We start from the raw sequence: 57,025 nt of genomic DNA on the forward strand, positions 1-57,025 counted from the left end.
CGGTTTCTTGCGTGAACTGGCGCCGACGGCCCGCCTGCGGGTGGTGGCCAATTCGGTCTCCATGCCGGTGCTGCAGGAGCCGGCGCGGGAAGAGGCGGGACGCATTCTGTTTCTGGGAAGGGCCGAAAAGCGCAAAGGCATCTTTGAATTGCTCGACGCTATTGCGCTGCTGAAGCAGGAGTATCCTGAAGTCATGCTGGTGATCGGCGGTGACGGCGACCTCCAGGAGATCGCGCTGACGGTAGAGCGCTTGCAGATCGGCGCGCATGTGAGCATTCTCGGCTGGATTGGCACGCAGGAACGCGACGAGCAATTGGCCCGCGCGGCGGTATTTACCCTGCCATCGCACGACGAGGGCTTGCCTATGTCGATGTTGGAAGCGATGGCCACTGGCAAGGCGATAGTCGTGACACCGGTCGGTGGAATTCCCGAAGCCGTCTATGACCAGGTCAATGGCTTGCTGGTGCCGCCGGGCGATGTTGAGGCGCTTGCCGCGGCATTTAGCCGTTTATTGACGGATATCACGCTGCGCCGCCGCATCGGAGAGCAGGCGCGTGCCACCGTCGCCGAGCGTTTTAGTACGCAAGTGGTAATGGCTCAGCTGGCCAGCCTTTACCGGGAGCTGGAAGGACCGGCGGCGCCGTAGCCAGGTGATGGATAGGCTTGCTGCTGGAGCGTAGTGCCGCTGTCAGGATGGCCAGGTATCTGCCTGGCAAATATTGAATTTTTTGAAGGTTTTGTTATGACAACAATTGCAGTGATTGGCCTGGGCTACGTAGGCCTGCCCTTGGTCGTGGAGTTTGGCAAGCTGGGGCGTACCATTGGCTTTGATATTTCCGTCGAGAAAGTTCAGTCTTGCCAGCGCGGCACGGATCCCTCGCGCGAACTGAGCGACCAGCAAATGGCCGCGGCCGTGCAGGCCGAGTATTCGTCCGAGCCGCAAATACTGGCCGAGGCCGATATTATCATCGTGGCCGTGCCGACCCCCGTCGACCAAGCCCATAATCCGGACTTCTCGCCCTTGATCGGCGCCAGCCGCACGGTGGGCCAGTACCTGAAAAAGGGCGCCATCGTCGTCTATGAATCGACCGTGTATCCGGGCGCGACCGAAGAGGTGTGCATCCCCGTGCTGGAAGAGGCCTCCGGCTTGAAGTGGAAGCAGGACTTTTTTGTCGGCTATTCCCCCGAGCGTATCAATCCGGGCGACCGCAAGCATATGTTGACGAATGTCATCAAAGTGGTCTCGGGCGATACGCCGCAGACGCTCGAACGCGTTGCCACCATGTATGAAAGCATCGTCGAGCCGGGTGTGCACCGCTGCTCCAGCATCAAGGCGGCGGAGGCCTGCAAGGTGATCGAAAACACCCAGCGCGATCTGAATATCGCGCTGATGAACGAGTTGGCGATCATTTTTGACAAAATCGGCATCGATACGTCGGAAGTGCTGAAGGCGGCCGGCACCAAGTGGAATTTCCTGAAGTTCTCGCCGGGCCTCGTGGGTGGCCATTGCATCGGGGTCGACCCGTACTACCTGACGCACAAGGCGGAAATGCTCGGCTATCACCCGCAGGTGATTCTGGCCGGGCGCCGCATCAACGATGGCATGGGCAAGTATATCGCCGAGCAGACCATCAAGAACATGATCGCCTCGGGCAGCTACATCAAGGGCGCCCGCGTCAACGTGCTGGGCCTGACGTTCAAGGAAAACTGCGCCGACCTGCGCAATTCCAAGGTGGGCGACGTCATCCGCGAACTGAAAACCTACGGCGTGGAAGTATTCGTGCACGATCCATATGCGGAACAGGAAGAGGCGATGCACGAGTATGGCGTGCGCCTGTTCAGCTGGGAAGAACTGCCGCGCGCCGACGCGATCGTGGCGGCCGTATCGCATCAGCAATTGCTCGACCTGCCGGTGGAAGAGTTGCAACGCAAGCTGATCAAGAGCGGCTGCTTCATCGACGTCAAGGCGTGTTTCGACCAGCAGGCGCTGGAAGAGGCAGGCATCAAGGTCTGGCGCCTGTAAGGGCCGGCGCCGCGCAGCAGCGCGGCATCTTTTTTCATTGTTGCAAGGGTAATTCATGCGTATCTGGTTTGAACTGACCAACTCGCCGCACATCAATATGTTTGCGGCCATGATCCGCGAACTGGAACGCGAACACGAGGTCGTGATCACGTGCCGGCCGCTGGCCAATACGGTCGAGCTGCTCGACTTGCATGGCTTTAAGTACACGGTGGTGGGCAAGCATTACGGCGGCCAGCTGTCGGCCAAGCTGTTTGGTTTCCCCGTGCGCGTCTACCAGCTGTGCCGCTTTTTGAGCGGCAAGAAAATCGACGTGGCGATCTCGCAGAGCTCTTTCCATTCGCCGGTGGCGGCACGCCTGATGGGCATCCGCTCCATCTACATGAACGATAACGAGCATGCGGCAGGCAATATCCCGGCGTTCTTGTTTGCCAACCGCATCATGGTGCCGGAGTTTCTCGGTATGGAAAAACTCAAGAAGCAGTGGGCCAATCCGCGCAAGGTCTTGCATTATCCGGGCGTCAAGGAAGGGATTTACCTGTGGGAACTTGATCAGCGCCTCGGCGCCAAGGGAGTGCAGCAGCGGGCAGGGCGCGCGCGGCACGTGGTGTATATCCGTCCGGAACCATGGACGGCCCAATATTACAAGGGCAGCCGCAACTTCCTTGATGAGTTGCTGTTGGGTATGAAAGACCGGGTCGATATCGTGTTATTGCCGCGAGGAAAAGAGCAGGGCGTGCATTACCAGGATCCCAAGTTTGCTGGCGTGCGCGTGGTCACCACTGCCCTCGACATCGCCGATATCGCGCCCGATTGCGACCTGTTCATCGGCGCCGGCGGCACCATGACGCGCGAGATGGCCGTGCTGGGCATTCCCACCATCTCCGTTTACCAGGATGCCTTGCTCGACGTCGACCGCCACCTGCTGGAGGTAGGTGCCTTCGAACACCGGCCCGACCTGACGGCTGCGCAGGCGCTGGCCTACCTGGACAGCGCCACGCAGCAACCACCGAATCGCAGCTTGCTGGAAAAGGGCCGCGCCGCGTATGACCTGGTCAAGCGGCAGCTCGTCAACGGCTAAATTTGATTAACAACATACGGGACGATGGCGGCACGGGCCGTCAGCGTCCCGGCAGCGCTAAAGGACAGGACAATATGATACGCCTCGCAGTAGTAGGCTTGGGCAAGATGGGCTTGTCCCATCACTCGATGATCAATGCACATCCCGGTGTCACGCTGGCGGCCGTCTGCGACGCCACCGGCTACATGCTCGACATCCTGGGTAAATATACGGGCGTCAAGACCTATACGGACTTCGACCTCATGCTCAGTGAACAGGAACTCGATGCCGTGATCATCGCGACGCCGTCCAGCATGCACGGCAAGATGGTGCTGGCCGCGCTGAACAAGAATATTCATGTGTTTTGCGAAAAGCCTTTCTGCCTCGATACCGAGGAAGGCGAGCAGGCGACCCGCCTGGCGGCGGAAAAAGGCCTGGTCAACCAGGTCGGCTACCACTACCGCTTCGTCGGCGCCTTCCAGGAGGTCAAGCGCCTGCTGGACGTGGGTGTGATCGGTGAAGTGACGCATATGCTGGCCGAGGCCTATGGCCCGGTAGTGCTGAAGCCGAAAGGCTCCACCTGGCGTACCCAGCGTTCGGAAGGCGGCGGCTGCCTGTATGACTATGCGGCCCATCCGCTGAACCTGCTGAACTGGTATTTCGGCGCGCCGCGCGGCGTGGGCGGCTCCGTACTCAACAAGATTTTCTCCGCTGACACGGACGATGAAGTGTTTTCCACCCTGTATTACGCCGATGGCAAGAGCGCCCAGCTGTCCGTCAACTGGAGCGACGAATCCTACCGCAAGATGTCGACGAAGATCAGCGTGTGGGGCAAGAATGGCCGCATCACCGCCGACCGCCAGGAAGTCCAGGTCTACCTGCGCGACGCCAGCGGCGCACCGGAAGGCTATGGCGAAGGCTGGACCGTGCGCAATACCACGGAATTGACGGAACCGGTCGACTTTTACCTGCGCGGCGAGGAATACTCGGCCCAGCTCGATTACTTCGTCCGTTGCATCGTCGACAAGCGCGCGGACGACAATGTCAACTCGTTCGCCTCGGCGCTGGCGACCGACCGCGTGATCTCGATGCTGATCGCCGACGCGGAAAAAGGTCCTGGCGTGCTGTCCGGCGATGCCTTGCCAGAACAGCCGAAAAAGAAAAAAGGTTTCTTTTTTGGCCGCTGACATGCCGCGCAGCAGGATTTCGATACGAAATATGAATGGAGCAGGAAATGGATCAACTCGATCGTTTGTTATTTGGTGATAATCAGTTCTTCGGTGTGAATCATATGTCGGAGGAAAAAGCGCGGGCCCAGGCCATGCGTTTCCAGGATATCAAGGCCGTTATCAAGGTGCTCGATAATGCCTACGATGAAGGGGTGAAATCCTTCATGTGCACGACCCATGACCGTATCGCACAGGTGTGCGATCACATGCGTGCCGACCCGGTGCGCTACAAGGACTTCAAATTCATGCCTTGCATGCCGTATGCCCACAAATATGCGAATGCCGTCACGGAAGACGGCATCATGGGCGCGCTCAAGCGTTTTACGCCCGATGAAGGCTTCCTGAATGCCGCCCTGCGTGGCGGCAAGGCATTGGCGACCAAGGATATCGAAGGCATCATTACCCTGCTGGTGGATGCGGAAATGAAGATGTTTGCCGGCCTGAATACGCCCGTGATCTTCCTGCAGAACGTGGTGGTCGACCTGCTGCTGGGCCTGGGCTTCAAGGACGCCTTCTCGATCTTCGCCAACCACGTGCGCAAGCGCTACAACGCCGAGCCCGGCTTCATCACGATGAACCTGCCGATGCTGCTCGACGTGCTCGAAGAGCAGGGCATCGACAACCCCATCGTCTGCTCGAACATCAACAAGGTGGGCTTCCGCATGTCCGGCGGCTTCGATGCCTACCAGAGCGCCTTGCGCGACCGCAAGTTCCGCGCGATCGCCATGTCCGTCTTCGCCTCGGGCGCGATCGCTCCCGAAGAAGCGATCGAATGGGTGTGCCAGCAGCCGAACATCGAATCCATCGTCTTTGGCGCCTCCAGCCGCGGCAATATCCGCAATACGCGCGAACTGGTGGACCGCTACTGGCCAGTGGCACAGGGGGAGGCATCATGAAGACGGTCTACCTGGTGGCCGGCGCACGGCCCAATTTCATGAAGATCGCGCCTATCGTGCGCGCGTTGCAAGGCCATGCGCGCCTGGCATTCAAGATCATCCACACGGGCCAGCACTATGACCGCGAGATGAACGACGTGTTTTTCGAAGAGTTGGGCATTCCCGAACCGGACGTCTTCATGGCGGCAGGCGGCGGCACGCACGCGGAACAGACGGGAAAGATCATGCTGGCCTTCGAACAGCTATGCAAGGCCGAACGGCCTGCCGCCGTGCTGGTGGTGGGCGACGTCAATTCCACGCTGGCTTGCTCCATCGCGGCGAAAAAGCTCGGCATTCCCGTGGCACACGTGGAGGCCGGCCTGCGCAGCGGCGACATGGGCATGCCGGAAGAGATCAACCGTCTCGTGACGGACAGTATCTCGGACTGGTTCTTCGTTACCGAGCCGAGCGCCGTCGAGCATTTGCGGCGCGAAGGCAAGCCGGATGCCGCCGTGCATTACGTGGGTCACGTAATGGTCGACAACGTGCTGTACCAGGCTGAAAAGCTGGGCCGCGAATCGCCGCGGCAATTCGAGGCGTCGGCCTTCAAGGCGGCGCACAGCGGCGCTGGAGCCCGCTATGGCGTGGTGACCCTGCATCGTCCGAGCAATGTCGACAGCGCCGAAGACATGCGCAAGGTGGCTGGCGCGCTGGTCGAGATCGCCGCAGAACTACCCCTGATCTTTCCCGTGCATCCGCGTACGCGCGCCAACCTCGACAAGTTTGGCATCGACCTGGGGCCGAACATCACGCTGGTGGGGCCGCAAAGCTACATGGCCTTCCTCGACCTGTGGAAGGATGCGGCGCTGGTGCTGACCGACAGCGGCGGCTTGCAGGAAGAAACCACGGCGCTGGGCGTGCCCTGCATCACGATACGCGAGACCACGGAGCGTCCCGTCACCGTCGACGAGGGCAGCAATGTCCTGGCTGGCACGGATCCGCTGCGCATCGTGGCCGAGGCGCGCAAGGTGCTGCGCGGCGAAGGCAAGCAGGGCCGCCGTCCGTATCTGTGGGATGGACAGGCCGCGCAGCGCATCGTGGCGCAACTGGACCAGGAACTGGCATAGGCAGCGGCAGGCAAGGGATAGGCTGAAAGAGGATTGGACGGGCGCACAGGGCGGACATGGATAGCGCCGCCCATGCGCTTGCAAGATGGCCGATGGCTGGCGATACGCCGGCCGGGCGCCGCATCCACCCCAAACAACGATGGAAAGCGATCGACGATGAAAGCAATGATACTGGCTGCAGGCAAGGGCACTCGCGTGCGCCCTCTGACCTATGATTTACCGAAACCGATGATACCCATCCTGGGCAAGCCGGTGATGGCTTACCTGGTCGAGCATCTGTCCCGTTACGGCATTACCGAAATCATGGTCAATGTCAGCTATCTGCATGAAAAAATCGAGGAGTATTTCGGCGAGGGGCACCAGTTCGGCGTGCAGATCGGCTATTCCTTCGAAGGTTACACGAATGACGCAGGCGAAGTCGTGCCCGAGCCGCTGGGGTCGGCAGGCGGCATGAAGAAGATCCAGGAATTCGGCAACTTTTTCGATGAAACCACCATCGTGCTGTGCGGCGATGCCTTGATCGACCTCGACATCAAGTCTGCCCTGTTCGAACACCGCCGCAAGGGCGCGCTGGCGTCCGTCATCACGCTCGAAGTGCCGTGGGACAAGGTGTCGAGCTATGGCGTGGTGGTCAGCGATGCCGACGGCCGTATCCGCGCCTTCCAGGAAAAACCGGCGCAGGCCGATGCGTTGTCCAATTGCGTCAGCACGGGCATCTATATTTTCGAACCCGAAGTGCTGGAACTGATTCCCAGTGACCGGCCGTTCGATATCGGCTCGGAACTGTTCCCCTTGCTGGTCGAGAAGGGATTGCCTTTCTATGCGCAAAAACGCAACTACAACTGGATCGATATCGGCAGCGTCAAGGATTACTGGGAAGTGCTGCAAAGCGTGCTGATGGGGGAAGTGGCCCAGCTGGACGTGCCCGGTATCCAGATCGACGACGGCCTGTGGGTCGGCTTGAATACCAGCATCGACTGGAGTGGCGGCACGCGCATCGAAGGCCCCGTCTACATCGGTTCGGGCAGCCGCATCGAGGCGGGCGCGACGATCATCGGGCCGACGTGGATCGGCCACGGCAGTCACGTGTGCGCGGGCGCCGAAGTGGTGCGCAGCGTGCTGTTCGAGTACACGCGCGTGCTGCCCGGCGTGGTGCTCGATGAAATGATCGTCTTCAAGGATTACAGCGTCGACCGGGCCGGCGAGATGCGGCACGCATCGCAGTATGAGCCCGATGCCTGGGCCAATGCGCGCGACCGGCGCAACCGCCGGCGTGCCGAGATGTCCACGCAACTGCGCGCAGTCAAATAACCAGGAGCCCCGACATGAACATCTATCCAGTGATCTTGTCGGGAGGCTCCGGTAGCCGTCTATGGCCGCTGTCGCGCCAGGCGCTGCCCAAGCAATTGTTGCCGCTGGTATCAAGCCAGACGCTGCTGCAGGAAACCGTGTTGCGCGTGCGGGACCTGGGCGATGTCGGGCTGGCGGTCATGCCGCCGCTGCTGGTGTGCGGCAATGAGCACCGTTTCATGGTGGCTGAACAGCTGCGCCAGGTCGGCGTCGCGCCGCTGGCCATTCTGCTGGAGCCGCTGGGACGCAACACGGCACCGGCCATGGCGGTCGCCGCGCAATATCTGCTGGCGCACGATGCCGATGCCCTGATGCTGATCATGCCGGCCGACCATCTGGTCGGCGACGTGGCCGCGTTTCACCAGGCGATCGCGCAAGCCGCGCCGCTGGCCGACGCGGGCGCGCTGGCCACCTTCGGCATCTTGCCGACCGCCGCCGAGACGGGCTACGGCTATATCCTTGCCGGCGCCTCCCTGCCTGGTTCGGCGCAAGGACGGCAGGTCGAGCGCTTCGTGGAAAAACCGGACTTGCCCACAGCCCGCGCATTTCTTTCCGATGACCGTTACCTGTGGAACAGCGGCATGTTCCTGTTGCGCGCCGCCGCCTGTCTCGGCGAGTTGCGGATGCTGGAACCTGCCATGCTGGGGGACTGCGAGCTGGCCGTCGCGCACGGCTGCCGCGACCTCGACTTTTTTCGCCTCGATCCTGCCGCCTTTGCCCGCTGCCGCAGCGTTTCGATCGACCATGCAGTGATGGAACACACGCAGCGGGCCGTGGTCGTGCCGGCCGCCATCGGCTGGAGCGATATCGGTTCCTGGTCGGCCCTGTGGCAAGCCTTGCCCGGCGACGAGCATGGCAATGTCGTGCGCGGCGATGCCTATCTCGATGGCGTGCACAATTGCCTGGTGCGTGCCGGCAGCCGCATGCTGGCCGTACTCGGGGTGGATGACCTGGTGATCGTCGAGACCGATGACGCCGTGCTGGTGGCGCACCGCGACCAGGTGCAGCGCGTGCGGCAGGTGGTCGAGCACCTGGAGCGGCATGCGCGCACGGAACACGTCCAGCACCGCCTCGTGTACCGGCCCTGGGGCAGCTACGAAGGCATCGATATGGGCGAGCGCTTCCAGGTCAAGCGCATCGTCGTCAATCCCGGCGGGCAACTGTCGCTGCAGATGCACCATCACCGCGCCGAGCATTGGGTAGTCGTGCGCGGCACGGCCCGGGTCACCTGTGGCGAGACTGTCAAATTACTGACGGAAAACGAATCCACCTACATTCCCATCGGTATGACGCATCGCCTGGAAAACCCCGGCAAGCTGCCGCTGCACCTGATCGAGGTGCAGACCGGCAGTTATCTGGGAGAGGACGATATCGTGCGCTATGCCGATGCCTACCAGCGCGCCTGAGGCTCAGGGCACGCGGTGCATTACGTCCGGCGTGCAGCCGCTCTTGACGACCTTGCCAGGGTTGCCCACCACGATGGAATACGGCGGGATGTCTTCCGTGACGACGGCGCCGCCTCCGATGCGGCTGCCGCGCCCGATGGTGATGCCGCCCGTGATGATGGCGTGCGGGCCGACCCACACCTCATCTTCCAGGGTCGGGTAGCCGGTGACGCGCTGGCCATCCCTGGCAATGCGGTCGCGACGGCCCAGCGTGACACCATGGAACAGCGTGACATTGCGGCCGATGACGGCACCCGGGCTCATCACCATGCCCCAGCCATGCGTGAGGGCAAATCCGGGGCCTATCTGCGCCCTCCAAGGGAAATCCACCCCCGCCTGGCTGGCCGCATAACGATGCACGAGCTTGCAGAATGGAAGAAATACGGGCCACAGGCCGCGCGCCTGCGATACCGCCTGGCAGAGGCGGGCGGTGGCGACGACACGGAAGGTTCTACTGCGCAAGATTTCCTTGAAGGTCAAGGGCCAGCTGCTGCGACCGAATAGCCGATACGTGTCTGCCTTTAATGCTGTCCAGGTTGTCATACATTCACCACGTCTTCCCCTCCTGTTGTCGTTGGTACTGATTATATCTTTACTATGTTTGCGCACGCCACGGTAACAAGCCGGCATCCGAATTTGATGCTATAAAGAAACTATTTATTAAAAAAAGAATAATCAAATAAATTGCTTTATGATACTATTCTCCTTGGTTAAATTAATTCAATTCCCGTAGGCAATTTATTGTCTGCAATTACGTTTGGTGGAATCGCATGAAGAAACATATTTGCTCAGCTGTGGCCACCGTGGCATTTGCCGGTGCCGCCCTGTTTTCCCAGGCAGCAGCAGCCGCCGTTGTCGACATCAGCTCCGTGCCGACGGCCGTGACGCTGGCGAATGGCGGATCGCTGACCTTTGGCGACAAGTTTAAATCCGGCAATAAAGACAACTTTTTCAACGACCACTTCACGTTCAACGTGGCACAGTTCAGCAATGTGAGCCTGGTGGTCACGTCGACCAGCACGAGCGCGGCGAATGGCTTGAACCTGACGGGCCTGGGCCTGTACGACAGCGCCAATCACAGCCTGTTGCAGGGCGCGCAGGTATTGACGGGCAAGGATGACAAGTGGACCTTGTCTTTTGCCAACCTGGCGGCCGGTTCCTATTACGTCAAGGTTAGCGGCAACCTCGTTTCGGGCGCGGGCGCCACCTTCAGCGGCAACGGCAGTCTGGTGTCGGCTGTGCCGGAACCGGCAAGCTACGGCATGCTGCTGGGTGGCCTGGGTCTGCTGGGCTTCCTGGCGCGCCGCCGCCAGAAGTCTGCCTGAGCACCGCTGCACCGCTTTCCTTCCGCATTTTTATCTTGCGGCCAGCCTGTGCCGGCCGCTGTTTCCTTGGTGAAAAGTATGAACAAAATTCTCAAATCCCTGTTCCTGGCGATCATGCTGGCCGGCAGCAGCCTGGGCGCGCAAGCCGCCCCCGTCGACATCAGCCACGCGCCTGTCGACCTGACGCAGGACTTGCTCGATTATTCGGGCAGCAACCTGTTCGGCTCGTTTACGCTGGCACCGGGCCAGTTGGCCGGCGTCGAGCACAATTTCTTCAGCGACAAATTCCTGTTCACCTTGACCGGTAGTAATGATTTTAGCGGCCTGGCCACTTCCCTGAAGCCCAGCCTGAACTCGGGCCTGACCTTGACGGGTTTCAGTCTGAAGAATGCCGGCGGCGTCGTCTTGCAAGGAACGCTGGACCTGTTGAACTTCACGGCGGCGGACCAGGCCTGGGTCCTGTCGTCGAACACAGCGCCGCTGGGCGCCGGCGACTACTTCCTGGAAGTGAATGGCTACGTGGCCTCGGCGGCCGGCGGCAGCTATAGCGGCAACGTGTCCGTCAATCCCGTGCCGGAACCGGAAACCTATGCCATGTTGCTGGCAGGTCTGGGCCTTGTGGGTTTCATGGCGCGCCGCCGCAAGCAGCAGGCGTGATGGCCGTGGCGTGAACGGAAAAGCGGAGGCCTCGGCCTCCGTTTTTTTTTGCAGCGCTTCCGCGGCTATTTTCAAGGCTATAATTGTTGGCACCATGGGCGGCCGGCAAACGGCCGTTTTGATCAATCGCACGTGTATTTTTTCCCGGTACCCCATTGCGTATTTCATTCTGTCTGTCGCTGGCATTGCTGGCCAGTAGCGCCCATGGCGCCGCACCCGGCTTGCAGCCGTCACAATTGGCCATCGTCATCAATGATGCTGAACCGAACAGTATCGAGGTGGGGGAGTATTACCGCCAGGCGCATGCCATTCCTGCCGCCAATATCGTGCATGTGCATATTCCAAACCGGCCGCGCAAGCTGAGCATGGACCAGTTCGCTCAACTGAAGGAGCGCATCGACGGCCAGCTGAAGCCAGGTATCCAGGCGGTGCTGATGGTATGGAGCGCGCCGTATGCGGTCGAATGCAATTCCATCACCTCGGCCTTTACCTTGGGATATGACGCCGGGCAGTGTTCGAAGAGCTGCGGCGCCGGCAAGCCCAGTACCTATTTCAACAGCGATACGGCCCAGCCATTCAGCCAGCTGGGCATGCGTCTGTCGATGTTGCTGCCCATCGATTTTGTCGAAGAGGCCAAGGCGGTCGTCGATCGCGGCACGGCCAGCGGTTTTGCCGTGCCGGCCGCCAGTGCCTATTACCTGAACACGAGCGAAGGCGCGCGCAACAGCCGCGCGGCATTTTTTCCACCGGCCGGAGTGGTGCGCCAACGCAAGCTGACGATCAAGAACATGAAGGCCGATGTGCTGGAAGGCGCACAGGACATCATGGTGTACCAGACGGGCATGGCGAAGGTGGACAAGCTCGATACCTTGCGTTTTCTGCCGGGCGCTCTGGCCGACCACCTGACGTCGTTTGGCGGCGATTTGCAGGGCACGGCGCAGATGAGCAGCCAGCGTTGGCTGGAAGCGGGCGCGACCGCCAGTTACGGCACCGTCAGCGAGCCCTGTAATTATTGGCAGAAATTTCCTAACCCCACGGTGCTGCTGCGCCGCTACCTGAGCGGCATGACGGCGCTTGAAGCGTACTGGGGCAGCGTCGCCTGGCCGGCGCAGGGGCTGTTCATCGGCGATCCTCTGGCGGCGCCCTACGCCAGCTTCCGCCGCTGACGGCATGCTGGCGTGATTGAAGGCAAAAAAAATGGCTCGTATGAGCCATTTTTTTTATGCCTTGCCGTTGCGGCGGCGGCCGATCCAGCTCAGCAGTCCCAGGCCTGCCAGCAACATCACATAGGTTTCCGGTTCCGGTACGGGAGGAATCGGCGGCACTACGACACCACTGCCGCCCGTGCCGATCGCGCCGCCGCCGCTGCGGTCGAAACCGCCGCTGGCGCCTCCGCCGCCGACACCGCCGCCACCGGCCGGCGGCGCGATGCCGCCGCCAGACGAGACCAGCAGCGGTTCATACACGTCGCCGGCACGCAGGCTGCGGCCAGCTTGATAGCCACGGCCCTCGATGGCTGGTTCTTCCTGCGCATACACGAAATCGCGGCTGCCGAAATGGTGCTGGCCGGTGCTGGCCAGCAGGCTGGCATTGGCGCCGTATCCTGCATCGGCAGGCTGTCCCAGAGCGTTGGCCAGACGATGGCCATTGCCGGAAAATGCAGGCGTGCGCAATACCTGGTCTGACTCGCCGGTACCAAATTCGGGCGTCGAGCCAACGCCGTCATTGCTGCGCGCGCCAAAGTTGACGAAACCATTCGCCAGGCTGCAGGCGCTGCTTGAACTGTCGGGGTTGAATTCGGCGCCCTTGCCGCCGCCATCCGCATTGCCCGCTTCGCAGCGCTTGCTGTCCGCATTGGCCTGTGCCGCAACTGTCTGTGCCTGCGCCAATCCGGCCGTCATGAACAGGGCTGCCGCCATGGCGGCGCAGAAAACGGAGTATTGCTTGCGTGGTTTTAACATGGTCTATCTCTTCAGAATGCATGCGAGCGTCGCGCCGTGCGCTGTCCGTTCGTGATGCGATTAATATTGCTACCGGTAATGCGACCTTTGTGTGCATGGCCGGATGTGCATCCCAAGAGGCAAGCGAGGCTGGGGCCTGCTCTCATTGTTGCGAAGCTGGTTGTTGTTGTCAGGAACAAAATTTATTTGCCTGAAATATATCACATTTTTCCTGGCGGCGTCTTTTTGACTTGCCACACGGTGCCATATGTTGTTCATAAAATACGTTTCAGCAGGCATCGGAAATAGCTGACGGACGAGGCTTTACTCCATTCGGCTTAATCAAATGTCATCAAGTCGTCATCCCCGGCCTTTAATATGCAAATAACAAGTCTGAAATACTTTTGTTAATTGTGGCGCGCCGGCCCATCATGCGGGACCGGCGTCACTTATTTACCGACCGGGATCCTCATGCACACCTCGTTTTCCCCCTTGCGCACGCCGCTGCGCCTGACCGTCCTGGCTACCCTGCTGGCCAGCCTGTCCGTGCCGGCCCTGGCGGCTTCCGATATCGTCATCAGCCAGGTGTATGGCGGTGGCGGCAACAATGGCGCGCTGTATCGCAACGATTTCATCGAACTGTTCAACCGCGGCGCCAGCCCCGTGAACCTGAGTAACTGGAGCGTGCAATACGCGTCCGCCGCCGGTTCGAGCTGGGCCGTGACGGCCTTGCCGGCTATCGATTTGCAACCGGGCCAGTATTTGCTGGTCCAGCAAGCCAAGGGCACGGGCGGCACGCAGGACTTGCCCGCGCCGGACGCCTCGGGCAGCCTGGCCATGTCTGGAACGGCCGGCAAGGTGTTGCTGAGTAATAACAAGACGGCCCAGACGGGCACCAGCCCCACGGGCGCCGCCGTCGTCGACCTCGTCGGTTTCGGCACGGCCAACGGTTTTGAGGGCGCCGTCGCGCCCGCGCCATCGAATACCCTGTCGATTGCGCGCGCGAATGGCGGCTGCGGCGACACGGACGATAACAGCGTGGACTTCGCCGCCGGCAGCGTGACGCCGCGCAACACGGCTTCCGAGCGCCACGTCTGCGGCGGCCCCGTCGTGCACCAGATCATCACCAGCTGCCCGGCCAGTCTGGCGCTGGCGCTGGGCAATGGCGGCAGCGCCGTGCTGCGCGCGTCCGACGTCGATGGCGTGGTGAATGCTGCTATCTTGAGCTCGCCGGCCGTGGCCGGCATCAGCCTGGCCAATTTCAGCGCGGCCGGCGTGGCGGGCGAGAGCGCCAGCGTGAACCTGCTGGTGGCCGCTGGCGTGCCGGTGGGCAATTATCCCGTCGTCGTCCAGTTCGGCAACGACCAGCAGCAAACGGCGTCATGCAAGGTCGACGTGGCCGTGCAAGGCCTGGCCGCCGTCAGCCACACGATCCCGCAAATCCAGGGCAGCGGTGCGGCCAGCCCCTACGCCAATTCCGTGCAGACGACCGAGGGCGTCGTCACCCTGAAAGTAGGCACGGGTTTCTTCATGCAGGACGCGGCCGGCGACGGCGACCCGTCGACCTCGGACGGCATCTTCGTGTACACGGGCGCGGCCGTTACCACCGTGCAGCCGGGCGAGCTGGTACGCGTGACGGGCACGGTGTTCGAATACACGCCGTCGGGCGCGAAAAATTCCTATACGGAACTGAAGGACGTGACGGCCATCCTCACGCAAAGCGCGGGCCACGGCATCGTGCCGGTGAATGTGACCTTGCCGAACGACAACCTGGCTGCCGTGGAAGGCATGCTGGTGCGTTTCACGCAACCGCTGACCGTCTCGCAAAACGCCTACCTGGGCGCGCGCGGCGAACTGACCCTGTCGGCGGGACGGCGCGAAGTGCCGACCAACCGCTATCCGGCAGGCTCCGCCGAAGCGCAAGCCTTGATCGCCGCCAATGCGAACAACCTGATCGTGCTCGATGATGGCATTTTCGTCACGCCGCCGACGATACCGTATATCGGCCAGGACAACACCGTGCGCAGCGGCGACACGGTGGCCGACCTGACGGGCGTGGTGGATTTCGGTGCCATCGGCGGTGGCGGCGCCGCCTACAAATTGCAGCCGACGCAGACGCCGCAATTCTCGCGCGACAACCCGCGCACGGGCAGCCCGGAACTGCCATCCGGTAACGTCAAGGTGGCCAGCGCCAACGTGCTCAATTTCTTTACGACCTTTACCAATGGCAATAACGTGTTTGGCCAGACGGGGCAGGGCTGCACCGTGGGTGCGTCGACCACCAAGTCGAACTGCCGCGGCGCCGACAACCTGGCCGAATTCGTGCGCCAGCGCGACAAGATCGTGGCCGAACTGAAAGCCATCGATGCGGACGTGGTGGGCTTGATGGAAATCCAGAACAATGGCGAAACGGCCGTCACTTACCTGGTCGAGCAGCTGAACGCGGCCATCGGCGGCGTCACCTACGCCGTGGTGCCGAAGCCGGCCGCCACGGGTACGGACGCCATCCGCGTGGCCATGATCTACAAGCCAGGCAAGCTGGGCCTGGTGGGCGGCGCCCTGTCGGACGCCAACGCCATCAACAACCGTCCGCCGATGGCGCAAACGTTCAAGGCCGCCAACGGCGAGAAATTCTCGCTGGTCGTCAACCACCTGAAATCGAAGGGCAGCTGCCCGTCGAGCGGGCTGGACGCGGACCAGAACGATAGCCAGAGCTGCTGGAACGCCACCCGCGTGCAGCAGGCCCAGCGCCTGGTGGGCAGCTTCGTGCCGCAGGTGGCGGCCGCCGCCGGCGACGCGGACGTGCTGGTCATCGGCGACTTGAATTCGTATGGCGCGGAAGACCCGATCCAGGTCATCACGGGCGCCGGATTCGTCAATGAACTCGAGCGTTTCGTGCGGCCGTCCGGCATGCCGTACTCATACGTATTCGGCGGCCAGAGCGGCTACCTCGACCATGCCCTGGCCAGTGCCTCGCTGAGTCCGCAAGTGGCGGGCGTGGCCGAATGGCATGTGAATGCGGACGAGCCGGAAGTGATCGACTACAACATCGACTCGGCCAAGCCGCAAGACCTGTACAACGCCTTGCCCTACCGCGCCTCGGACCACGACCCCGTCGTCATCAGCCTGGACTTGCAGCCCGCCTACCGCGACATCACGGCCGGCGTGGCGCAAGCCAGCTCGGGACTGACGTTCAACCGCGCGACGCAAAAGTACGCGGGCACGTTCTCGTTCACCAACACGGGCACGGCGGCCATCAGCGGCCCGTTCCAGGTGGTGTTCGGCGGCTTGCCGGCCGGCGTGACCCTGGCCAATGCCACGGGCAGCCATGCGGGCGCCGCCTATGTCACCGTCAACGCGGCCAGCCTGGCGCCCGGTGCGACGGCCTCGTTCGCCGTCAGTTTCACCAATCCGTCGAAAGTGACGATCAATTACTCGGCCAGCATTTTTGCCGGCAACTTCTAAGGACTTGACCATGTTGACAACGAAATTCAATCTTACCCTGCGCCGTGCCGTGCTGGCCGCCTTGCTCGCTGGCAGCAGCAGCCTGGCGCTGGCGGACCCGCTAGCCTACCGCGTGGAAATCGACACGAGCCAGTTCTCGGGCGCCGGTTTCCTCGACTTCGCCTTTATCGCCGGCAACAGCCCGGCGCCGGGCGCGACAGCCACCCTCAGCAATTTCTCGGGCGCGTTCGGCGCGCTGGCATCGCAGGAAGGCAACGTCAGCGGCAGCTTGCCCGGCACCTTGACCTTCGGCAATAGTGGCGCCTACAACGACTGGTTTCACAACGTGACCCTGGGCGGCAAATTCGGTTTCAACGTCGTTTTCGGCGGCGACTTCCTGAACACGGCCGGCAACGCGGGCACGACGTTTGGCGTGGGCTTGCTCGACTACACCGGCACGTCCTACCTGGGCAATGTGAACGGCAACCTCGTGCAATTCGAACTGACGCCGCTCAATGGGGGCATTCCGGCCAGCATCGCCGGCAGCACGTATGCGAGCATCGCGTCGATCTCGGCCGTGCCGGAAGCGTCGGAATGGATGATGCTGACGGGCGGCCTGGCGCTGATCGGTTTTGCCTTGCGCCGCCGCCAGCCTGTCACGCGCGCCTAGTTTTTCCAGTCGGAACACAGCGCGCCTGCGGGCCGCTGTGCTTTGCCTATTTAGTCGCAATAGCTATAAATCAGGAAACTAAATTGTATTGGTCAGCGTTTTACGCTTGATGCATAGTCAAAAACTTGTCGGGCCGTCTAGTTTTTCATGGAGGGCCGCCAACTTTTTCGGAAGGATGCATCATGCGCCGTCATATTTTGCTGCTCGATCCCGCGCCCGCCATGCAAGCCTTGTTGCTGCATAACCTTGAAGGTGCCGGCTACCGGGTTAGCTGCGCCCCGGACGCGCGCGGCGCGCAGGCGCTGATGGCCGTGGATGCGCCCGACGTGCTGCTGCTGGAATGGGAGTTGCCGGATGCGTCCGGCATCGCGCTGCTGCGCCAGGTGCGCCAGGATGACCAGCTGTGCGACTTGCCCATCATCATGGTCAGCGCGCGCGACAGCGAACAGGACAAGGTGCTGGCGCTGGAAAGCGGTGCCGACGACTATCTGTGCAAGCCTTTCGGTCCCCGTGAAATGCTGGCCCGCGTGCACGCGCTGCTGCGCCGGCGCACGCCATCGGCCTTGCGCCCAGGCGCAAACACGGCCGGCGCCAGCTTCTTGCGGCTCGACCCGCATACCCAGCGCGTGACGGCCGGCAGCGTGCCCGTCAGCCTGGGCCGCGTGGAATTCAAGCTGCTGCATTTCCTCATGGATCATCCCGGACGCGTGCATAGCCGCGCGCACCTGCTGGACCAGGTGTGGGGCCATGCGGCGTATCTTGACGAACGCACGGTCGATGCCCACGTGGGGCGCTTGCGCCACGCGCTGCAGCCGGGCGGCTGCGGCCACCGCATCGAAACCGTGCGCGGCAGCGGCTACCGCTACTTGGCCGCCGATGCCGCCAACGCCGCTGTGCGCGCATGATGCTGCTGACGGGGCGGGAGCAGGAATACCTGCTGCACGCCATACTCGGCGCGCATGGCATCGCCGAGTCCGGCGATTTCTTTCTGTGGAGCCAGGGGCCGCTGCAAACGCTGTTGCCGCACGACCTATTAATCTGCGCGCAGCTGGGTGCCGACGGGGCCGTGCTGCGCAGCGAAGCCTGGCACAGCATCGTGCCTGATCACGCGCAGCTGCGCGAGCGCCACGGCCAGCTGGCGCGCCTGGCGCTGGCCTGGCGCGCGGGCGGCCAAAGGGCGGGCGTCATCGACGGCGTGCTGGTGCACGGCAGCGTGGGTGAGGGGGGCGGCAGCTTTTTTGCCCTGTTCGCCATGGGAACCGTGGACGCGGCACGCCAGGCATACGCGCTGGAATTGCTGCTGCCCTACCTGCACCTGCACTGGCTGGCGCTGCCAGGCAGTACACGTGCGCCCCTGGCCGGGCCGGGCGCCACGCGCGCGGCCAGTGCGCGCGAGCTGGAAGTACTGCATTGGGTGCGCGAGGGGAAGAGCAATGACGAGGTGGGGCAAATCCTCGGCATCAGCGGCACCACCGTGAAAAGCCATTTGCAGCGCATCTATAAATTATTGGGCGTGAGCAACCGCACGCAAGCCGTCTCGCGCGGCATCGCGCTGCGTCTGCTCAGCCATTAACGCTGATCCTGTATTGTATTCTTGCCGTTGCCGCCGCCATCCTGCGTGTGTTCGATGCTGCCGGGCGACACCCGCGCCACGTCGGGGCTCGCTTGCAGGCGCGCCACTTCGTCCAGCGTCAGCATGGCGGCAAAACCATTGAAGGCCGTCGTATAGCGATATTGCACGGGAGCATCGGGTACCAGCGCCAGCACGGCGCGCTGCTGCGCTTCCAGCTGGGCCGTGTAGCGCCGCGCGGCGTCGCTGTTCGTATCGAGCCCATGCATGCCGTCCGCCTGCGAGGCCAGCGGCGGGGCGCGCAATTGCACCAGATACGATAGCCGCGCCGCGGCGGCCTGCGCCGCGACAGGCAGCGCATGGACGCTGGCCAGGATGGCAATACTGAGGCGAAATGCGGACATGCAAGCTCCCTTGGCGCATGGCGCCCATGCGCCGATTGTACGCGCGTCGCGTATAAAAAACGCGCCCCGCAGGGCGCGCCGTGTTATTGCCTGGAGCGACACCGTTACAGCTTGGCATCCACCTTCACGTTGCGCTGGCTGGGAACGGCCAGCGGCAGCGGGTTGTTGGTCTCCACCGACAGCACGGTGGTGGACGCGGCCGCATTGTTGCCATCAAGGAAGACTACGCCGCCCAGGTAGCGCTTGCCCGTTTCCAGTCCCGACCAGCTGACGCCGGCCGTGGCGCTGCCGCCCACGTACACCTTGCTGGGCAGGGTGGCTTTCAGGTTGCCGCCCTTGTCGGCTGTCGTGACGACGGCCGACGACAGGCCGAAGCCGGTCGACACGCCATTTGCCACTTCGTAGCCGATCACGCACACCTTGTAGCTGCCCGCCGCCGGGGTGGTCAAGGTGATGGACTCGTTCGAACCGGCCGTGGCCGAGGTGGCGACGGTTGCGCCGGTACTGTTGAGCAGCAGCAGGTCGAGGTCATTGCCGGCGCCCTCGGTCGTGTCGCGGTCGAATATTTCGAAGCGCGCCACGACGGTGCTGGCGGGAATGCTGACATTGACCGCGCGCACGCCGCTGCCGCCCGCCTTGCACGCGGCAGCCATCTGTTCCAGCGTGTCGACGCTGCCCGGCGCGGCCTGGCTGATGGTTTGCTCGCTGCGCGCCACTTCCTTCAGGCCGCCCGTCGCCGCGCCCACCTTGCCGGCAAAGCCGGTGGACAGCGTCAGCGAACGCAGGCCGCTGACCTTGTCGGCCTGCAGCAATGCCGGCGACTGTACCGCGCGGCCCGAGCGGGCCGTGACGGGGCTGCGCACCGTGTGCACGCCGTCGCTCCACACGAGGGCGCCGTACTGCCAGGCATTGTCCGGCGCCGTGGTGCGCGTCAGGGTCACGGTGAAGGACTTGGTTTCGCCGGGCGCGAGCAGCAGGGTGGCAGGCGAAACCGCCACGCTGTAGCCGCTGACCGAAGCGCTGGCCGTGTAGGTGGCGCTGCTGCTGCCCACGTTGGTGACGCGGCGCGTCACCGTTTGCGTGCCCAGCACGTTGCCGATGGTGATGGACGGCATGTTCAGGTTGTAGCCGGCCAGGGTGCCGCCCGCGCATTCGGCCGTCATGCCGACGCCGCACATGTATTTCTTGTAGTCGGCCAGGCTGGCGTCATACACGAGGCCGGGATCGGTCGCCTTGTTCGGCGTCACGTGGCCGGCGCCCTGGCCCCAAGGCAGGATGCCGCGCGCGTCGCCCGCCTGAACGTCGGGCAGGGTGGTGCTGCCGGTCGTCATCAGGGCCGATTTGATGGCGGCCGGGCTCCAGTCCGGATGCTGCTGGCGCAGCAGGGCGGCCAGGCCGGCCACGTGCGGGCTGGCCATCGAGGTGCCTTGCAGGAAGATGTAGGCTTGCGGCGGCACCAGGCTGCCATCCTGCACGGCGTCGCGCTGGGCGCGCGACAGGGCAGGCGTGCCGCCGGCCAGGATGTCCACGCCAGGGGCCGTGACGTCCGGCTTGAGCAGGTTGGCGTCGTACAGGTTCGGCCCGCGTGACGAGAAGTCGGCCACCACGGGGGCGGCGGGGCCGTTGCCGTTGGTGACGAAACGCGAGATGGCGGCCGTGGCCGTGCCCGTTTGCGCCTGGGCATTGATCAGCGCGCCATCGGCGGCGCTCACGTGCACGGCCGGCAGCACGTGCGGGTCGGATACCAGACCGATGCCCGTGTCGACCAGCACCATGCCGGCGCCGCCCGCTTCGAGCACGGCGACGCCCTTGTCGGTACGCGCCGTGGTGCCGCGCAGGCAGCTGACGACCTTGCCGGCCACCTTGGCCGGGTCCAGCAGGGCCACGCCGCCGTTGTCGCCGGCGCGGTAGCACAGCGCCAGTTTTTGCGCATCGGCGCCGGGCAAGCCCGCATCCTGGGCGCGGATCAGGGTGGTGGCCGGCAGCGGGTTGTAGTTGAGAGAGGCGCCCGTGTAGCTGGCGCCGTTGCTGAGAGTCACTTTGGCTTGGTTGGCGCGGTTGTGCGTCGAAGCGGCCACAGTGGTGATCCATGGGCTGACGTGAGCCACGGTATTGGCTGGCCCGGCATTGCCGGCGGACGCGGCAACGAAGACGCCCGCGTTCGACGCGTGCAGGAACGCTTGCTCGACCGGGTCGTTGACGGTGCCGCCGCCGCTGATCGAGTAATTGATCACGTGTACGCCGTCCTGCACGGCTTTTTCGATCGCCGCCACGCTGTCGCCGCCGTAGCAGCCGTTTTTCGCGCCGGTCGGCTGGGTGGCCAGGTTGTACGACCAGCACACCTTGTAGACGGACAGGCGGGCGCGCGGCGCCACGCCGGAAATGGCGCCCAGCGGCGAACCGCCGACAGTGACGGGCACGCCCGCATTGCCGCCCGCGGTGGATGAGGTATGCGTGCCGTGGCCGCCTTCGCCATTCGGGTCGCCGATGGAATCGCGCGGCGAGGTGTATTCGCTCCAGTGCTGGATCTTGTCCGTCTCGGTCAGGCGCACGGCGTTGAAATACTGCGCGCCGAGCAGCTTGTTGTTGCAATGGTCTTGCGTAAAGCCTTCGCCCGTCTGGCAGCTGCCTTTCCAGGCGGCCGGCGGAGCGCCGTAGGCCAGGGTGGCGTTCGGATCGAAGGTCGGTGCGCCGTTGGCGTCGACCTTGTCCGCATACGACAGGTTTTCCGGCCACACGCCGCCATCGACGATGCCGATGATGATGTCCTCGCCCGCATGCTGCTTGCCGCCCAGCTGGCTCCACAGGCCGCCCGGCTGGTCCAGGCCCAGGAAGGTGGGCGTGTAGTTCGTCTGCAGGGCGCGCGGCTCGTCGGGGGCGATGCTGGCCACTTCGCCGCTCGCTTGCAGCTGGCGCACTTCGGCGTCCGTCAGCAGGGCGGAGAAACCGTTGAGGACGATCTTGTACTGGTATTGCACGGGCGCGGCGGCGACGAGTGCTTGTACCCGGGCCTGTTTCTGCTCAAGGTAGTCGCCGTACAGCTGCACTTGCGCGCTGGCCAGGTCGAGGCGGCCGCCGGCGGCAGGCTGGGTGGCGCTCAGGCCTTCCACCGAGCCGGTGTAGGAGGCGATCGGTTTGTCGGTCAACTGCACGATGTAGGGGCGGCGCAGGTCGTCGGCGTGGGCCTGGAAGCTGAGGCTGGCAAACAGGCTCAGCACGGTGAGCGAAATGGGACGCAAGGCGGGACGGAATGTCATGTCGGGTTTCCTGGTGACGGTAGCGGGAATCGAAAGGGATAAATCAGGCTTGCTGGCGGCGGCGCGCCGCGAAACCGATGCCTGCCAGGCCCAGCAGCAGCATCGCGTAGGTCGATGGCTCCGGTACCGAGGCGACGATATTGTCGAGCGCAAACTGGCCCTTGTTGCTGTTGAAGGCGTTGCAACTGCCGGCTGTGTTGCAAGTGAAACCGAAGAAGGCCAGCGACGCGAACTGCTGGCTGCCGAAGTTGGCGCTGGTGTTGTAGCGCTGGAACTGGAAGTTGCCGCCGAGCGGGCCGCCCAGCTGGTACGTTTCATACATGTAAGAGCCGTCCGCATAGAAGCCTTGCACGCGCAGCAGGCCGGCCACGGCCGGATAGGTGACGCCCTGCGCATAGCCGATGAAGCTGGCATCGAAACCTTGCAGGCTGACGCTGCCGCCCGTCTTCAGCGGGTCCAGGTAGACGATGCCGTCGTTGAGGGCCGCATAGTAATTGCTCGTATTGTTGGTCGGGCACGCCATGCCGCAGGCGGCCGGGTCCGTGCCGTCGAAGACTGCGCCGACCAGGTCGCCATTACTGGCGCCGTCGGCATTTGAGAGGCCCGTCAGCAGGAAATTTTTGAATTCCAGCGAGTCGCCGTGGCCGACGAACTGGCTGTCGAGATTATCGAAGTTGATCACGTCCGCGACGGCGGCGGGAGCCCAGGCGGCGGACAGGGCCAGGATGGCGGCGCCGGTCCACTGCTTGGCCGAGAAAGGACTTGCTGCGGCAGTTGCCTTCGAATGCACAATACGAGTCATGAATTTTCCCTTGGTGATTATGTCGGATGCAATATGTTTTGCGTCTTGGATGCTGTCTTGGATGCTCTCTCCTGCGCGGCCGGATAGGATTAATGCGGACCCATGCGTAGAAAATTGATTTTTACTATAGCAAAAGAGGCAATTGCATTGTTTGATATTCTTTCAAATTTAATTTGAAAGTTACAAATAATGAATGAATAAAATTCATCATTTGCTATGGTTTGACAACCAAAAGTAGATAGTTTCCGCATTGAAAATAGTTGAATAATTGACTAGCCAGTCAGGCGTGCGCGGCGCCGTGGCCCTTTCGTACACACTGGATGGTTTCCGCAGGAATTTGTTGTTCACAGAGCAAAGAAAAGATTGTATTAACCATAACCGGCATGGTAGGCTGATAAGCATCAGGCAAGCGCGTGTCGCCCGTGCGTGGCCATCCGCCGCGCACAGCGACGCAATGTATTGAAGGTAGGCAATAAGGAGTTACCGGATGCATGCAGCACACAGGCAGAACCTTGCGGCAACGCGCCATGCGCGCGGCTTTACCTTGCTCGAACTGCTGGTGGTCATCGTGATCATCGGCTTGCTGGCCGCGTATGTCGGCCCCAAGTATTTCGCCCAGCTGGGCAAATCCGAAGTGACGGTGGCCAAGGCGCAGATCGAGGCGTTTGAAAAATCGCTCGACACCTACCGCCTCGACGTGGGACGCTATCCGACCACGGAAGAGGGCCTGGCCGCGCTGCTGGCCGCGCCGCCCGCCGCCGGCACGCGCTGGAATGGCCCCTACCTGAAAAAAGCCGTGCCGCTCGATCCGTGGGGCCATGCGTATCAATACCGCGCACCGGGCAGCAAGGGCGAATATGACATCGTCTCGATGGGCAAGGATGGCCAGCCCGGCGGCAGCGGCGAAAACGCCGACATCAGCTCGCAATAACGCCAGCGCCATTCTTTTTCCTACGGACAAGCCATCATGCAGTTTGAAGTACGCGCGCTTTCCACGGACCAGGCCGTAGCTACCTTGCATACGTGCGTGATCGACGGCCGCGACGAGGCGGACGCGCGCCGCCAAGCCGAGGCGCGCGGCCTGTTCGTCAGCGCCATCCGCCCCGTGCGGGCCACGCCGTTCAGCGCGGCCGGGCGCCAGCGCGCGCGGGCCTTGCCCCTGCTGCTGTTCAGCCAGGAATTGCTGGCGCTGCTGCAAGCGGGCCTGGGCATCGTCGAAGCGCTGGAAGCCTTGCTGGAAAAGGAAGCGTCGCCGGCCACGCGCAGCGTGCTCACGCGCCTGCTGGAAGGCTTGCGCGAAGGCAAGCGCTTTTCCGCCGTGCTGGCAGAGCAGGCCGAACTGTTTCCCCCCTTGTATATCGGCATCGTCAAGGCGGCCGAGGGCACGAGCGACTTGCCGCGCGCGCTGTCGCGCTACATCGACTACCAGCAGCGCATCGATACGGTGCGCAGTAAAATCGTCAGCGCCGCCATCTATCCGACTATTTTGCTGGCCGTGGGCGGCGGCGTCAGCGCCTTTCTGATCAGCTATGTGGTGCCCCGTTTCGCCGAGGTCTACCAGGGCGCCGGGCGCAATCTGCCGTGGATGTCGCAAGTGATGCTCAGCTGGGGCCAGTTCGTCACGCAGCATGGCGTGCTGCTGTTGCTCGGGCTGCTGATCACCGGCAGCGGCGTGTTCACTGCCGTGCGGCGCGCGCTGCGCCATGGCGGCGTGGCGCGCCTGCTGGCGAAGTTGCCGGGCATCGGCGAGCGCGTGCGCATCTATGAACTGTCGCGTCTGTACCTGACCCTGGGCATGCTGGCCGAAGGGGGCATTACCATCGTGCAGGCGATTGCCACCGTGCAAGCGATGGTCTCGCCGGGCATGCAGGCCTCCTTGCAAGGCGCGCGCGGCGCCATCGAGGCGGGCCAGCCGCTGTCGTCAGCGTTTGAGCAACATCAATTGACGACGCCGATTTCCCTGCGCATGCTGCGCGTGGGCGAGCGCACGGGCGACATGGGGCCCATGCTGACGCAGTCGGCCGCCTTTTACGACGGTGAAATCAGCCGCTGGATCGACCGTTTTACGCGCACCTTCGAACCCTTGCTGATGGCCGCCATCGGCCTGGTCGTGGGCGCCATCGTGATCCTGCTGTACATGCCCATCTTTGACCTTGCCGGCGATATTTCATGATGCAGAGCGCAGCCGAATCCACCGCAGCCATCGCGGCCATCGACCCCGCGCTGCTGCAGCGCGCGCGCATGCTGAGCCGGCAATCGAAGCGCAGCCTGGTCGAGGAATTGCAGGAGCTGAGCGGCATCGAGGCGCGCGCCGTGGTGCGCGCACTGGCGCGCCCGTTCGGCCTGGACGTGCTGGAAACGGCCGACATGCTGGCCTTGTCTCCCGCCTTCGATGTGCTGCCCCTGTCGCAGGCACTGGCGCGCCACAGCGTGCTGCTGCGCGGCGCCGACGGTCAGCTGCTGGGCGTGATCGCCGACCCCTTCGACCTCGACCTGCAAACCTGGCTGAGCGCGCGCGCGGGGCAGGGCGTGTTGAACGTGCGCCTGGCGCTGCAGGCCGACATCGGCGCCTACCTGTCGAAGCAGGAAGAATCGGCGCGCGCCGTCGACAGCCTGCTGCCCGGCGCGGCGAACGATGCGCGGCGCGACGGCAAGACGGCCGCCGTGCTGTCGTTCGCCAGCGTGTCGGAAGCGGCCAGCCCCGCCGTCAAGCTGGTCAACTCGACCCTGTATGACGCCCTGAAGGCGGGCGCCTCGGACATCCACCTGGAAAGCACGGCCGGCGGCCTGGCCGTCAAATACCGCGTCGACGGCGTGCTCGATCACGCCACGTCCGTCAACGGCATCGAAGTGGCAGAACACATCATCTCGCGCCTGAAAGTGCTGGCCGAACTCGATATCGCCGAGCGCCGCGTGCCGCAGGACGGCAGCTTCCGCGTCGAGGCGGGCGGGCGCGAAATCGATTTGCGCGTCTCCATCATGCCCAGCATCCATGGCGAGGACGCCGTCATCCGCATCCTCGACAAGCGCGCCATGATCGAGGCGTATGGCGCGCTGACCCTGGAAGCGCTGGGCTTTGACGCGCCGTCGCTCGAAGCCCTGCGCGCGCTGGCCCAGGAAGCCTACGGCATGCTGCTCGTCACCGGTCCCACGGGCTCGGGCAAGACGACGACCCTGTATGCGGCGCTGACGGAAATCCATAACGGGCGCGAAAAGATCATCACCATCGAAGACCCCGTCGAATACCAGCTGCCCGGCATCCTGCAAATCCCCGTGAATGAAAAGAAGGGGCTGACCTTCGCCAAGGGCTTGCGCTCGATCCTGCGCCACGACCCCGATAAAATCATGGTGGGCGAGATCCGCGACCGCGAGACGGCGGAAATTGCCGTGCAATCGGCCCTCACGGGCCATCTGGTGCTCACCACCGTGCATGCGAATAACGTGTTCGACGTGTTTGGCCGCTTTACGCACATGGGCATCGATCCGTATGCCTTCGTCTCGGCCCTGAATGGCATCTGGGCACAGCGCCTGATCCGCACCAACTGCCCCCATTGCGCCACCGACTACACGCCCGACGATGGAGAACTGGCCAGCGTGGGCCTGGCGCGCGCCGACGTGGCAGGCTATGAATTCAAGCAGGGCAAGGGCTGCGGCGACTGCCGCGGCACGGGCTACAAGGGACGCCGCTCGATCGCCGAGATTCTCGTGCTGACCGATGAAATCCGCGAACTGATCGTCGATAAAAAACCGATCCGCCAGATCAAGGCGGCCGCGTATGCGAACGGCACGCGCAGCCTGCGCCTGGCGGCGCTGGAACTGGTCAAGCGGGGCGCCACCACCATCACGGAAATCAAGAGGGTCACCCTGCATGCGTAGCGGTTTTGCGAAGTTGAGATTTGGAAGATTTGGACAGGCATTGCGCCTGGGCGTGGCGGCGGATGGCTTGAGCTTGTGGCGGGGCAGCCGCTGGCGCGCGCCCGCCTGGACGCCGTTGGGCGAAGCCGCGTATGTGCCGGACGCCGGTCAAGGCCTGCATGGCGATTTTTCCGCCATGGGCCAGGCGCTGGCGCAGTTGCTGGAGCGGCTGCTGCCGGCGGACCAATACGCGGGCTGGCCCCTGTCCGTGGTGCTCGACGACGCTTTGGCGCGCCTGTGGCAGGTGGACTTGCCGCAGGGCGCCGCGCGTCTGGCCGACATCGAGGCGGCCGCCGCGCTGCGCTTCCAGTCGCTGTATGGCGATGCGCCCGGCCTGTGGCACAGCAGCAGTGCCTGGGATGCGCGCGTGCCGTTTTTCTGCGCAGTGCCCCGTGCGCTGCTGGCGCAGCTGACGCGTGTGGCGGCCGACCGCAAGCTGGCTCTGATTTTTATTACGCCGCAATTCGCGCGCCACTGGAACCGCTGGCACGGCGCATTGAAACCGGGCGCCTGGTTCGGCCAGTTGCAGGAAAACGCCTTGACCCTGGGCGTGCGGCACGATGGCCGCCTGTGCGCCGTGCGCGCGCTGCCCGTGCCGGCTGGTGCCGGCAGGGACTGGCTGGTGCAGACGCTGGCGCGCGAGGCGCTGCTGCAAGGCGTGACCGCACCGGCGCTGCTGCAGCTGTGCGGCACGCCGCCGCCCGCATGGCTGACGCCGACACAAGAGTTCCACTGCCAGGTTTTTTCCACGCCGGACGGGGAAGGCGCTTTGTCGCCGGCCGCCCGGCTGGCGCGTAGCGGAGGCGTGGCATGACGCGCCTCGATATCGATTTCGCGCCGCCCGGCTGGCGCCGCAGCCTGCACCGCGTGCCCGCCTGGGCATGGGGAACGGGGGCGCTGGGCATGGTGCTGGTCGTCACGGCGGCGTACAGCGGCAGCGCTGCGCTGCAGCGCCAGCAGCTGCGCGAGGGGCAGTTGCAGCGCGCGCAGCAACGCGTGCTGGCCGCCACGCTGGGCCCGGCGCCTGCGCCGCAAATGGCCATCGCACCGGCGCAGGCGGCGGCCGTGAATGCGGCCATCCTGCAATTGAACCTGCCGTGGCGCGACCTGCAGGATGCGCTGGCCAGCGCCACGCCGCCCGCCATCGCGCTGCTGGCGCTGGAGCCGGACGCGCGCAAGCGCGTGCTGAAGATCACGGCCGAAACGACCGGCAGCGACGCCATGGTGGCCTATATCGCGCAATTGAAGCAGCAGGAGCTGTTCGGCTCCCGCGTGCAGCTGCTGCGCCATGAAATCAACGCGCTCGATCCGAACAAACCCTTGCGCTTCCAGCTTCAAGCGCAGTGGGGCACGCCATGACGGCCATCGATATCAATATCTTGCGCCTGCGCGCGCAACTGCTGCTGCGTCGCCTGGGCGTGCCCGCCTGCCTGGCCGTGCTTTTGCTCGCACTGGGGATCGCCGCCTGGGCATGGGCCTGGCAGCAGCGCGCCGTGGCGGCGCAGCTGGAAGCGCGGCCCTTGCCGCAGCCGGCGCTAGCCGTGGCGGCCCTGGCGCCGCCGGCGACGGCCAGCGAAAACCTGGCCCGTTTTTATGCCGCCCTGGGGCAGCAGCGCCATGCGGAGCAGCAGGTCAAGCAGCTGTTCGACCTGGCCGCGAAAAACGGCTTGCTGCTGACGCAGGGCGAATACAAGAGCGGCTACGACAAGGCCAGCCGTGTCGCCACCTGGCAGGTGACCTTGCCGCTGAAGGGCAGTTATGCGGCCGTATGGCAGTTCGCGCTGCAAGCGCTGCGCGCCGTCCCCTTTGCCTCGCTCGACGAACTGAGTTTTCGCCGCGAGCAGATCGCCGATACGCAACTCGAGGCGCGCCTGCGCCTGACCTTCTATCTGACCGATACGCCTGGCGTTGCGGGAGAAACACCATGACCCCGCGCCATTGGCTCATGCTGGCCGGCGTGCTGGGCGCGGGCGCCTTGCTGCTGTTCGGCGAGCGCCAGCCCGTGGCCGACGTGGCCGAGGCGGTGGAGCGGGCCGTCGCGCCCGCGCGTAAGCCGGCCGGCAAAGCGGAGGCAGCGCAGCCGGTCATCCTGGCCCTGCTGCCGCGCAGCGAAGTGGCGGGCGAGGATGGCGACACCTTTGGCGGCGCCGGCGCTGTCTTCCAGAGCCAGAACTGGAATCCGCCGCCGCCGAAAACGGCGGTGACGGCTGCGCCGCCGCCACCGCCGCCGACGGCGCCGCCGCTGCCCTTCGTCTACCTGGGCAAGGCGGCCGCCGACGGCGCCTGGGAAGTGTTTTTGTCGCGCGCCGACAAGACGTATATCGTGCGCGCCAATACCGTCATCGATGGCGCCTACAAGGTCGTGACGATCGCGCCGCCCGTCATGACGCTCACCTATCTGCCGTTGAACCAGGTTCAGCAGCTCAACATTGGAGTACTCGAGTGATGTCTCGTTCCTTTTCACCGGCGCCTTTGCTGGCGTTGCTGGTGCTGCTGTCCGGCTGCGCGGGGCAGCAAGCTTACCGCGACGGGCGCGAGCTGATTGCGCAAGATCAGATCCCGGCCGGCCTGCAAAAACTGCAGGAGGCTCTGCAGCAGGACCCCGGCAACGCGCAATACCGCAGCGCGTATCTGCAGGCGCGCGAACGGGCCACCAGCAGCCGCTTGCAGCAGGCCGAGCGCCAGGCGCAGGCGGGACAGGGCAACCTGGCGCGCACCTCCTTCATGAGCGTGCTGGAAATCGATGCGCAGAACGAGCGCGCCAGCAGCGGCTTGCGCGCGCTCGAACGCGAGCAGCGCCAGGGCAAGCTGCTGGCCGAAGCGCAGAAGGATATCGACGCCAAGCGCTACGACCCCGCGCGCCAGCGCCTGAACGCCATCCTCACGGAGCAGCCGAATCACGCCGGCGCGCGCGCGCTGCTGCGCGAGGTCGATGAAAAAACGGCGCCGCCCGTGGTCGAATCGGGCCTGGCCAAATCGTACAAGCAGCCGATCACGATCGAGTTCCGCGACGCGCCGTTAAAACAGGTGTTCGAGCTGATCGCGCGCCGCTCGGGACTCAATTTCGTCTTCGACAAGGACGTCAAGGCGGACGCGAAAACCTCGATCTTCCTGAAAAACAGTACGGTGGAATCGGCCGTCTACTTCCTGCTGGTGACGAATCAGCTGGAGCAGCAGGTGATGGATGCGAACACGATCCTGATCTACCCGAACGTGGCGGCAAAATTGAAGGAGTACCAGGAAGTGCTGGTGAAAACCTTCTTCCTGGCGAATGCGGATGCCAAGCAGGTGGCCAACACGCTCAAGACCATTTTGAAGACGCGCGACGTGGTGGCCGATGAAAAGCTCAACCTCGTCATCGTGCGCGACACGCCCGAGGCGATCCGCCTGGCCGAGCGCCTGATCGCGCTGCAGGACGTGCCCGAGGCGGAAGTGGTGCTGGAGCTGGAAATCCTCGAAGTCAAGCGCAGCCGCCTGATGGAACTGGGCGTGGCCTGGCCATCGAGCCTGACCCTGACGCCACTTTCCACCTCGGGCGGCGTGGGGCTGACCATCAACGACCTGAATAACCTGAACCAGCGCACCATCGGCGTGAGCGACCTGTCCGTGACGGCGAATGCCAAGAAGACGGATGGTGACGCGAATATCCTGGCCAACCCGCGCATCCGCGTGCGCAACCGGGAAAAGGCGAAGTTCGTCATCGGCGACAGGGTGCCCGTGGTGACCACCACCATTTCGCCGGGCACGGGCGGCTTCGCTTCCGAGTCGATCAGTTACCTGGACGTGGGCTTGACGGTGAACGCCGAGCCGACCATCTATTTGAACAATGAAGTGGGCATCCGCATTTCGCTCGAAGTGAGCAACCTGGGGGCGGCCACCACCACCCGCAGCGGCTCGACCCTGTATCAGATCGGCACGCGCCAGGCCTCGACCATGCTGCAATTGAAGGATGGCGAAAACCAGGTGCTGGCGGGCCTGATCAACAATGAGGAGCGCAGCTCGGGCAACAAGGTGCCGGGCCTGGGCGACATACCCGTGCTGGGACGGCTGTTCGGCAGCAGCAAGGACGACAGCCAGAAGACGGAAATCGTGCTGTCGATCACGCCGCACCTGGTGCGCACCGTGCAGCGTCCGGAAGCGAAGGAATCGGAATTCTCTGCCGGCACGGAAGGCAGCTTCCGCCGCCGTCCCGACATGGCGGCCAAGGCGCCCACGCAGATGCCGGGCACGGTCATCGTGCGTTCCGGCCCGTCGGCCGTCGGCATGCAGCCGGCGCCGGCGCAGCCGATGATGACGCCGGGCCAGGTGCCATCGACCTTGCCGCAGAGCGTGGCGGCGCCGGAAGTGGCGCCGTCGCCCGAGCCGGCCGCATCGCCTTTGCCGATATCGTCGGGCCAGCCCGTGCCGCTGCAGGCGGCGCCCTTGCCCCTGTCGTCGAGCCAGCCGGTGCCCGTGGTGCCGCCGCCCGCCAAATGAGCGTGGCGCGCGCGCAAGGCGGGCAGGGCGGATTCACCCTGATCGAACTGCTGGTGACCCTGGCCATCCTGGGCGTGCTGGCCACCCTGGTGATCCCCGTCACGCAGGTGACGGTGCAGCGGCGCCAGGAGCAGGAATTGCGGCGCGCGCTGCGCGACATCCGCCAGGGGCTCGACGCCTATAAGCGGGCCGGCGACGAGGGCCGCATCCTGCGCGCGGCCGACGCCAGCGGCTACCCGAAAAGCCTGGAAGTGCTGGTCGAGGGCGTGTCGGACCAGCGCAACCCGAAGCGCAGCAAGATGTTCTTTTTGCGCCGCGTGCCGCGCGACCCGTTCAACGGCGACGCTGGTCTGAGCGACGCGCAAACGTGGGGCAAGCGCAGCTACGCCAGCGAAGCGGCCGAGCCGCGCGAGGGCGACGATGTCTACGATGTGTATTCCACATCCGGCAAGACGGGCTTGAACAACGTGCCTTACCGTTTATGGTGAACCATGCCCGCTGAAAACGCCCCACGCCGCAGGCGCGGCTTTACCCTGATCGAATTGCTGGTGGTGCTCGGCATCGTGGCGCTGCTGCTGACCCTGGCCGTGCCGCGCTACTTTCCCAGTCTCGACAAGGCGAAGGAAACCGTGCTGGCCGATAACTTGCGCAACCTGCGCACCACCATCGACCAGTTCCACGGCGATACGGGGCGCTACCCCGATTCGCTGGAGCAACTGGTGGAAAAGAAATACCTGCGCGCCATGCCCATCGATCCCATCACGGACAGCGACAGCAGCTGGCTGATCGTGCCGCCACCGGACGACACGCCGGGCCAGGTGTATGACGTGAAAAGCGGCGCGCCCGGCAAGGACCGCAGCGGCACGCCGTTCGCCGACTGGTAGCGGCCATGTACCGTTCTGCGCGCCGCCAGTGCGGTTTTACTTACCTGGGCCTGATCATTCTGGTGGCTATTCTGGGCCTGGTAGGGGCGGCCGGGCTGAAGATGGGCTCCTTGCTGCAGCGCCAGGCGGCCGAGCAGGAATTGCTCGATATCGGCGCGCAGTTTTCAGACGCCCTGTACAGTTATGCGGCGGCCACGCCGCCGGGCCAGCCGCAACAGCCGCCGACCCTGGCCGCCTTGCTGCGCGATCCCCGTACGCCCCAGCTGCGCCGGCACCTGCGCAAGTTGTTTGTCGATCCCATCACGGGCCGCGCCGAGTGGGGCTTGCTGTATCAGCCGGGCAGCAACGGCATCATCGGCGTGTACAGCCTGTCCCAGGCTGCGCCATTAAAGGTTGGCAACTTCGAGGCCCGGTTCGCCGGCTTCGAAGGCAAGGCGCATTTCTCGGAATGGCGCTTCATGGTCGATGCACGGGTGTCATCCGTGCCGTCTGCGGGACCGGCAGCTGTGCCAGCGAGTGATGAGGACAGCATCGCGCCCGCCTTGCCCGCGTCACCGTTGTTTTTTCGCCCTGTTACCCCACCGCAAGAACAAACGCCACCAGAGCCAAATGAACAGCTTGAACCGCAAAATTCCGCCGAAAACACTGCCGAATAGACGGTTTTACCTTAAAACATGGAAAAAATAAATGTATGCCTCGGTAACTATTTTTCCCTGGAAATTCATAGATACTGGCAAATAGTTCATTTCGAAAATAGTTATCCTTGGTGAAACTTAGATAAAAAATTTATAAGTAATTCAATGCAATTATGTTACCATTCTGTTCAGTACTTCCGGTACTAATAAACTATTGGTGGCCTGCGCATTGCAGCCATAGATTACTTTTTAAGGGATAAGCTATGAAATTGAAATTTATCGCTGCAGGCATCATGGCAGCAGCATCGTTCAGCGCGTCGGCAGCAACCTACGACCTGGGCATTCTGGACCCAGCCGGTTCCGATACCCTGTCGGCTTTCACGACCAAGTTCGCGATCAATTCGCAGATCAATGATTCGTGGACCTTCCAGTTGCTGGCTCCATCGTCGACTTCGTTCGGTGCACTGCAAACGTTCTCCGTTGCTAACGGCGCGATCAAGGATTTCGCCGCTACCCTGGTCGGCTATGGCGACCTGGCCAAGAGCACGGCTAGCGGTATCCAGAATCTGAGCTGGGCAGGCGAATTGGCCGCTGGCACCTACACGGTGCAAGTCACGGGTCTGACCCTGGTGAAAAATGTGCAGTACGTAGGCACGGTTTCGGCCCTGCCAGTACCAGAACCAGAAACCTATGGCATGCTGCTGGGCGGCCTGGCATTGGTTGGCGCCGTGGCACGCCGCCGCGCCAAGAAAGCTGCTTAAGCTTTCGCTGCAATGAAAAAAACCCGCTCCGGCGGGTTTTTTTTCGTCTGGATCATTTGTGCAAGGCAGTACGCCGGCATCAACGTCCTGCGCAATCTGGACAAGCTGCGCAGGACTAGGCGCCAAGTCGAAGACAGTACGCTAGTACGGCGAGACGCCGGCAACAACGTCCTGCGCAGCTTGTCACGCGTGGCGCTTGAAGTCGCGGAAGCGGAAGCCAACGAGGAACAAGGTGGCAAAGTACGCCACGCCGCACAGGGCCACCACCAGGGCCAGCGCACCGGCCCGCAGCAGCGGATGGGCTTGCATGGCGATCCAGTCGATGCGCATGGCGCCAGCATACGCCACGCCGCCCATCACGATGAGTGCCGGCAGCAGGCGCGCGAAGAATTTGGCCCAGCCCGGTTTCGGCTGGTAGATGCCGCGCTTGCGCAAGCCCCAGTACAGGAAACTGGCATTCAGGCAGGCGCCCAGGCCGATCGACAGGGCCAGGCCGGCCACGGCGATGTAGGGCACGAACAGCAGATTCATCAGCTGCGTGGCGATCAGCACGCCGATGGCGATTTTCACGGGCGTGCGGATGTCCTGGCGCGCATAGAAGGCGGGCGCCAGGGTTTTGACGAGGATGATGCCGATCAGGCCCAGGCTGTAGGCCACCAGCGGCTGCGTCGACATGGTGACGGATTCGGCCGTGAACTTGCCGTAGTGGAAGAGGGTGGCGATCAGCGGCGTGGCCAGGGTCGCCATGCCGACGGCGGCGGGCAGGGCCAGCAGGAAAGTCAAACGCAAGCCCCAGTCCAGCAAGGCCGAGTATTCCGTCTTGTCGCCGTCCACGTTCGCTTTCGACAGGCTGGGCAGCAAGATGGTGCCCAGGGCCACGCCCAGCATGGCGGTCGGGAACTCCATCAGGCGGTCCGCATACGACAGCCAGGAAATACTGCCTTCGGCCAGGCGCGAGGCGATGCTCGTGTTGATCATCAGGCTGATCTGCGCAGCAGACACGGCGAACACGGCCGGGCCCATCTTTTTCAGCACGCGGCGCACGCCGCCGTCGGACAGGCCGATGGCGGGATTGATCGACAGCCGCGGCAGCATGCCGATCTTGATCAGCGCGGGAATCTGGATGGCCACCTGCAGCAGGCCGCCGGCAAACACGGCGATGGCCATGGCGTAGATCGGCTGTTTCAAGTATGGCGCGAGGAACAGCGAGGCGGCGATGAAGGACAGGTTCAGCAGCACTGGCGTGAACGCGGGAATCTTGAATTCGCGCCAGGTATTCAAGATGCCGCCGGCCAGGGCCACGAACGACATGCAGGTAATATAAGGGAACATCAGCCGCGTCATCCACACGGCCGCGTCAAAAGCGCCCGGGTCCTTGGACAGGCCCGTGGCGATCACGTAGACGAACCACGGCGCGCCGACGATGCCGATGGCGGACACGAGCAGGGTGGCCCAGACGAGGGTCGTGGCCACATGGTCGGCCAATTGCTTGCTCGCTTCCTGGCCGTGCTGGTTCTTGTATTCAGACAAGATCGGCACGAAGGCTTGCGAGAACGCCCCCTCGGCAAACAATCGGCGCAACAGGTTGGGGATGCGGAAGGCAACAATGAAAGCGTCCGTGTAGGCGCCGGCGCCAAAGGCGCGCGCGAACAGGCTTTCGCGCAATAATCCGGTTACACGGGACAGCATGGTCATGCTGGAAATGGCGGCGAGGGTTTTAAGCAAGTTCATGGGGGCAGATTATAGCCGGGCGCGGTACCGTTAAACGCTTAAAATATGGTAACAAACGCTGCCGATTAGCTGCGCATTCGCTCTTGCCAGCCCCATTTTCAGGTGTTTTTGGCGTGATACACGGTTTTTTGATTTGCCCCCGCTTGAAAATATCGCTATAATCGAAGGCTGTACAGAATTCTGTTACGCAGACACTAATGTTTGACAGGCACTGGTTTGGCACACATGGTTCGGCAGACGCACAGAACGCACCGGTTGGCAAACACTAATGTTTGCAAACGCACTTTGACCCTGTTTTAGGAAATTCCATGGCAAATACCGCACAAGCGCGCAAACGCGCTCGTCAAGCAGTTAAGCAAAACGCACACAATTCGTCCCAACGTTCGACCTTGCGCACGGCTATCAAAGCTGCTCGCAAAGCGATCCAGGGCGGTGACAAGGCAGCTGCTGCTGCAATCTTCCAGGCATCCGTGTCGACCATCGACCGTATCGCTGACAAGAAGATCATCCACAAAAACAAGGCAGCTCGCCATAAGAGCCGTCTGGCAGCTGCTTTGAAAGCACTGTCCGCTTAATATTCGCCAGCAGGCAAGCCACCACGGTGGCCTTGCCTGTGCCGGTACGCTGGCACTGGTTGAAAAGCAAAAACCCGCAGATTCATTCTGGCGGGTTTTTTCGCGTGCGCGCATGCTTTTTCGGCCATCCGCGGCAGTCGTTTTCCGGCAGCGCCTTGCTGCCGGCCGCCACGGGCTAGCGCAGCGCTGGCAAGTTGCCGATGCTCATGCCCGGCTTGATGTTCTTTTGCTTGAACCAGCCCAGGTGCATTTCCAGCGCATAGCGCACGGGCACGGTCTTCGTGGAGCAATGACTGTCGAGCGTATGCGGCTGCATGTCTTCGATGTTGACGATCTTGCCGCTGGCATCGAGAAAGGCCACCGACAGGGGCAGCGGCGTGTTTTTCATCCACATGCATTGCGTCGAGGGATTGCCAAAGACAAACAGCATGCCCGCATTCGCCGGCATTTTTTCACGGTACATCAATCCCTGTTCGCGTTGCTCTTCTGTCGCCGCCACTTCCGCCTGGATCAAATGCATGCCGGCCGACAGCTGCACGCTTTTTGTTTGCGCCTGGACCATGCTGGCGCAAGACAGCAGGGCGATGGACAGGCAGAGACGGCGAAGGGGATTTTTCATGGGACGGGATGGGTGGCTGCGAAGCGGCGATTAAGCCATGCTGGCGGCCGCCTGGTCAAGCATGCGGTCTGGTCGCGCCCAAAGCGTGGGGTGACAGCAACATAGTCGTTGCCGTCACCCCGGGAATGACCTTTATTTCACCGGCTTGCCTGTTTCAGCGGCCGGCTGCTTCGTCTTGCGCGCCTGGGGAATCAGGCGCGACGCGTCCGTCGCGGCGGAGGCGTTGACGGAAGCCGACGCCGGCGGCACGGGCTTGCTGGCATCGGTGGCGGCCGAAGCCTGGCTGGCTGCCGATGCGGGTGGCGGCTTGACGGCATCGGTCGCGGCGGAAGCGTGCACCTGGGCGCCCGACTGGGCCAGTGCGGCGCCGGCAAGCAGGGAGGCGGCCAGCGTGAATATTACTTTTGTCATCATCTTTCCTTTCCGTCATGTGAAGGTCAGATGATTTTAATGCATTATCTAAAAATAAATAGTGCTTATTGGAAAAATTTCAGCAAGGAAAACCGTTTTTCTTGTGCCGTTCACGTTTTCCCAATGTTCTCGGCCGGCACTTCGCACCATTCTCCGGGCATCAGCGGGTGGCTGGCCAGAGAAAACGGGCCGATGGCGCTGCGCACCAGGCGCAGGGTGGGCAGGCCGACGGCCGCCGTCATGCGCCGCACTTGCCGGTTTTTTCCTTCTTTCAAAGTGATCGCCAGCCAGGAGGTGGGCTTGTCGGCGCGCGCGCGGATCGGCGGGTTGCGCGGCCACAGCCAGTCGGGCTCGGCGATGCGCACGGCCTTGCACGGCTTGGTGATGAAGTCGCCCAGGTCCAGCGGCGCCTGCAGGCGCGCCAGGCTGGCCGCGTCGGGCACGCCATCGACCTGCACCAGATAGGTTTTCGCTTCCTTGCGGTCCGGGTGGCTGATCTCGTGCTGCAGGCGGCCGTCGTCCGTCAGCAGCAGCAAGCCTTCGCTGTCGGCGTCGAGCCGGCCGGCCGGATAGATGCCGGGAATCGTGATGTGGTCGGCCAGGGTGGCGCGGCCTTCCTGCGGCGAAAACTGGCACAGGACCTGGAATGGTTTATTGAAGAGAATGAGTGGCATGCTGGATAAATTGATGCAAACGAGGGTGGCTGCTGGTCGGCGCCGCAAAAGCGTGGCGCCCTGTAAGATACTGGTGCATAATGTGAAACGTTAGTCTTATGTCTTATAGAAGACGTAGGCGATATGGCAACGAGGTTCTTTGGCGCCGCGGATGACCCGGCTGTTCTTTCCCTGCTAAAGTGCGTTATTGCCGCCCTGTTCGGACTTGTTTTTGTAAACTCTGCAACCGCAGAGCGCGTCGCCGGCCAGTGTTACCCGCCAGCGGTGTGTCCCACTTCGGAGATCACGATGTATCAACATATCACTGTACCTGCTGACGGCCAAAAAATCACCGTCAACGCCGATTTTTCGCTGAATGTACCAGATAATCCCATCGTTCCCTTCATTGAAGGCGATGGCACGGGCATCGATATCAGCCCGGTCATGATCAAGGTGATCGACGCTGCCGTGGCCAAGGCCTACGGCGGCGCGCGCAAGATCAGCTGGATGGAAATCTACGCGGGCGAGAAATCGACGAATGTGTACGGCCCCGATGTGTGGCTGCCGGAAGAAACCTTGCAAGTGCTGAAAGATTACGTGGTCTCCATCAAGGGCCCGCTGACGACGCCCGTCGGCGGCGGCATCCGCTCGCTGAACGTGGCCCTGCGCCAGCAGCTCGACCTGTACGTCTGCCTGCGTCCCGTGCGCTACTTCACAGGCGTGCCGTCGCCCGTGAAAGAGCCGGAAAAGACGGACATGGTGATTTTCCGCGAAAATTCGGAAGATATCTACGCCGGCATCGAGTACCAGCAGGGCTCGCCCGAAGCGAAGAAACTGATGGATTTCCTCGTCAATGAAATGGGCGTGACGAAAATCCGCTTCCCGGCCACGTCGGGCCTGGGCATCAAGCCCGTGTCCATCGAAGGCACGGAGCGCCTCGTGCGCAAGGCCATCCAGTACGCGATCGACAATGACAAGCCTTCCGTGACGATCGTGCACAAAGGCAACATCATGAAATACACGGAAGGCGGTTTCCGCGACTGGGCGTATGCGCTGGCGCAAAAGGAATTCGGCGCCGAGCTGATCGATGGCGGCCCATGGTGCAAGTTCAAGAATCCGAAGACGGGCCGTGACATCATCGTCAAGGATTCGATCGCTGACGCGTTCCTGCAACAGATTTTGCTGCGTCCGGCCGAATACAGCGTCATCGCGACCCTGAATCTGAACGGCGATTACATTTCCGACGCGCTGGCGGCGCAAGTGGGCGGCATCGGCATCGCGCCAGGTGCCAACCTGTCCGATTCCGTTGCCATGTTCGAAGCGACGCACGGCACGGCGCCGAAGTACGCGGGCAAGGATTACGTGAACCCCGGTTCCTTGATTTTGTCGGCGGAAATGATGCTGCGCCACATGGGCTGGCTGGAAGCGGCCGACCTGATCATTTCTTCGATGCAAAAGTCGATCGCCTCGAAGCGCGTCACCTACGATTTCGCCCGCCTGATGGAAGGCGCGACGCAAGTGTCGTGTTCCGGTTTCGGCGACGTGATGATCGAGCACATGTAATAAGCGGGGGCAGGGTGCTGCGCACCCTGCGGACGAAAAAAAACCCCGTTTGACAACGGGGCTTTTCACATCTGAGGGCCGGCGATGCTTAGGCTGCTTGGATGTTGGAAGCTTGCTTGCCTTTAGGGCCTTGCGTGACTTCGAATTGAACTTTTTGACCTTCTTTGAGGGTCTTGAAACCGTTCATGTTGATTGCGGAGAAATGAGCAAACAAATCTTCGCCGCCATCATCTGGAGTGATGAAGCCAAAACCTTTGGAATCATTGAACCACTTAACTGTACCTGTTGCCATAAAAAGAACTTTCAAAATTAAAACAAATCACACGAGCCATAAAAGCAAGAAGCTTCTTGCCCCCTCCTCGACGTCTCACTTCTTATCAAGCTGTACATTACTGCAACAGTCGATACAGCATTGTTGGCGGAATAAATAATGAAGTCAAGCGCTTTTCCATCGATATTGACAAATTCTTCACGACGACCAAAAAAGCAACTCTTGATTTTGACAGCAAGGTCGCCATCTGCGCACTATTAAGAAAACGCGTAAGATTGAAAACAATTGGAAAGGCGTAGATATTGCGCATGACAACCACTGTGAAAGCATTAGAATAAGCGTATGGCAACCAAGCACGACTCAGAAACCCTGCTGGAGCGGCAAGTGCTGAAGCCGCCGCCGCTCTATCAGGTAGCCTTGCTCAATGACGACTACACCCCGATGGAATTTGTGGTGGCCATCATTCAGGAGTATTTCAACAAGGACCGTGAAACGGCGACGCAAATCATGCTCAGTGTTCATCGCTACGGCAAAGGAGTGTGCGGCGTGTTCTCTAAAGATATAGCGTGTACCAAAGTGGAGTTCGTTTTAACGCATGCGCGCAAGGCGGGGCACCCCCTGCAGTGCGTGATGGAGGAAGTATGATTGCGCAGGAATTAGAAGTAAGTTTGCACATGGCGTTTGTCGAAGCTCGGCAGGCACGGCACGAATTCATCACGGTTGAGCATTTACTGCTGGCACTGCTGGACAATCCCTCCGCTGCCGAGGTATTGCGTGCCTGCGCGGTCAATATAGAAGACCTGCGCAAGACCCTCACCAATTTCATCGGCGATAACACGCCGACCGTGCCTGGCACGGGCGAAGTCGACACCCAGCCGACGCTTGGTTTCCAGCGCGTGATTCAGCGCGCCATCATGCACGTCCAGTCCGCCTCGAACGGCAAGAAGGAAGTCACGGGCGCCAATGTGCTGGTGGCCATCTTCGGCGAAAAGGATTCGCATGCGGTCTACTACCTGCACCAGCAGGGCGTGACGCGCCTGGACGTGGTCAATTTCATCTCGCACGGCGTGCGCAAGGACCAGTCGACGGAAAGCGCGAAAGCCTCCGAAGGCGTGGAAGAAGCGCCCGTCGATGGCCAGCCGAAGGAAAGCCCGCTCGACCAGTTCACGCAAAACCTGAACAAGGCCGCTGCCGAAGGCAAGATCGACCCGCTGATCGGGCGCGAGGAAGAAGTCGACCGCGTGATCCAGATCCTGTGCCGCCGCCGCAAGAACAATCCGCTGCTGGTCGGCGAGGCGGGCGTGGGCAAGACGGCCATCGCCGAAGGCCTGGCCTACCGCATCACGCAAAGCGACGTGCCGGAAATCCTGCAGAATGCCGTCGTGTATTCGCTGGACATGGGCGCCTTGCTGGCCGGAACCAAATACCGCGGCGACTTCGAGCAGCGCCTGAAAGCCGTGCTGAAACAGTTGAAGGACAATCCGAACGGCATCCTGTTCATCGACGAGATCCACACCATCATCGGTGCGGGCTCGGCCTCGGGCGGCACGCTGGACGCGTCCAACCTGCTGAAACCGGCACTGGCGAATGGTCAGCTGAAATGCATCGGCGCGACCACGTACACGGAATTCCGCGGCGTGTTCGAGAAAGACCATGCGCTCTCCCGCCGCTTCCAGAAAGTGGACGTCAACGAGCCGACCGTCGAGCAAACCGTGCAAATCTTGCGCGGCCTCAAGTCGCGCTTCGAAGAGCACCATGGCGTGAAATACTCGGCCTCGGCCCTGTCGACGGCGGCGGAACTGGCGGCGCGCTTCATCAACGACCGCCATTTGCCCGACAAGGCGATCGACGTCATCGATGAAGCGGGCGCGGCGCAGCGCATCCTGCCGAAGTCGAAGCAAAAGAAAACCATCGGCAAGGCCGAGATCGAGGACATCATCGCCAAGATCGCGCGCATTCCGCCGCAAACGGTCAACCAGGACGACCGCAGCAAGCTGCAGACGATCGACCGCGACTTGCGCAATGTCGTGTTCGGGCAAGATCCTGCCATCGACGCGCTGGCCTCGGCCATCAAGATGGCCCGTGCCGGCCTGGGCAAGACGGACAAGCCGATCGGCTCCTTCCTGTTCTCCGGTCCGACCGGCGTCGGCAAGACCGAGGTGGCCAAGCAATTGGCCTTCATCCTCGGTATTGAGCTGATCCGTTTCGACATGTCGGAATACATGGAACGCCACGCCGTCAGCCGCCTGATCGGCGCGCCGCCGGGCTACGTCGGTTTCGACCAGGGCGGCCTGCTGACGGAAGCGATCACCAAGAAGCCGCACGCGGTCTTGCTGCTCGATGAAATTGAAAAAGCCCATCCGGACATTTTCAATATTCTGCTGCAAGTGATGGACCACGGTACCTTGACGGACAACAATGGCCGCAAAGCCGATTTCCGCAACGTGATCATCATCATGACGACGAATGCGGGCGCGGAAAGCTTGCAAAAGACGTCGATCGGCTTCACCAATTCGAAGCAGGCCGGCGACGAGATGGCCGACATCAAGCGCATGTTTACGCCGGAGTTCCGCAACCGCATCGACGCGACCATCAGCTTCCGCGCGCTGGACCAGGAAATCATCCTGCGCGTGGTCGACAAGTTCCTCATGCAACTGGAAGAACAGTTGCACGAGAAAAAGGTCGAAGCCGTATTTACCGAGAAGCTGCGTGCTTTCCTCGGCAAGAAGGGCTTCGATCCGCTGATGGGTGCGCGGCCGATGGCGCGTTTGATCCAGGACATGATCCGCAAGGCGCTGGCCGACGAACTGCTGTTCGGCCGCCTGGTCACTGGCGGACGGGTCACCGTCGACCTCGACGACAAGGACCAGGTCTTGCTGGAATTCCCGGAACCGCCAGACGCGGCGCCGACGGCAGCACCGGAAACAGTGGAAGTGGAATAAACTTCCTGCCGTCAACAAAAAACCCGCCCACGCAAGTGGCGCGGGTTTTTTTACGTTTTTATGGACAATAAAGAAGGTTTTCTTTGGCCACAGGTATGCCAGAATTGCTGTCCGGTATCGACATGATGTCCATGCCACCTGACCGCTATCTGGATGCCACATGAAAATTTCCCGCAATCTCTCCTTGCTCCTGTTGTCCGCCGGCTTGCTGGGCAACGCCGCCGCTGCCGCGCCCGCCGGCAGTTATTTCCGCTTTCCCGCCGTGCGCGGCGATACCGTCGTCTTCACGGCCGAAGGCGATTTGTGGAAAAGCAATCTGCGCGGTGGCGCGGCCCAGCGTCTGACCACGCATCCCGGCTATGAAACGAACGCGGCGATTTCTCGCGACGGCCAGTGGCTGGCGTTTTCCGCCGCCTATGAGGGGGCGCAGGAAGCGTATGTGATGCCGCTGGCCGGTGGCTTGCCGCGCCGTATTTCATTTGACAATGGCGGCGTGCTGGTGCTGGGCTGGACGGCGCAGGGCGAAGTGCTGGTCAGCACGCAAAATACGGACGGTCCCGCCTCGCGCCGCATCGTCGCCGCCATCGATCCCGTGAAACAGACGCGACGCGTATTTCCCGTGGCCGACGCCAACGACGCCGTGCTCGACGACGCTGGCAAGACGCTGTTCTTCACGCGTTTCGGCCTGGCCATGACCAACGACAATGTGCGCAACTACCGGGGCGGCGCGCATGCCACCTTGTGGCGCTATGCGCTCGATGGCAAGGGCGAGGCCGTGCGCATGCACACGGATGCCGGCGTCTTGGCGGGCAACAACAAGCGCCCCATGTGGTGGCAGGGCCGTATCTATTACATCAGCGACGCGGGCGGCAGCGACAATCTGTGGAGCATGCTGCCCGACGGCTCCGACCGCCGCGCCTTGACGACCCATACGCAGTGGGACGTGCGCAACGCGCAGCTGGGCGACGGCAAGATTGTGTATCAATTGGGCGCAGACCTGCGGGTGCTGGACCTGGTCGCAGGGACGGATTCATCGCCATTGCCGATCAGCCTTGTCTCCGATTTCGACCAGCAGCGCGCGCGCCAGATCCGTTCGCCGCTCGACACCCTCTCGAACGTGCAGCTATCGGGCAAGGACGAGCGCATCATCCTGACGGCGCGCGGCAAGGTCAGCATCGCCGGCACGGGCAGCCTGCGCAGAGTCGACATCGCCATTCCCGATGGAGCGCGGGCGCGCGATGCCGTCTTTTCCAGCGACGAGAAATCCGTGTTCGCCATCGTCGACACGAGCGGAGAAAACGAAATCTGGAAGTACGCCGCCGATGGCTCGGGCAAGGGCGAGCAGCTGACGACGCAGGGCGATAATCACCGCTGGAAGCTGTATCCGTCGCCGGACGGGCGCTGGCTGGCGCACACGGATAAAAAGGGCCGTTTCTGGCTGCTGGATCTGGCGACCAGGGGCAATCAGCTGATCGACGATGCGGGCAAGGCGGGCGTGGACAAGCACGACGAAGTGCAATGGTCGCCCGACAGCCGCAACCTGGCCATCGTGCGCGTGGCCAGCAACGAGCAGCGCGAGCAGATCGGCTTGTACAACCTCGCATCGAAACAGCTGCAGTTCGTCACCAGCGACCGCTATACCTCCGCTTCGCCCGTGTTTTCGCCGGACGGGCGCTGGCTGTATTTCATGTCGGCGCGCAATTTTCAGCTGGCCAACGGTTCGCCCTGGGGCGACCGCAACATGGGCCCCGTGTTCGACAAGCGCATCGGCGTGTATGCGCTGGCGCTGCAGCCGGGCAACCGTTTTCCGTTTCAGCCCGACGATGAGCTGAGCCGCCCGGGAGTGAAGCCGGCCGAGACGGATGATGAAAAGGCGGCCGAATCGGCGGCGGAAAAAGCATTGGAAAAGGCGGGTGGCAAGCCGGCCGTGAAGAAAACGCCGGCCGCCCTGCCGGACGTCGTCTTCAAGGGGCTGGCCGAGCGCCTGTACGAAGTGCCGCTGGCGGCCGGCAATTACAGTGCGCTGGCCATCGATGACAAGCGCCTGTATTTCCTCGAGCGCGACAGCGGCGAGAACAAGTTCAGCCTGAAAACCCTTGCCATAGGCAATACGGGCTCCAAGCCGGAACTGCTGGTGGCCAATGTGCGCGAATTCGACCTGGCACAGGATAAAAAGCATTTGTATTACAGGACAGCAACCAGCGCAGCAGCCACCGGCCCGGGCGAGATGCTGGTGATCGAGGCGGGCGCCAAGCTGCCGTCCGATCTGTCGAAGGCGAAAGTAAAAGTCGACGACTGGACGTTTGTGTCGAACCCGCGCCTGGAATGGAAGCAGATGTTCAACGATGCGTGGCGCTTGCACCGCGATTTCCTGTATGACGCGAAGATGCGCGGCGTGGACTGGAAGGCGGCGCGCGACAAGTATGCACCGCTGGTCGAGCGGGTCACGGACCGGGCCGAGCTCAATGACGTGCTGGGCATGATGGTGGCCGAAGTGGGCGCCCTGCATTCGCAGATCCGTCCCGGCGAATTGCGCCGCACGGAGCAGGAAGGCATGCCGGCGGGCCTGGGCGCCGTGCTGGCGCGCACCAGCGAGGGCTACCGGGTCGAGCATGTCTACCGCAGCGAGGCGGAACTGCCCTCGGCGCGCGCACCGCTGTCGCGGCCCGAAGTGGATGTGAAGGAGGGCGACGTGATCACGGCCGTCAACGGCAAGGACGTCCTGGGCGCGCGCGACATCAGCGACCTGCTGCTGAACCAGGCCGACAAGCAGGTGCTGCTGCAGGTCAAACGGAGCAATGGCAAGGGCGCGCCGCGCGCCGTCATCGTCACGCCCGTCAACATGGCGAAACAGACGGCGCTGCGCTATGGCGACTGGGAATTGAGCCGCGCCGAGCAGGTGGCCGCCGCCTCGCAGGGGCGCATCGGCTACCTGCATCTGCGCGCCATGGGCGCCAACGACATCGCCTCGTTCGCGCGCGATTTTTACGCCAACATCAACCGCGAAGGCCTGATCATCGATGTGCGGCGCAATAACGGCGGCAATATCGACAGCTGGATCATCGAAAAACTGCTGCGCAAGGCCTGGGCCTACTGGGCGCCGCCGGGCGTGCAGCCCTCGTCGAACATGCAGAACACCTTCCGCGGCCATCTGGTCGTGCTGGTCGATGAACTCACGTATTCCGATGGCGAGACCTTCGCCGCAGGCATCAAGGCATTGAAACTGGCGCCGCTGGTGGGCAAGCGCACGGCCGGCGCCGGCGTCTGGCTGAGCGACAATACGCGCCTGGCCGATAACGGCATGGCGCGCGTGGCGGAAAACGGCCAGTTCGGCATCGACGGCCAGTGGCTGATCGAAGGTGTGGGCGTGGTGCCGGACGTCGAGGTGGAAAATCCGCCGCACGCCACCTTCAATGGCGCCGACCGCCAGCTGGACGTGGCGCTCGACATGCTGGCGAAAAAGCTCAAGGAACAGCCGCGCCCCGCGTTCCAGGCGCAGCCGATCCCCGCGCTGAAGTAATTCCGTTACAGGCTGCAGGCGGTCTTGACGCGTGGCACCAGATAGCCGTACTGCTCGTGATGGCGCAGGTCGGCGGTGGACGGCACGTCCTGGTGCAAGGCAGTCCGCTGGTGCCGCCCGCGCCGCCGTGTCCCGTGCCGTGCCGCCATAGATCGTGCGGGTGAGGCCAGTCGTCCACGGTTTTTTTGTATGGCCGAAAAATCAGCCGGCGCGCAGGCGGCGCCACAGCGTGGTGCGGCTGATGCCGAGGTAATGGGCGGCGGCGTCGCGGCGCCCGCCGAAGCGCGCCAGTACGGCGCTGGCGCTTTCGTCTTCCAGGCGCGGCGGCGCGGTGGCGGCAGGCGCCGGCGGCAGCGCCGGCGTGCCTGCGGCGTTGGCCAGTTCCGGCGCCACGCCCAGCACGAAGGCGGGCGTGAGCGCCTGCAGCGGTTCGGCTGCCAGGAACAGGGCCAGGCGCTCGGCCAGGTTGCGCAGTTCGCGCACGTTGCCGGGCCAGTCGTAGCGGCGCAGCAGCGGCGCGCAAGCCTGGACTTCCGCGTGCAGATTGGGGTGCGGACGGGCGCCCAGTGCGGCCAGCGCGTTTTTCAGCGACCATTCGGCCAGGCCGGGAATGTCGCTGGCGCGTTCGCGCAAGGCGGGCAAATGCAGGCGCAGCACGGCCAGGCGGTAGAACAGGTCGGCGCGGAAGCGGCCTTCGCGGATGCGCTGCTCCAGGTCGCAATGCGTGGCGCTGATGATGCGCACATTGATGGCGATGGGGCGCGTGCCGCCCACGCGCACCACTTCACGCTCTTCCAGCACGCGCAGCAAGCGCGTTTGCAGGGCCAGCGGCATTTCGCCGATTTCGTCGAGGAACAGGGTGCCGTGGTTGGCCGCTTCGAACAGGCCCGCATGGCCGCCCCGGCGCGCGCCCGTGAAGGCCCCGTCCTCGTGGCCGAACAGTTCCGATTCCAGCAGGGACTCGGCGATGGCGCCGCAATTGATGGCGATGAAGGGCCTGTTCGCGCCCAGGCTGCGCGGGCTTTCGCGGTGGATGGCCTGCGCCACCAGTTCCTTGCCGCTGCCCGTCTCGCCCTGGATCAGCACCGTCGCCGGCGACCGCGCATACAGCACCACCGACTGGCGCAGCGCTTCCATCGCCTCCGATTCGCCGCGCAAATCGTGCAGGCCGTGGCGCGCGCGCAGGGTGTCGGCCACCACCGCGCGCCGCCCCCGGTTCGATTCGATCTGGGTCAGGCGCGCCAGTTCCAGCGCGTCGTCGAAGGCGCGCCGGATGGCCGTGGCCGAATACACGAAGACGGCGGCCAGGCCCGCTTCCTCGGCCAGGTCGGTGACGAGGCCCGCGCCGACGACGGCTTTGACGCCCTCGGCCTTCAGTTCATTGATCTGCGCGCGCGCGTCTTCCTCGGTGGCGTAGGTGCGCTGCGCGATCTGGAAGCCGAAGGTGGCGGCAAATTCGCCCAGTTCCGGCATCGGGTCCTGGTAGGTGACGACGCCGATGCGCGGCGAGATGCGCCGCGCGCGCGCCAGCGCCTGCATCACGTCGTAGCCGCTGGCCTTGGCGATGATGACGGGTACCGACAGCCGGCCTTTCAGGTAGGCGCCGTTGGAACCGGCCGCAATGACGGCGTCGCAGCGCTCCGTGGCCATGCGTTCGCGGATGTGGCGCACGGCGTCGTCGAAGCCCAGGTTGATCGGCTCGATCGTCGCCAGGTCGTCGTATTCGAGCGTGATGTCGCGGAACAGGTCGAACAGCCGCGAGACGGAGACGGTCCAGATGACGGGTTTGTCGCGGTGGTCGAGCGGAGGTTGGGGAGGGCGGCGCATGCTTTATTCTAAACGATTTGTTTCATATTTTTGCTGTGCAACGGCGTTGCAACATGCGTGTTGCACGTGGTCTGTGGCGTTTCAGATATTGCCAGTAAGGAATATGAAAAAACCCCGGGAAACTGGTTTATGATCTAACAGCACTATGATGCCTGATGAATATATTGCCCAGGTGCATTTCGACCGCCAACAACCGAACCATGGTGTCCATGAACCGCGTACCGACCAGTCCCGATTTCATCGCCGATGCCTTGCAGCTGATCGCCTTGCCTGCTTGCGCCTGCGATGCCTGCGGCATGGTGGTGGCCGCGAATGGCGCCTTGCAGTCCTTGCTGGGCAGGGATATATCGGGCCGGTTGCTGGCCGACTGTTTTACGGACGCCTACCGCGCGTCGAGCACCAGCATGCTGCGCGGCGCGCTCGGCGCGGCCGGGCGCGAGCGACAGTGGGACAGCAGCCTGCAAGGGGAGGCGGGCGCCATCGCCGTGCAGGTATGGTCGAGGCCGCTGCTGGTGGACGATGGCTTGCCGGGCGCGACCCTCGTGTTTGCCGACATCCGCGTGCAGCAGCGCGACCAGCAAGCCCTGCGCAAGACCTTGCTGGAACAGCAGGCCATCCTGGAAAGCGCGGCCGTCGGCATCATCTTTTCCAAGGGCGGCTTTATCGAGGAATGCAATATCCGCGCCGCCGAGATGCTCGGCTATGCGCGCCACCAGCTGACGGGCATGCCGGGCGCGGTGCTGTACCGCTCCGCCGAGCATTGCCGCGCGCTGGGACTGGAAGCGGCGCCGCTGCTGTCGAAGGGCAAGCCGTACCGCACGGAGCTGGAATTGCGGCGCCAGGACGGCACCCTGTTCTGGAGCCGCCTGCACGGGCGCGCCGTCGATCCCTTGAATACGCATGACGGCACGGTCTGGATCATCGAGGATATCAGCGACCACCGGCGTGATGAAGACCAGCTGCGCCGTGCCATGCTGGAAATGCAGGCCGTGATGGACAACGCGCCGCTGGCCATCGGCTTCCAGCGCGACAAGGGCGTGCTGCGCTACAACCGGCGCTTCGCAGAATGCTTCGGCTTCGATGGCGACAGCGGCGTGGGCCTGGCCGTCGCCGACCTGTATCCGTCGCGCGCGGCCTACGAGAACGTCGTGCGGCAGGCTGCGCCTCTGCTGCGGCGCGGCCTGCCGTTTCAGGGCGAGATGGAGATGCGCCGCCGCGACGGCTCCACGTTCTGGGCGCTGGCGTATGGCTATGTGCTGAATCCCGAAAGCCAGTCCGACCGCGCGCTGCGCGACACGATCTGGCTGTTCGACGACCGCAGCGCGCAAAAGGCGGCCGAAGAGGCGACGCGCCAGCTGATGCTCGAGCAGCAGGCCATCCTCGACAACGCCTCCGTCGGCATCCTGTTTTCGCGCTCGCGCCTGATCCTGCGCTGCAATCCCCGCTTCGCCGAAATGTTCGGCTATGCGCAGGAAGAGATGACGGGCATGCCCGCCGCCGAACTGTTTCCCTCGCCGGCCGCCTACGAGGCATTCGGCGTGCAAGCGACGCCGCTGCTGGGACAGGGCTTGCCGTACGAGCAGGACGAATCGCTGTTCCGCCGCCGCGACGGCAGCCTGTTCTGGTGCCGCATCCGCGCCAAGGCCGTCGACCAGGCGCACAGCGAGCAGGGCGCCATCTGGATCCTCGAAGACATCACGGCCAGCCGCCAGGCGCAGATGGAGGTGGCGGCCATCATGACGAATGCCTCGGTGAGCATCCTGTACACCAAGAACCGCCAGATCACGCGCTACAACCTGGGCTTTGCCGCGATGTTCGGCTACAGCGGCGACGAGGCGCTGGGCTTGCCTGGGCGCGCCCTGTACGTGTCGCAGCAATCCTACGACCTGCTGGGCGCGGCGGCCTTTCCCTTCCTGTCGGTGGGCAAGCCCTTCCAGACGGAAGTGGAAATGATGCGCCGCGACGGCACGACCTTGTGGGCGCAACTGATCGCCTACGTCGTCAATCCCGACGATCCCGCGGCCGGTACCATCTGGATCATCGAGGACCGCACGGAAGCCAAGCGCGCCGAAGAATCGCTGCGCAACGCGCTGCTGGAAAACCAGGCCATCCTCGACAGCGCCGTGCTGGGCATCTCGGTGATAGAGGGCGGCTACAATTTGCGCGCCAACAGCAAGATGGAAGAGCTGTTCGGCTATGGGCCCGGCGAGATCAACGGCCTGTCCGTGCGGGCCCTGTATCCGGACGTGGCCGCGTGGAAGGTGGCGCGCGGCGAGACGGCGCGCGATTTCGATGCGGGCAGGGTGCACATGTCGGAATACCAGCTGGTGCGCAAGGATGGCAGCCGTTTCTGGGCGCGCCTGTCCGGCCGGCCGTTCGACCTGGCGCATGCGCATGGCCGTTCCGTGTGGCTGGTCGATGACGTGACGGCGCGCCGCGAGGCGGCCGAGGCGGTGCGCCGCGCGCGCGACGAACTGGAATTGCGCGTGCAGGAACGCACGGCCGAACTGGCCGGCGCCAACCTGCTGCTGCAGGGCGAAATCGTCGAGCGGCGCCAGGCTGAGGCGCGGGTGCACCACATGGCTTACCACGACAACCTGACGGGCTTGCCGAACCGTGCGCTGCTGTCGGACCGGCTGGAGCGGGCCATGCTGGCCTCGCAGCGCTCGGAGCGCAAGCTGGCCGTGATGTTCATCGACCTCGATCGTTTCAAGACCATCAACGATTCGCTGGGCCACATGACGGGCGATCTGCTGCTCAAGGAAGTGGCCGCGCGGCTGTGCGGCGCCGTGCGCGCCAGCGACACGGTGGCGCGCCTGGGCGGCGATGAATTCGTCGTGCTGGTGCCGGGCATCCGCGGCGGCGAGGAAGCGGCGCGCGTGGCGGAGAAGATCATCGAGGCGCTGACGCCCGCCTTTCCGCTCGACGGCCACGTGCTGCACGTGACGCCGTCGATCGGCATCTGCGTGTATCCGGACGACGGCGGCGATGTCGACGCCCTGATGCGCCATGCCGATGCGGCCATGTACCACGCCAAGGGCAACGGCCGCAACAACTACCAGTTCTTCACGCAGACGATGAACCAGGCGGCGGCCCTGCACTTCGATCTGGAAAGCAGCTTGCGCACGGCGCTGGCGCTGCAGCAGTTCGAACTGTTTTACCAGCCGGTCATCGATATCGCCACGCGCCGCCTGCACGGCATGGAAGTGCTGCTGCGCTGGCGCCGTCCGGGCCACGGCCTGGTGCTGCCGGACCGCTTCATTCCCATCATGGAGGAAAACGGCTTGATCGTGCCGGTGGGCGAGTGGGTGATGCGCCAGGCGTGCGAGCAAAGCATGGCCTGGCAGCGCCAGGGCTTGCAGCCGGTGCCGCTGGCCGTGAATCTGTCGCCGCGCCAGTTCATGCACAAGGGCCTGGTGGCGGCGATTGGCGCCGTGGTGCGGGAAACGGGGATCGATCCGTCGCTGCTGGAATTCGAGATCACCGAGACGGCGCTGATGCAGCACGGCGAGCATACCCTGGAGATCCTGCGCCAGATCAATGGCATGGGCCTGCGCCTGTCGATCGACGATTTCGGCACCGGTTATTCCAGCCTGGCCTACCTGAAGCGCTTCCCCGTGAAGAAGGTCAAGATCGACCGCGCCTTCATCAAGGACCTCGAGCACAGCGCGGAAGACCGCGCCATCGTGGCGGCCATCATTGCGCTGGCCGACAGCCTGCAATTGTCTGCCGTGGCCGAAGGCGTGGAGACGGAAGAGCAGTTCGCCCTGTTGCAGGCGAACGGCTGCCGCTATGCGCAGGGGTATCTGTTTTCCGCCCCTGTTCCGGCGGCGAATGCGCGCATGCTGCTGGAACGGCTGGCGACCGCCTAGTCGATGGTGGCGACCACGGGCGCATGGTCCGAAGGCTGCTCCCATTTGCGCGGCACGCGATCGATGCTGCACGCCGTGCAGCGGGCCGCCAGAGCGGGCGAGAGCAGGATGTGGTCGATGCGCAGGCCCTTGTTCAGGCGGAAGCCCAGCTGGCGGTAATCCCACCAGCTGAACGATTTTTCCGCCTGTTCAAACAGGCGGAAAGCGTCCGTCAAGCCGATGTCGAACAGGCGCTGCAGGGCGGCGCGTTCCTTGTCCGAGACCAGCACCTGGCCTGCCCAGGCGACGGGATCGTGCACGTCGCGGTCGTCGGGCGCGATATTGTAGTCGCCGACGACGGCCAGCTGCGGGTGCTGCTGCGCTTCTTCGGCCAGCCAGTCGTGCAGGGCGGACAGCCAGCCCAGCTTGTATTCGTATTTGTCCGAGTCGACGCTCTGGCCGTTCGGCACGTAGGCGCAGACGACCCGCACGCCGCCTATGGTGGCGGCCAGGATGCGCTGCTGCGCATCGTCATAGCGCGGGTTGTTCTTTACCACGTCGGTGATCGGCAGCTTCGACAGGATGGCCACGCCGTTGTAGGTCTTCTGGCCGCTGAAGACCACCTGGTAGCCGGCCGCCTCGATCTCGGCGACGGGGAACTTGTCATCCGTGAGCTTGGTTTCTTGCAGGCACAGTATGTCGACCGGGTTGTCGGTCAGCCACTGCAGCACTTGCGGCAGGCGCACTTTGAGCGAGTTGACGTTCCAGGTGGCGAGTTTCATGGGAAAAATCCTTGCTTGAGTAGGTGACGATAGGCGCGAATCTTACCGCATGCGTGTCGATGGCGTCCTGCCCCGCCTGCCGGGCATGGGCTTGATTGACGGGCGGGGAAAAAGCCGTGTTAACAAAGTATTTGCATTTAACCAATCGTGGCGCATGAATATTATGTTTTTGTGTATCATTGATCAACCCCTATGTTTGATTTGGCATAAGTGGCTGGCATGGCAGGCTGCGTCTTGCCGTTGGGCGCGACAAAGGTGTAAAGTTTCTCGCTAAAACGCGATAAAAACTACTAAAATGGCACAATGTAACAACTGTGTCACACGGCTTTGTTACAGCCAAGTTAAGAACCGAACAGGAAGCAGTTGTAATTAGTTGTAATTGCTATTCCGATTACATGACCACTGTGCCGGGGACGGAACGTTAATTCCGTCCCTGGCGCCGCCAGACTTGTTATATAAATTGCAGTACTGTATCTATGAGACTGTTTTGCGACATCAATAGATGGTACTATTTTGAAATGTTGCAGTTTTAATAGTGAGACTTGCGCGTAGCATTTGCAAAGGAAGAAAATGCGAACTGCATTTGAAGCGTGGGCGCAGCGTGACGGCCACATTGTGCGGCGAAGAGAAGACAAACCGGATGAGTACCTGATTTTCGAGACCCAGCGCCGCTGGGTTATCTGGCAGGCAGCTCTGACGCATGGCAAGACGGCGACCAAGCCGCGCGTGAGCGCGGCCGAAAAGGCGGCGAAAGCCCAGCGCGCGCTGGAAATGTCCTCCGATGAAGCGACCGTACGCAACAAGGTGCTCAATGAGGTGCTCGACGCCTTCAGCGGCGCCGATGGCGCGGCCGGCATGGAAGGCATACTGAAAGTGATCCAGGGCCTGAAGCAGAAGCAGAAGGCGCTGGCCGACGACAAGAGCGAAGATTCAACGGCTTGAGGGGACGGCGATGCGTTATCGGCACTATAAGGGCGGCATTTATGAACTCGTGTGCGAAGCCACGCTGGAAGCGGATCTGACGCCGATGATCGTCTATCGCGCCGCCGACGGTTCCATCTGGACCCGTCCGAAAGACGTTTTTTTTCAACTGATCGAAGTCGAAGGCGTCATGGTCCAGCGTTTCGCTCCCATCAACTGATGGCCGCCTGCGTGCGTGCCCGGGATACTTTTCATGCGTAAATTGCTGCCTGCCGCTTTGGTGCTGGGCTTTGCCTGCGCCGCGGCGCATGCCGAAACCATCGGTTCGGTCGATACGGTGTTCAAACTGATCGGCCCTGACCATAAAATTGTCGTTGAAGCGTATGATGATCCGCGCGTCGCCGGCGTCAGCTGCTATCTGTCGCGCGCCAAGACGGGCGGCATCAAGGGCGCCGTCGGCCTGGCCGAAGACAAGGCCGATGCGGCCGTGGCTTGCCGCCAGGTGGGGCCGCTGCAATTCAAGGGCAAGCTGCCGCGCCAGGAAGAAGTGTTCACCGAGCGCGCCTCGATCTTCTTCAAGCACGTGCGCGTCGTGCGCATGGTCGACAGCAAGCGCAATGCGCTGGTCTACCTCGTGTATTCCGACCGCCTGATCGAGGGCAGCCCGAAAAACAGCGTCACCGCCGTCGCCGTGCCTGGCGACCAGCCGATCCCCGTCCGTTAAGCGAGCTTCCCATGCGCGTGCCATCGTCTGCCGCCCTTGCCGCCTTTGCCGCCAGGACGCTGCTGCTGTTTGGCCTGGGCGGCTGCGCCACCCTGACGGGCAACACGGACCAGATGGTACTGGTGCAAACCATCCAGGACAACCGCGAACTGACGGGCGCCGGCTGCATCCTCAGCAACGACGTGGGCAAGTGGTTCGTCACCACGCCGGGACGCATCACCATCCGCAAGAGCCAGGAACCGTTGAAAGTCGATTGCCGGAAGCACGGTTCGCCCGCCATCGCGACGGACGACCACATCGATCCCAAGCTCAATGGCAGCGTATGGGGCAATGTCATCCTGACCCTGGGCGTCGGCTATTTCGTCGACCGCAACACGGGCGCCGGCTTCGACTACCCATCGATCCTGACCATCGTCATGCAAGACCCGGCCCGTCTGGCGCCGCCGCCCGCACCCGTCGCCGTGAAGCCGCCGCCGGCCGCCGTGCCGGAAACGGTGGTGCAGCCCAAGGTGGCACCGTCGCCGTTGCCCAATCCCGTCGTCTACTGATTAATATCCCACGCATGAAAAAACCGCCAGGGTCAGTGACCGTGGCGGCTGCTTCGCGACGCCGGTAGCGCTGGGCGCTACCGGCCGGCGTCAACTTAGACGCGGTTGATCAGGAACGTGGTCAAGAGTGGTACTGGACGGCCGGTCGCGCCCTTCGATCCGCCCGATTTCCATGCCGTGCCGGCGATGTCCAGATGCGCCCAGGTGTACTTCTTGGTGAAGTTTTCCAGGAAGGCCGCTGCCGTCACCGAGCCGCCGCCTGGCGTGCCGATGTTGGCCAGGTCGGCGAAGTTCGACTTCAGCTGTTCGTTGTACGCCTCTTCGATCGGCATGCGCCATGCCGTGTCGCTCGATTGCTTGCCCGCTGCCAGCAGTTCATTGGCCAGCTGGTCATGCGCCGCATCGCTGCGCGTAAACAGGCCGCTGTTGTGGTGGCCCAAGGCGACGACGCAAGCGCCCGTCAGGGTGGCGATATCGACCACGGCTGCCGGCTTGAAGCGTTCGGCATAGGTCAGCGCGTCGCACAGCACCAGACGGCCTTCGGCGTCCGTGTTCAGCACTTCGATGGTCAGGCCGTTCATGGAGGTGACGATGTCGCCCGGCTTGGTGGCGCGGCCCGACGGCATGTTTTCGCATGCGGCGATGACGCCGATGACGTTCAGCTTCAGGTTCATTTCGCCGATGGCGCGGAAGGTGCCCAGTACCGAGGCGGCGCCGCACATGTCGTACTTCATTTCATCCATGCCGGGACCGGCCTTGATCGAAATGCCGCCCGTGTCGAAGGTGATGCCCTTGCCGACCAGGACCACCGGCGCATCCTTGGCCTTGCCGCCCATGTGTTTCAGGACGATGAATTTCGGCGGCTGCTCGCTGCCGTTGGTGACGGACAGGAAGCTGCCCATTTTCAGCGCTTCGAGCTGTTTGCGGTCCAGTACTTCGACTTCGAACTTGTAATCCTTGGCCAGCTGCTTGGCCGTGCTGGCCAGGTAGGTCGGATTGGCGATGTTCGCCGGCAGGTCGCCCAGCTTGCGCGTCAGGTCGGAACCGTTGGCGATGGCGATGGCTTGTGCCAGCGCGCCGCGCGTGGCTGCCGTTGCTGGCGCTGCCAGGACGATCTTGCGCACGCCTGCCGGCGCTGGATCTTTTTTGCTTTTTTGCGAGTCGCAGCGGTATTCGCTGTCATGTGCTGCTTGCACCACGCAACGGATTGCCCAATTTACGTCGCGCTCTTTCACTTCAGCCAGCGGTAATGCGATAATGGCGTCCGCAGCGCCCAGCGAGCCGAAGGCCTTCAGCGCGGCTTGTACGCCGGTCGTGAAGCTTTTTTCGCTGACAGTGTCATCGCTGCCCATGCCTACCAGCAGAACACGTTCGGCGGCGACGCCATCGACTGCGCGCAGCAGCAAGGTGCTGCCAGGCTTGCCGCTGATGTCGCCGGACTTCAGCGCAGCCGAAATCGCACCCTTGCTGTCCAGCGATTTTGCCGCTGGCGACAGTTTTTTGTTTTCGAATACCGCAACCGCGATGCATCCGCTTTTGGCCGTGCCGAGGGTGCTCTTGGTATCGAATGCTTTTATGCTAAAGTCCATTTGGTTCTCCGTTTTCATTTACTAGTAACGTGTTACTCAACTAACTGACCCGAATTATAAACTCCGAATGATCTTTCAACGCGCCCTTCGACGTGAATTGGCTAGTGCCGCCGGGGCCACCTTCACTGTTTTGTTCAGCATCCTGCTCACCTGGATGCTGATCGGTATTCTCGGCAAGGCGGCGGGCGGCAAGATCGCGTCGGCCGACGTCATGTCCCTGATGGTCTTTTCCGCCCTGATGCAGCTGCCCACCATCATCATCCTCACCGGATTCATTTCGGTGCTGATGGTCGTCACGCGCAGCTACAAGGAGTCGGAGATGGTGGTGTGGTTCGCCTCGGGCCTGAGCCTGTCGCGCTGGATCTGGCCCGTGCTCAGCTTCGGCCTGCCGCTGGTGCTGGCCACCGGCGTCCTGAGTTTGTACGCCACGCCGTGGGCGCAAAAGAAAAGCGATGAATATGTGGCGCGCTTTGAAAAGCGCGAAGACCTGCAGAAAGTCACGCCGGGCCAGTTCCGCGAATCGGCCGGCAGCAACCGCATCTTTTTCGTCGAGGGCGCTAGCGGCGAAAAGAACGTGGTGCAGAACGTCTTCGTCAATACCGTCGATGAAAAAGGCAGCGCCGTCGTCGTCGTCGCGAAGGAAGGCGTGATC

Annotated in this window: 51 protein-coding genes (2 of these 51 only partly in view); 38 read left to right on the top strand and 13 right to left on the bottom strand. The window is 63.0% G+C overall.

Translation table 11 applies throughout. From position 1 onward, the window contains the following. From AC3RCG_RS08375 to AC3RCG_RS08410, 8 genes are all read left to right on the top strand, one after another. Positions 1-646 carry the 3' portion of a glycosyltransferase family 4 protein gene (locus tag AC3RCG_RS08375; protein WP_227742127.1) on the top strand. Its footprint begins 482 nt before the window's first position, so only the last 646 of its 1,128 coding nucleotides appear in the window; the start codon falls outside the window, past its left edge; it ends in the stop codon at positions 644-646. A 96-nt stretch (positions 647-742) separates the two neighbouring features. Beyond that, positions 743-2,023: a nucleotide sugar dehydrogenase gene (locus tag AC3RCG_RS08380; protein ID WP_492403616.1), complete on the top strand. Its 1,281-nt coding sequence runs from the start codon at positions 743-745 to the stop codon at positions 2,021-2,023. A 55-nt stretch (positions 2,024-2,078) separates the two neighbouring features. Beyond that, positions 2,079-3,101 (top strand): DUF354 domain-containing protein, encoded by a 1,023-nt coding sequence (locus AC3RCG_RS08385; protein ID WP_070224575.1) that lies wholly within the window; start codon positions 2,079-2,081, stop codon positions 3,099-3,101. A 74-nt stretch (positions 3,102-3,175) separates the two neighbouring features. Further along, the gene (locus AC3RCG_RS08390; protein WP_070312099.1) at positions 3,176-4,267 is read left to right on the top strand and encodes a Gfo/Idh/MocA family protein; all 1,092 of its coding nucleotides are present in this window, start codon (positions 3,176-3,178) and stop codon (positions 4,265-4,267) included. Between the two features lie 47 nt (positions 4,268-4,314). After that, positions 4,315-5,205 (top strand): hypothetical protein, encoded by an 891-nt coding sequence (locus tag AC3RCG_RS08395; protein WP_070224573.1) that lies wholly within the window; start codon positions 4,315-4,317, stop codon positions 5,203-5,205. Next, positions 5,202-6,311 carry a non-hydrolyzing UDP-N-acetylglucosamine 2-epimerase gene (gene wecB, locus AC3RCG_RS08400; RefSeq protein WP_070224572.1) on the top strand — a complete coding sequence of 370 codons (1,110 nt, stop codon included), beginning with the start codon at positions 5,202-5,204 and terminating at the stop codon, positions 6,309-6,311. The genes AC3RCG_RS08395 and wecB overlap by 4 nt, the downstream gene beginning before the upstream one ends. Positions 6,312-6,467: 156 nt before the next feature. Continuing rightward, on the top strand, positions 6,468-7,622 hold the full coding sequence (locus AC3RCG_RS08405; RefSeq protein WP_070224571.1) for a nucleotidyltransferase family protein: 1,155 nt from the start codon (positions 6,468-6,470) through the stop codon (positions 7,620-7,622). Positions 7,623-7,636: 14 nt separating this feature from the next. Then, complete coding sequence (locus AC3RCG_RS08410; protein WP_492403613.1) at positions 7,637-9,067, top strand: mannose-1-phosphate guanylyltransferase/mannose-6-phosphate isomerase; 1,431 nt, start codon at positions 7,637-7,639, stop codon at positions 9,065-9,067. Positions 9,068-9,070: 3 nt separating this feature from the next. On the opposite strand, the gene AC3RCG_RS08415 is transcribed toward AC3RCG_RS08410, so the two are convergent. Further along, complete coding sequence (locus AC3RCG_RS08415; RefSeq protein ID WP_240453560.1) at positions 9,071-9,568, bottom strand: LbetaH domain-containing protein; 498 nt, start codon at positions 9,566-9,568, stop codon at positions 9,071-9,073. Between the two features lie 308 nt (positions 9,569-9,876). Here AC3RCG_RS08415 and AC3RCG_RS08420 point away from each other — a divergent pair, with 308 nt between their 5' ends. The 3 genes from AC3RCG_RS08420 (at position 9,877) to AC3RCG_RS08430 (ending at position 12,254) form a co-directional block, all read left to right on the top strand. Next, positions 9,877-10,431, top strand: coding sequence for an FxDxF family PEP-CTERM protein (locus tag AC3RCG_RS08420; RefSeq protein ID WP_070289617.1), 555 nt, complete (start codon positions 9,877-9,879; stop codon positions 10,429-10,431). 78 nt (positions 10,432-10,509) lie between these two features. Continuing rightward, positions 10,510-11,088 (top strand): FxDxF family PEP-CTERM protein, encoded by a 579-nt coding sequence (locus AC3RCG_RS08425; protein WP_070312101.1) that lies wholly within the window; start codon positions 10,510-10,512, stop codon positions 11,086-11,088. Between the two features lie 155 nt (positions 11,089-11,243). Further along, positions 11,244-12,254, top strand: a complete 1,011-nt coding sequence (locus AC3RCG_RS08430; RefSeq protein WP_256267282.1) for a TIGR03790 family protein — start codon at positions 11,244-11,246, stop codon at positions 12,252-12,254. A gap of 54 nt (positions 12,255-12,308) precedes the next feature. On the opposite strand, the gene AC3RCG_RS08435 is transcribed toward AC3RCG_RS08430, so the two are convergent. Beyond that, the gene (locus AC3RCG_RS08435; protein ID WP_070289618.1) at positions 12,309-13,049 is read right to left on the bottom strand and encodes a PEP-CTERM sorting domain-containing protein; all 741 of its coding nucleotides are present in this window, start codon (positions 13,047-13,049) and stop codon (positions 12,309-12,311) included. A gap of 450 nt (positions 13,050-13,499) precedes the next feature. Here AC3RCG_RS08435 and AC3RCG_RS08440 point away from each other — a divergent pair, with 450 nt between their 5' ends. From AC3RCG_RS08440 to AC3RCG_RS08455, 4 genes are all read left to right on the top strand, one after another. Continuing rightward, complete coding sequence (locus AC3RCG_RS08440) at positions 13,500-16,493, top strand: ExeM/NucH family extracellular endonuclease (RefSeq protein WP_492403611.1); 2,994 nt, start codon at positions 13,500-13,502, stop codon at positions 16,491-16,493. Between the two features lie 10 nt (positions 16,494-16,503). Continuing rightward, the gene (locus tag AC3RCG_RS08445) at positions 16,504-17,142 is read left to right on the top strand and encodes an NF038129 family PEP-CTERM protein (protein ID WP_121668779.1); all 639 of its coding nucleotides are present in this window, start codon (positions 16,504-16,506) and stop codon (positions 17,140-17,142) included. Between the two features lie 182 nt (positions 17,143-17,324). After that, positions 17,325-18,047 carry a winged helix-turn-helix domain-containing protein gene (locus AC3RCG_RS08450; protein ID WP_492403609.1) on the top strand — a complete coding sequence of 241 codons (723 nt, stop codon included), beginning with the start codon at positions 17,325-17,327 and terminating at the stop codon, positions 18,045-18,047. Next, on the top strand, positions 18,044-18,715 hold the full coding sequence (locus AC3RCG_RS08455) for a LuxR C-terminal-related transcriptional regulator (protein WP_492403608.1): 672 nt from the start codon (positions 18,044-18,046) through the stop codon (positions 18,713-18,715). The genes AC3RCG_RS08450 and AC3RCG_RS08455 overlap by 4 nt, the downstream gene beginning before the upstream one ends. On the opposite strand, the gene AC3RCG_RS08460 is transcribed toward AC3RCG_RS08455, so the two are convergent. The 3 genes from AC3RCG_RS08460 to AC3RCG_RS08470 form a co-directional block, all read right to left on the bottom strand. Continuing rightward, a complete protein-coding gene (locus tag AC3RCG_RS08460) occupies positions 18,712-19,116 on the bottom strand; it encodes a protease inhibitor I9 family protein (RefSeq protein ID WP_121668781.1) in 405 nt (134 codons plus the stop codon). The two genes, AC3RCG_RS08455 and AC3RCG_RS08460, sit on opposite strands and share 4 nt — an antisense overlap. Before the next feature lie 104 nt (positions 19,117-19,220). Next, positions 19,221-22,373: a S8 family peptidase gene (locus AC3RCG_RS08465; protein WP_492403606.1), complete on the bottom strand. Its 3,153-nt coding sequence runs from the start codon at positions 22,371-22,373 to the stop codon at positions 19,221-19,223. Between the two features lie 43 nt (positions 22,374-22,416). Then, complete coding sequence (locus tag AC3RCG_RS08470; RefSeq protein ID WP_121668783.1) at positions 22,417-23,175, bottom strand: NF038120 family PEP-CTERM protein; 759 nt, start codon at positions 23,173-23,175, stop codon at positions 22,417-22,419. A 487-nt stretch (positions 23,176-23,662) separates the two neighbouring features. Here AC3RCG_RS08470 and gspG point away from each other — a divergent pair, with 487 nt between their 5' ends. The 12 genes from gspG (at position 23,663) to AC3RCG_RS08530 (ending at position 33,846) form a co-directional block, all read left to right on the top strand. Further along, complete coding sequence (gspG, locus tag AC3RCG_RS08475) at positions 23,663-24,106, top strand: type II secretion system major pseudopilin GspG (RefSeq protein ID WP_034782166.1); 444 nt, start codon at positions 23,663-23,665, stop codon at positions 24,104-24,106. Between the two features lie 36 nt (positions 24,107-24,142). After that, the gene (locus tag AC3RCG_RS08480; RefSeq protein WP_070289626.1) at positions 24,143-25,348 is read left to right on the top strand and encodes a type II secretion system F family protein; all 1,206 of its coding nucleotides are present in this window, start codon (positions 24,143-24,145) and stop codon (positions 25,346-25,348) included. Further along, positions 25,345-27,051 (top strand): GspE/PulE family protein, encoded by a 1,707-nt coding sequence (locus AC3RCG_RS08485; RefSeq protein ID WP_492403605.1) that lies wholly within the window; start codon positions 25,345-25,347, stop codon positions 27,049-27,051. Before AC3RCG_RS08480 ends, AC3RCG_RS08485 begins: the two co-directional genes overlap by 4 nt. A gap of 67 nt (positions 27,052-27,118) precedes the next feature. Next, a complete protein-coding gene (locus AC3RCG_RS08490; protein ID WP_492403603.1) occupies positions 27,119-27,904 on the top strand; it encodes a hypothetical protein in 786 nt (261 codons plus the stop codon). Next, the gene (locus AC3RCG_RS08495; protein ID WP_070289628.1) at positions 27,901-28,449 is read left to right on the top strand and encodes a ubiquitin family protein; all 549 of its coding nucleotides are present in this window, start codon (positions 27,901-27,903) and stop codon (positions 28,447-28,449) included. Before AC3RCG_RS08490 ends, AC3RCG_RS08495 begins: the two co-directional genes overlap by 4 nt. Next, positions 28,446-29,018, top strand: coding sequence for a hypothetical protein (locus AC3RCG_RS08500; protein WP_070312106.1), 573 nt, complete (start codon positions 28,446-28,448; stop codon positions 29,016-29,018). The genes AC3RCG_RS08495 and AC3RCG_RS08500 overlap by 4 nt, the downstream gene beginning before the upstream one ends. Beyond that, positions 29,015-29,536 carry a hypothetical protein gene (locus AC3RCG_RS08505; RefSeq protein WP_121668784.1) on the top strand — a complete coding sequence of 174 codons (522 nt, stop codon included), beginning with the start codon at positions 29,015-29,017 and terminating at the stop codon, positions 29,534-29,536. Before AC3RCG_RS08500 ends, AC3RCG_RS08505 begins: the two co-directional genes overlap by 4 nt. Then, positions 29,536-31,566, top strand: a complete 2,031-nt coding sequence (locus tag AC3RCG_RS08510; protein ID WP_070290509.1) for a secretin GspD/PilQ domain-containing protein — start codon at positions 29,536-29,538, stop codon at positions 31,564-31,566. The genes AC3RCG_RS08505 and AC3RCG_RS08510 overlap by 1 nt, the downstream gene beginning before the upstream one ends. Continuing rightward, positions 31,563-32,054 carry a type II secretion system protein gene (locus tag AC3RCG_RS08515; protein ID WP_492403601.1) on the top strand — a complete coding sequence of 164 codons (492 nt, stop codon included), beginning with the start codon at positions 31,563-31,565 and terminating at the stop codon, positions 32,052-32,054. The genes AC3RCG_RS08510 and AC3RCG_RS08515 overlap by 4 nt, the downstream gene beginning before the upstream one ends. Positions 32,055-32,057: 3 nt before the next feature. Beyond that, the gene (locus AC3RCG_RS08520) at positions 32,058-32,450 is read left to right on the top strand and encodes a type II secretion system protein (RefSeq protein WP_230504027.1); all 393 of its coding nucleotides are present in this window, start codon (positions 32,058-32,060) and stop codon (positions 32,448-32,450) included. A gap of 5 nt (positions 32,451-32,455) precedes the next feature. Then, complete coding sequence (locus AC3RCG_RS08525) at positions 32,456-33,106, top strand: type II secretion system protein (RefSeq protein WP_409026948.1); 651 nt, start codon at positions 32,456-32,458, stop codon at positions 33,104-33,106. Between the two features lie 242 nt (positions 33,107-33,348). Beyond that, a complete protein-coding gene (locus AC3RCG_RS08530) occupies positions 33,349-33,846 on the top strand; it encodes an FxDxF family PEP-CTERM protein (RefSeq protein ID WP_070221384.1) in 498 nt (165 codons plus the stop codon). A 183-nt stretch (positions 33,847-34,029) separates the two neighbouring features. Here the strand turns inward: AC3RCG_RS08530 and murJ are convergent, their stop codons facing one another. Beyond that, positions 34,030-35,577 carry a murein biosynthesis integral membrane protein MurJ gene (murJ, locus tag AC3RCG_RS08535; RefSeq protein ID WP_070290513.1) on the bottom strand — a complete coding sequence of 516 codons (1,548 nt, stop codon included), beginning with the start codon at positions 35,575-35,577 and terminating at the stop codon, positions 34,030-34,032. Positions 35,578-35,885: 308 nt separating this feature from the next. Between murJ and rpsT the strand changes: the two genes are divergently transcribed. Continuing rightward, complete coding sequence (gene rpsT, locus AC3RCG_RS08540) at positions 35,886-36,152, top strand: 30S ribosomal protein S20 (protein ID WP_010395935.1); 267 nt, start codon at positions 35,886-35,888, stop codon at positions 36,150-36,152. Between the two features lie 175 nt (positions 36,153-36,327). Here the strand turns inward: rpsT and AC3RCG_RS08545 are convergent, their stop codons facing one another. The 3 genes from AC3RCG_RS08545 to AC3RCG_RS08555 all read right to left on the bottom strand — a co-directional run bounded on the left by AC3RCG_RS08545 (position 36,328) and on the right by AC3RCG_RS08555 (position 37,856). Further along, positions 36,328-36,771 (bottom strand): DUF192 domain-containing protein, encoded by a 444-nt coding sequence (locus AC3RCG_RS08545; protein WP_070221386.1) that lies wholly within the window; start codon positions 36,769-36,771, stop codon positions 36,328-36,330. Between the two features lie 132 nt (positions 36,772-36,903). After that, positions 36,904-37,185: a hypothetical protein gene (locus AC3RCG_RS08550; RefSeq protein WP_139143060.1), complete on the bottom strand. Its 282-nt coding sequence runs from the start codon at positions 37,183-37,185 to the stop codon at positions 36,904-36,906. A 107-nt stretch (positions 37,186-37,292) separates the two neighbouring features. Then, positions 37,293-37,856, bottom strand: coding sequence for a pseudouridine synthase (locus tag AC3RCG_RS08555; protein WP_436544588.1), 564 nt, complete (start codon positions 37,854-37,856; stop codon positions 37,293-37,295). Between the two features lie 288 nt (positions 37,857-38,144). On the opposite strand from AC3RCG_RS08555, the gene icd reads away from it, so the two are divergent. Beyond that, positions 38,145-39,398 carry an NADP-dependent isocitrate dehydrogenase gene (gene icd, locus AC3RCG_RS08560; RefSeq protein ID WP_070221389.1) on the top strand — a complete coding sequence of 418 codons (1,254 nt, stop codon included), beginning with the start codon at positions 38,145-38,147 and terminating at the stop codon, positions 39,396-39,398. 88 nt (positions 39,399-39,486) lie between these two features. Here icd and cspE read toward each other — a convergent pair whose 3' ends face one another. Next, complete coding sequence (cspE, locus tag AC3RCG_RS08565; RefSeq protein WP_010395943.1) at positions 39,487-39,690, bottom strand: transcription antiterminator/RNA stability regulator CspE; 204 nt, start codon at positions 39,688-39,690, stop codon at positions 39,487-39,489. Positions 39,691-40,011: 321 nt separating this feature from the next. On the opposite strand from cspE, the gene clpS reads away from it, so the two are divergent. From clpS to AC3RCG_RS08580, 3 genes are all read left to right on the top strand, one after another. Next, positions 40,012-40,314, top strand: a complete 303-nt coding sequence (gene clpS, locus AC3RCG_RS08570) for an ATP-dependent Clp protease adapter ClpS (RefSeq protein ID WP_070221390.1) — start codon at positions 40,012-40,014, stop codon at positions 40,312-40,314. Next, positions 40,311-42,611, top strand: coding sequence for an ATP-dependent Clp protease ATP-binding subunit ClpA (gene clpA / locus AC3RCG_RS08575; RefSeq protein ID WP_034751575.1), 2,301 nt, complete (start codon positions 40,311-40,313; stop codon positions 42,609-42,611). Before clpS ends, clpA begins: the two co-directional genes overlap by 4 nt. 160 nt (positions 42,612-42,771) lie before the next feature. Further along, positions 42,772-46,131: a S41 family peptidase gene (locus AC3RCG_RS08580; protein ID WP_492403596.1), complete on the top strand. Its 3,360-nt coding sequence runs from the start codon at positions 42,772-42,774 to the stop codon at positions 46,129-46,131. 201 nt (positions 46,132-46,332) lie between these two features. Here the strand turns inward: AC3RCG_RS08580 and prpR are convergent, their stop codons facing one another. Continuing rightward, complete coding sequence (gene prpR / locus AC3RCG_RS08585) at positions 46,333-47,958, bottom strand: propionate catabolism operon regulatory protein PrpR (RefSeq protein WP_492403595.1); 1,626 nt, start codon at positions 47,956-47,958, stop codon at positions 46,333-46,335. A gap of 209 nt (positions 47,959-48,167) precedes the next feature. Here prpR and AC3RCG_RS08590 point away from each other — a divergent pair, with 209 nt between their 5' ends. Next, positions 48,168-51,830: a sensor domain-containing protein gene (locus AC3RCG_RS08590; RefSeq protein ID WP_492403593.1), complete on the top strand. Its 3,663-nt coding sequence runs from the start codon at positions 48,168-48,170 to the stop codon at positions 51,828-51,830. Here AC3RCG_RS08590 and xth read toward each other — a convergent pair. Continuing rightward, complete coding sequence (xth, locus tag AC3RCG_RS08595; RefSeq protein ID WP_492403591.1) at positions 51,827-52,591, bottom strand: exodeoxyribonuclease III; 765 nt, start codon at positions 52,589-52,591, stop codon at positions 51,827-51,829. The genes AC3RCG_RS08590 and xth overlap by 4 nt on opposite strands. A 570-nt stretch (positions 52,592-53,161) precedes the next feature. On the opposite strand from xth, the gene AC3RCG_RS08600 reads away from it, so the two are divergent. From AC3RCG_RS08600 to AC3RCG_RS08615, 4 genes are read left to right on the top strand one after another with little or no spacing between them, the layout of a single operon-like run. Beyond that, positions 53,162-53,533 (top strand): phiTE_015 family protein, encoded by a 372-nt coding sequence (locus tag AC3RCG_RS08600; protein WP_070219480.1) that lies wholly within the window; start codon positions 53,162-53,164, stop codon positions 53,531-53,533. Positions 53,534-53,543: 10 nt separating this feature from the next. Continuing rightward, the gene (locus AC3RCG_RS08605; protein WP_034782199.1) at positions 53,544-53,732 is read left to right on the top strand and encodes a DUF1653 domain-containing protein; all 189 of its coding nucleotides are present in this window, start codon (positions 53,544-53,546) and stop codon (positions 53,730-53,732) included. A 33-nt stretch (positions 53,733-53,765) separates the two neighbouring features. Continuing rightward, positions 53,766-54,236, top strand: coding sequence for a CreA family protein (locus AC3RCG_RS08610; RefSeq protein ID WP_070219479.1), 471 nt, complete (start codon positions 53,766-53,768; stop codon positions 54,234-54,236). Positions 54,237-54,247: 11 nt separating this feature from the next. Further along, complete coding sequence (locus AC3RCG_RS08615; protein ID WP_070290518.1) at positions 54,248-54,784, top strand: hypothetical protein; 537 nt, start codon at positions 54,248-54,250, stop codon at positions 54,782-54,784. Between the two features lie 95 nt (positions 54,785-54,879). Here the strand turns inward: AC3RCG_RS08615 and AC3RCG_RS08620 are convergent, their stop codons facing one another. Continuing rightward, a complete protein-coding gene (locus AC3RCG_RS08620) occupies positions 54,880-56,373 on the bottom strand; it encodes a leucyl aminopeptidase (protein WP_070290519.1) in 1,494 nt (497 codons plus the stop codon). A 67-nt stretch (positions 56,374-56,440) separates the two neighbouring features. Here AC3RCG_RS08620 and lptF point away from each other — a divergent pair, with 67 nt between their 5' ends. After that, positions 56,441-57,025: the 5' portion of an LPS export ABC transporter permease LptF gene (gene lptF / locus AC3RCG_RS08625; protein ID WP_070219476.1), read on the top strand. 561 nt of this gene lie beyond the right edge of the window; only the first 585 of its 1,146 coding nucleotides appear in the window; its start codon is at positions 56,441-56,443; its stop codon lies off the right edge, out of view.

Source organism: Janthinobacterium sp. GW823-FHT01H08 (assembly GCF_058797855.1).

Coding starts and splice junctions, on each gene's coding strand:
- AC3RCG_RS08380 (WP_492403616.1), top strand. CDS start 743: ATGACAACAATTGCAGTGATTGGCCTGGGCTACGTAGGCCTGCCCTTG.
- AC3RCG_RS08385 (WP_070224575.1), top strand. CDS start 2,079: ATGCGTATCTGGTTTGAACTGACCAACTCGCCGCACATCAATATGTTT.
- AC3RCG_RS08390 (WP_070312099.1), top strand. CDS start 3,176: ATGATACGCCTCGCAGTAGTAGGCTTGGGCAAGATGGGCTTGTCCCAT.
- AC3RCG_RS08395 (WP_070224573.1), top strand. CDS start 4,315: ATGGATCAACTCGATCGTTTGTTATTTGGTGATAATCAGTTCTTCGGT.
- wecB (WP_070224572.1), top strand. CDS start 5,202: ATGAAGACGGTCTACCTGGTGGCCGGCGCACGGCCCAATTTCATGAAG.
- AC3RCG_RS08405 (WP_070224571.1), top strand. CDS start 6,468: ATGAAAGCAATGATACTGGCTGCAGGCAAGGGCACTCGCGTGCGCCCT.
- AC3RCG_RS08410 (WP_492403613.1), top strand. CDS start 7,637: ATGAACATCTATCCAGTGATCTTGTCGGGAGGCTCCGGTAGCCGTCTA.
- AC3RCG_RS08420 (WP_070289617.1), top strand. CDS start 9,877: ATGAAGAAACATATTTGCTCAGCTGTGGCCACCGTGGCATTTGCCGGT.
- AC3RCG_RS08425 (WP_070312101.1), top strand. CDS start 10,510: ATGAACAAAATTCTCAAATCCCTGTTCCTGGCGATCATGCTGGCCGGC.
- AC3RCG_RS08435 (WP_070289618.1), bottom strand. CDS start 13,049: ATGTTAAAACCACGCAAGCAATACTCCGTTTTCTGCGCCGCCATGGCG.
- AC3RCG_RS08440 (WP_492403611.1), top strand. CDS start 13,500: ATGCACACCTCGTTTTCCCCCTTGCGCACGCCGCTGCGCCTGACCGTC.
- AC3RCG_RS08445 (WP_121668779.1), top strand. CDS start 16,504: ATGTTGACAACGAAATTCAATCTTACCCTGCGCCGTGCCGTGCTGGCC.
- AC3RCG_RS08450 (WP_492403609.1), top strand. CDS start 17,325: ATGCGCCGTCATATTTTGCTGCTCGATCCCGCGCCCGCCATGCAAGCC.
- AC3RCG_RS08455 (WP_492403608.1), top strand. CDS start 18,044: ATGATGCTGCTGACGGGGCGGGAGCAGGAATACCTGCTGCACGCCATA.
- AC3RCG_RS08460 (WP_121668781.1), bottom strand. CDS start 19,116: ATGTCCGCATTTCGCCTCAGTATTGCCATCCTGGCCAGCGTCCATGCG.
- AC3RCG_RS08465 (WP_492403606.1), bottom strand. CDS start 22,373: ATGACATTCCGTCCCGCCTTGCGTCCCATTTCGCTCACCGTGCTGAGC.
- AC3RCG_RS08470 (WP_121668783.1), bottom strand. CDS start 23,175: ATGACTCGTATTGTGCATTCGAAGGCAACTGCCGCAGCAAGTCCTTTC.
- gspG (WP_034782166.1), top strand. CDS start 23,663: ATGCATGCAGCACACAGGCAGAACCTTGCGGCAACGCGCCATGCGCGC.
- AC3RCG_RS08480 (WP_070289626.1), top strand. CDS start 24,143: ATGCAGTTTGAAGTACGCGCGCTTTCCACGGACCAGGCCGTAGCTACC.
- AC3RCG_RS08485 (WP_492403605.1), top strand. CDS start 25,345: ATGATGCAGAGCGCAGCCGAATCCACCGCAGCCATCGCGGCCATCGAC.
- AC3RCG_RS08495 (WP_070289628.1), top strand. CDS start 27,901: ATGACGCGCCTCGATATCGATTTCGCGCCGCCCGGCTGGCGCCGCAGC.
- AC3RCG_RS08500 (WP_070312106.1), top strand. CDS start 28,446: ATGACGGCCATCGATATCAATATCTTGCGCCTGCGCGCGCAACTGCTG.
- AC3RCG_RS08505 (WP_121668784.1), top strand. CDS start 29,015: ATGACCCCGCGCCATTGGCTCATGCTGGCCGGCGTGCTGGGCGCGGGC.
- AC3RCG_RS08510 (WP_070290509.1), top strand. CDS start 29,536: ATGTCTCGTTCCTTTTCACCGGCGCCTTTGCTGGCGTTGCTGGTGCTG.
- AC3RCG_RS08515 (WP_492403601.1), top strand. CDS start 31,563: ATGAGCGTGGCGCGCGCGCAAGGCGGGCAGGGCGGATTCACCCTGATC.
- AC3RCG_RS08520 (WP_230504027.1), top strand. CDS start 32,058: ATGCCCGCTGAAAACGCCCCACGCCGCAGGCGCGGCTTTACCCTGATC.
- AC3RCG_RS08525 (WP_409026948.1), top strand. CDS start 32,456: ATGTACCGTTCTGCGCGCCGCCAGTGCGGTTTTACTTACCTGGGCCTG.
- AC3RCG_RS08530 (WP_070221384.1), top strand. CDS start 33,349: ATGAAATTGAAATTTATCGCTGCAGGCATCATGGCAGCAGCATCGTTC.
- murJ (WP_070290513.1), bottom strand. CDS start 35,577: ATGAACTTGCTTAAAACCCTCGCCGCCATTTCCAGCATGACCATGCTG.
- rpsT (WP_010395935.1), top strand. CDS start 35,886: ATGGCAAATACCGCACAAGCGCGCAAACGCGCTCGTCAAGCAGTTAAG.
- AC3RCG_RS08545 (WP_070221386.1), bottom strand. CDS start 36,771: ATGAAAAATCCCCTTCGCCGTCTCTGCCTGTCCATCGCCCTGCTGTCT.
- AC3RCG_RS08550 (WP_139143060.1), bottom strand. CDS start 37,185: ATGATGACAAAAGTAATATTCACGCTGGCCGCCTCCCTGCTTGCCGGC.
- AC3RCG_RS08555 (WP_436544588.1), bottom strand. CDS start 37,856: ATGCCACTCATTCTCTTCAATAAACCATTCCAGGTCCTGTGCCAGTTT.
- icd (WP_070221389.1), top strand. CDS start 38,145: ATGTATCAACATATCACTGTACCTGCTGACGGCCAAAAAATCACCGTC.
- cspE (WP_010395943.1), bottom strand. CDS start 39,690: ATGGCAACAGGTACAGTTAAGTGGTTCAATGATTCCAAAGGTTTTGGC.
- clpS (WP_070221390.1), top strand. CDS start 40,012: ATGGCAACCAAGCACGACTCAGAAACCCTGCTGGAGCGGCAAGTGCTG.
- clpA (WP_034751575.1), top strand. CDS start 40,311: ATGATTGCGCAGGAATTAGAAGTAAGTTTGCACATGGCGTTTGTCGAA.
- AC3RCG_RS08580 (WP_492403596.1), top strand. CDS start 42,772: ATGAAAATTTCCCGCAATCTCTCCTTGCTCCTGTTGTCCGCCGGCTTG.
- prpR (WP_492403595.1), bottom strand. CDS start 47,958: ATGCGCCGCCCTCCCCAACCTCCGCTCGACCACCGCGACAAACCCGTC.
- AC3RCG_RS08590 (WP_492403593.1), top strand. CDS start 48,168: ATGAACCGCGTACCGACCAGTCCCGATTTCATCGCCGATGCCTTGCAG.
- xth (WP_492403591.1), bottom strand. CDS start 52,591: ATGAAACTCGCCACCTGGAACGTCAACTCGCTCAAAGTGCGCCTGCCG.
- AC3RCG_RS08600 (WP_070219480.1), top strand. CDS start 53,162: ATGCGAACTGCATTTGAAGCGTGGGCGCAGCGTGACGGCCACATTGTG.
- AC3RCG_RS08605 (WP_034782199.1), top strand. CDS start 53,544: ATGCGTTATCGGCACTATAAGGGCGGCATTTATGAACTCGTGTGCGAA.
- AC3RCG_RS08610 (WP_070219479.1), top strand. CDS start 53,766: ATGCGTAAATTGCTGCCTGCCGCTTTGGTGCTGGGCTTTGCCTGCGCC.
- AC3RCG_RS08615 (WP_070290518.1), top strand. CDS start 54,248: ATGCGCGTGCCATCGTCTGCCGCCCTTGCCGCCTTTGCCGCCAGGACG.
- AC3RCG_RS08620 (WP_070290519.1), bottom strand. CDS start 56,373: ATGGACTTTAGCATAAAAGCATTCGATACCAAGAGCACCCTCGGCACG.